Raw genomic sequence first — 55,634 nt, forward strand, 5'->3', positions numbered from 1 at the left:
TTCGGGAAAATTCTCTATCGGCGCGCTCCAGTTTGCGCCGGCATTATTGATCAAAATATCAACTTTTTCTTCTCGCTCTTCAATCGCTGCGACAAAGGCCTCAATCCCTTCAACATTCGACAAGTCACCCGGGATGGCAATACATTCGCCATAAGCAGACAGCTCTTGCGCCATGGCCAAGAGCCGTTCTTCCTTGCGCGCAGTGATATAGACTTTCGCCCCATTTTCGACCAAGCCACGGGCCATCATTGCGCCAATGCCGCTCGACCCTCCGGAAACCACCGCAATTTTGCCACTCACGTCAAATAAACTCTTCATTTGCAATCCCTCGTTTTCATTTTGCTCAGCGGTTCTTTTCCACAGCCCGTGCTGCTTGTCACGCAGGATCATGGATCGATCGCAGTCGATCAACCCGCTGGTCCGATGCGATGGCATTTTTTGAGATTGTAGGGGAATTTTTTGCGCAACCGCCGATGCAGCCAAATGGTGGACAGGATAGGATTCGAACCTATGTACGCTTACGCGGGCAGATTTACAGTCTGCTGCCTTTAACCACTCGGCCACCTGTCCATTTGGTTGCCTGTCTTGCCGGTTTCGCAACGAGATGCGGCTCAATGACGAAAGCATCGCCCAGTGTCAATGCCTGCCCTTGCAAAATCCCATATTTACTGTGCAAAAAAAAGGATGTGCCATATCCATTGAGCGTTTAAGAGGCGCTATGGCACGTAAAAATAAATCTGTGAAAAAAACCGGCGGTGGCCTGAAATTCTGGGGCCGCCACGCGGTTGAGGCGGCGCTCGCCAACCCGCAACGTATTGTCAAAAAAATATCAGGGACACGCGATGCGCTGGGATCGCTGGAGCTGCCGCAGGATCTTGCAGTCGTGTATAGCGATGTGGCAGATCTCGGCCGAGCCATTCCGCGCGACGCGCCCCATCAAGGCATGGTCCTAGATGTCGATCCCCTGCCCGATATCTGGCTGGGTGATATATTGGCCGAAGCGTCAGAGAAAGGCCGTCCGCTATTGGTGCTTGATCAAGTCACCGATCCGCATAATGTTGGCGCAATATTACGTTCTGCTGCTGCCTTTGATGCCGCCGCCATTATCACCCAAGATCGCCATGCCCCACCCGAATCAGGGACGTTGGCAAAATCCGCGTCTGGCGCGCTGGAAATTGTGCCTTGGGTAAGGGTGGTCAATCTTGCACGGGCGCTCGATGAAATTGCTGAAGCTGGCTATTGGCGCATCGGTATGGAAGGTTCTGCCGACGACATATTGGGAACCATTATGGGCGAAAGCAAAATTGCGTTGGTCATGGGGGCCGAAGGCGAAGGATTGCGCCAAAATGTAGCCGCTCATTGCGATGCACTGGCGCGGCTGCCGATGGCGCCGCAAATGGAAAGCCTCAATGTGTCCAACGCGGCCGCAATTGCTTTATATGCTGAATATACCCGAAGCCCGGAGAGTTAAATGAAACAGATGTTCAAAATCTTGATTGCCTTGACGGTACCTTTACTGTTGTCCGCCTGCCTCTTATTGCCAGGAAAGTTCGAGGCCAATTTGAATATTCTCGATGGCGACCGCTATGAATTTGCCTATGTCGGACAAATTCAAATGAGTGCCCCCAATGACGGCAAGTTAAGCAAACCCGAGCTGGTTGCAATTGACCCGGCGCAACTCAAATGCCGTGACCGGGTGTATAAATCCGATGGACGAATCAACCCAATTACCCCAGTTTATGGGAACGAATATGATCGGTACGGGAAAGATGCCAATCCGGACCAGGATATAAGCACCCGCAGCTATGACGTGGTCGATCGCGATTGTACGGAAAAAGAAATTGAAGATCGCAAAGCACAAGCTAAGCGCTCATACGAACGCAAAGTTCGTCGGTATGAAGAAGAAGTATCCATGGCGCGCGCCTTTTTCGGCGGAGCTATTCCCGGTGATGATGAAACCATGGTAAAATTTGCCGAGAGGCTAGAAAAATATCGCGGCTGGGAAAAAGTCGAACATGCTGGCGGGAATATTTTTAACGTCGAATATAAAGAAAGCGGAACCATTGGGAATTATTTCAGTTTCCCGATAATGCCGGATGCGCAATTCCAATATCCGTTTTTCCAACTCGTGCGGCGCGCTGATGGCGCGGTTGAACTGCTCACTCCCGGTATCGCCGGACAAGGCGGTATTTTCAATTTGATCATGCAAAAAGAAGCCGGTGGTAAAGCGCCCAAAATTTCAGACATTGACGGACTGCTCACTGTGGAAACCAATGGCAAAGTGATCAACAATAACAGCATTGATGGATTTGCCGAAAATGGTGATCGGAAAATCATGCGCTGGGAAATCGGCAAAGATGTCCCAATGAGTCAGGAAGGTCCGCGCGCGCTCATCAGATTTTAGGCAATTATGGCAGACAAAAAAAGAGGCGCTGAACCGCGCCTCTTTTGTCATGCATTTTATTCTCTAATCTTCTTCAGCAATTTTAACCTTTAAACCATCGAGATCATCGCTCAATTCAATTTGACAGCTTAACCGCGAAAACTCATCACGGTGATCACTGCTTTCCAGCAAGTCATCTTCATCTTCGCTCATTGCTGGCAATTTGTCTTTCCAATCCGCAGCGACGTGAACATGGCAGGTCGCGCAAGAACAACAGCCGCCACAAAGCGCTAACAATTCATCAAAGCCATTGTCGCGGATGGCTTCCATAACATTGATACCGCTGTCTACCGTAACGGCTTTTTCTTCTCCGGTGCGCCCGGTTACGTGAATTGTCGGCATAGAAACCCCTTAGCTGTTTTCATTCAAAATCCGGCACGCTATGTCCGCTCGGCAAAAAAGAATCAAGAGCCCAAAAGGGCAGTCAGCTGAGGCAAAGCCGCGATGGGCCTATCAAAAAAGACGATACAGACCAGCCTGGATGCGGTTGGACGGATCGAACCCGCCCTGCACAGGGCGGTTCTCGCGGCTGGTTATCCAGAACCGCGCATCAATCCGGAAGGCTATCAAACCTTGTTGCGGACCATTGTCGGGCAACAGGTCAGTGTCGCCTCAGCATCGGCGGTTTGGAACAAATTGGAGACTCGATTGGGCGCGGGCTGCCCCGCAGAAGCCCTGATCGCGACCGATTTTGATGATTTGCGGGCCTGCGGCCTTTCTCGCCAAAAGCAAGGCTATGCCCGCAGCCTGGCAGAATTGATTTTATCGGGTGGACTGGACCTGGGCAATCTCCCGCAAGATGATGAACAAGCCATAACGCTGCTGACACAAGTCAAGGGCATTGGCCGATGGTCGGCAGAAATTTATCTGCTATTCGCTTTGGGGCGTTCGGATATCTGGCCGGCTGGAGATTTGGCTATTCAGGCCGGTATTGGTGATATTTTGGGTTGTGAAAAGCGGCCTTCAGAACAGGAATTGCGGAATATTGCTGTACCCTGGTCACCCTATCGCGGGTCGGTGGCGATCTTTATCTGGCATCACTATAACACGATGGTGATGTAAAAAAGGCGGCACTGTTGCCGCTATTTTTTCAAACTCGGATTTAAAGCCATAACTTCTTCCATAAACGAACGAGGTTTCTTCCAGTTTTTGGTTTTAGCGTTGAAGCGATAGCCCAAAATCGCAATGGCTTCGCTAGCGAAATGGACGCAATTGCGTTTGTTTAAGCTATAGCTTTTTTGCGGTTTGTTTCGCCATTTTGTGACCAGCGCCATTAATTCCTGGTATTTTTTGTCGCCCACCATGACGGTGAAATGCGGATTACTATTGGCGATATATTTTGTCTTGGGCGTTTCGACTTTGCCTTTGACCGAACCCCATAAAATGCCGGGTGAAATGTTGACGGCGGTAAATCCGAAACTTGTATCAACAGCTTCGCCATTTTCCAGATCGCCTTTTAAAACAAAAAAGGCATGCGGAAAATTCTTGCCAAAATCATGGGAATAAAAGGTCACCGCCACTTGCGCTTGAGCGGGCATAGCCATGGTAAGGAAAAGCATGAATACGGCCAAAAAACGCAGGCAGAACGGATTAAAAAACGGTCTCGTCACTTATTCAACTTTCTCATTTCTAATCTGCTCATCCAGCCAACGCGCTGCCTGTTTGGGCGATTTTTTATCCGCTTCGCGGTCCACCATATAATTGGCTTCTCGCATATTCTCTACCGTGATTGCCCCGACCAGCGGCTTAATAGCATTGATGAATTTTTCGTCCTTTCCGCGTTTCGGCGCAATCAATAGCATCGCTTCATAAGATGGCACTGCACCCTTTTCATCTTCCAACACAATAAAGCCGTTTGCGGCAATTCTGCCGTCGGAAGAAAAAGCCGAGATCACATCCACTTCCCCGCTTGATAATGCCGGGTACATGAAGGTCGGATTAAACGCGCGCGCTTCCTTAAATTGCATGGGATATGCCTTTTTCACCATGGTCCATTCCGGCCGCTCCAGAAACTCAAGATCAGTACCGAAAGCAAATTGAGGTGATATCCGTGCCAAATCATCCAGGGTTGTGAGACGCTTATCTTGCGCATCGGCTGGCCTGACCGCAAAGGCATAAGTATTTTCAAATCCCAAGGCGCCGACCATGGAGACATCATGGGTGGCCTGCGCCCAGACTGCGATTTCGGACAGCATTTTTTCTCCGGCAGGCGTATCCGTTCGCTTCATCTGGTTGGTCCAAATCGTTCCAGAATAATCGATGGACAGATCAACATCATCGGCGGCCACGGCTTGAAACACCACAGCCGATCCCAGCCCGTCCTGATAGCGTACCTGATATCCAGCCTGTTCGAGCCGAGAACCAATTAATCGGGCGAGAATAAATTGCTCGGAAAAGCCTTTGGCGCCGATCACCACCACATCATCGCGGGCATTGAGCATCGGGAATAAGGCCGCCGCCAAACCGGCCGCTAGGGCCAAGCTGGCGGCCCAGGTTTTGATTTTCCTCCGATCTTTTATAGCCCGTTCGATAACCCCCAATAACATATCAACAATAATCGCCAGACCGGCAGAAGCGAAACAGCCGGTCAGGACCAATGTCCAATTTTGCGTCTGCAATCCTGCAAAAATTAAATCCCCCAGACTGGCTTGGCCCACTGTCGTTGACAAGGTTGCTGCGCCGATTGTCCAAACCGCGGCTGTACGTATGCCTGCCATGATCATCGGCGCGGCTAAGGGCGCTTCAACCAAGCGCAGTTTTTGTACAGCGGTCATCCCCAGACCATCCGCCGCCTGTTTTGCCGCAGGCGATACTTCGGTCAGTCCAGTCACTGCATTGCGCAATATTGGGAGCAGCGCATAGAGCGTTAGCGCGAGCAATGCAGGTAGAAAGCCGAGCGCCGATATACCCCCGCCCAGAAGCGCGGATACACCCAGTAAAAGCGGATAGAAAAGAGCCAATAACGCCAGCGCGGGAATGGTTTGAACCAAGCTGGCAAAAGCCAGAATGACGGTTGCTATTTTCGGTGCTCGTGCGGCCCAGATGGCCAATGGCAAACATAGAGCCATGGCAAGCAACAAGGCGGAAAAACTCAGCTGGACATGCGCCGCCAACAGTTCAGGAATCCGGCCAAAAGCCTCTTGCCAGGCATTGCTCACGAGCCTTTCCCAAGCGCTATAAGGTGGGCGGCCTGCGCACGCGGGATAGCCACCAGGGCTTCCGCTTCTTCACCCACATCACCTGATAGAAGTTGCGCAGGCGTGGCATCGGCTTTGATTTGTCCCGACTCCATCACCAAAATCCGATCCGCGAGATAAAGTGCCTCCGCCATGTCGTGAGTCACAATGACAGATGTCAGTCCGAGTGTTTCGTGCAAGGTCTTATATTGTCCCGCTAGACTATCCCGCGTCACCGGATCCAAGGCCCCGAACGGTTCATCCATGAGCATCAGTCCCGGCCGCGTTGCCAATGCCCGGGCGACACCGACCCGTTGCTGTTGGCCGCCGCTCAGTTGATGCGGCATTCTGGTTGCCATTTCAGGCGGCAAGGTCACCAGATCGAGCAATTCGGCCACCCGATCATCTTTGCCACTATTTGCTCCGGCAAGTTCCAGTCCGATCGCAATGTTGCGCGCAATCGTCATATGCGGGAATAGCCCTATATTTTGAAAGACATAACCAATTTGTCGTCGCAAGATATGGGGGTCTGTATCCTCAATATTGCTATTGTCGATCAGCAACTGTCCTGCGGCCGGGTCGACCAACCGATTGATCATCTTCAGCAATGTCGATTTGCCGGAGCCCGACAATCCGACCAGTGCGACAAAGCTGCCGGCTTCAATTTCCAGGGATATATTATCCACCGCTTTGATTGATCCATAATGCCGACTGACATTTTGCAGACTAATCGCAGGACCAGAGGCGGGTAAGGTCGAATTCATCCCACAGCTCTTGGCCTGCTTTGCCTAATAAGTCCAATCGCACTTGACCTGCTGATGAAAAACCGCTGGGATGAACATTAATGTCAATAAGACAATGAAAAGATGGTGAGGATAAAATGGGATATCAGAGCGGACAAAAGACCATATTCATAACAGGCGCTGCTTCCGGGCTCGGCCGCGAAGTGGGGCGCTATTTTGCTGGTAAAGGCTGGTTTGTCGGCATTGCTGATATCAATGAAAACGGAATGGCAGAAACCGCGTCTTTGTTGCCAGAAGGTCAAAGTTCAATTCACCGGCTAGACGTGACCGATCGTGCCAATTGGAAGGCGGCAGCCGAGGCCTTTGGCGAAATAACCGGCGGTACAATGAACGTTTTGTTCAACAATGCAGGCATTGGAGAAGGCGGCCCGATTGAGGAAATGACCGATGAAGATATCGATCTGATGATTGCGATAAACTTTACCGGTTGCATCAGCGGCACCCGCGCCTGTTTCGAAATGCTGAAAAACACGCCCGACAGCTGTGTGCTTTATACCGCGTCGGCCGCAGGCATTTACGGTGTCGCCGATCTCAGCGTCTATAGCGCAACCAAATTTGCGGTCCGCGGGCTGGCAGAATCTCACGATCTGGAATTTCGGAAATATGACATTAAATCCCGGTCGCTCATGCCCGGATTTGTTGACACAAATATAATTTCGGATGTGGTCGAAGGGACCAATCAAACCGGAAAAGAAAGATTGGAAGAAAGCGGCGTGCTGGTCAGTCCGGTGTCAATAATCGGGCCTGAAGCTTGGGAAGCAGTCCATGGCAATAAAGTCCACCGGCCCGTCAATAAAATGGCCAAACAGCTAGCATTTGCCGCGCGCTGGATGCCCGGTCGCTTGCGCAAACAGTCGGTCGAACTGGCAGATCTGGGTAATGTTCTAGCCGGATCGGAGGAAAAAAACTAAGCAAATTCTTCTATTTTATGCGCTAAATCGAGATCGCGTTGGGACAATCCGCCATCGTCTCCAGCATCGTGAGTGGTCAACGTAATGTCGACGACATTATAAACGTTAAACCATTCCGGATGATGATCAGCTTTTTCCGCATGTAGGGAAACGCGTGTCATAAAGGCAAAAGCCGCAGTAAAATCAGCAAATTTAAATTTGCGACTTATGGCATCGCGTTTGCTGTCATATTCCCAGTCCGGCAAAGCTGCGAGAGCGGTTTCCCGTTCCGCTTCGGTGAGCGCTGCAACCATATTTCAATACTCCTTGCTTGGCTTTGCTGCCATTTCGTGGCTTAAGTCTTCCCTATGAACACTGGGGCGTCAACCAAATTTGCAGACCATGAAGCCAAATCCCTGCGCGGGCAGGATATTGCCTGCGTGCGCGGCGGCAAATTGTTGTTTCGAGGATTGAATTTCGAAGTTTCCAATGGGCAAGCGCTTTTGATTTCTGGACAAAATGGAGTCGGTAAGTCCAGTCTTTTGCGTTTGGTTGCTGGGTTATTGCCGATATATTCCGGCGAGCTGTTTGTTCACCAGTCACTCGCGATTTGCGACCACCACATGGCATTGGATGAAAATCTCTCGCTGGCAGCAGCGCTCGCCTTTTGGGCGCAAATTGACGGGAAGCCGGTTGAACAGAGCCGCGCAGCCATGGCCGCGGCCGGCCTGTCCCATCTCGCCGAAATACCGATCCGCTATTTCTCAACCGGTCAACGCCAGCGTGCCCGGCTTGCGCGCACCTTTTTGTCAGATGCGAGCTTGTGGCTCCTTGATGAACCGGCCAATGGTCTGGATACGGCATCGGTCACCTTATTGGGGACGGCGTTGCAAGATCATTTGCAGCGCGGCGGAATGATCCTCGCCGCAAGTCATATTGCTTTGCCTATTCCCATCACGGCAACTTTGGATCTCACGCCATTTATCCCGCCGGATGAACCGGTATGATCGCGGTGCTCAAAACCTTAATCTGGCGAGATGTTCGCCAAAGCTATGCCAGTGGAGGCACTTGGCTACCGATTATTTTCTATCTTTCGGCCGCTACCTTATTCCCTTTTGCTGTCGGACCCGATCCCGACCTGTTGTTGCAAACGGGCGGCGGTATATTGTGGATCGCGGCCTTGCTCGCAACCTTGTTGCCGCTGGATCGATTGATACAACCGGATCTCGATACGGGATTTTATGATCAATTACTGGTACGCAATATTACCGATGAGTTGATCGCATTTGCACGCCTGGTTTCTCATTGGCTCGCCTTTGGTCCGCCGCTTCTCTTCGCGGCGCTTTTGGCCAGCGCGCTTATGGGTTTAGAAGGTCCAGCCTTGGTCACTTTGCTCACCAGTTTGGCCATTGCTACCCCGGCTCTTGCGGGTTTGGCGGTGATGATCGCAGCGCTTACAGCGGGGCTGAAAGGCGCTGGCGCGCTTGGCGGTTTGTTGCTGGTACCGCTGGCCATACCGCTACTCATTTTCGGCGCAGGCAGCATGGCGGATGCCAGCGGCAATGCGTTATTGTTACTGGGAGCGGTCTCGCTTTTGCTGGTAGCTATTACCCCATTTGCTGCGGGCGCTGCGCTGCGTGCGGCGCGCGAATAGTGGCCCGCCAAGCCGGAGAAAATTCTCGGCCGTTAGCGGCTAAATACCGCCATCGGTGACGGCATAGCCAGCGGCTTCCAATCCTTTTTTCAATATCGCCGTACAAGTCGCTAAATCATCACTATCGGTAGAGCGAATCACAAAATTGGCCCCAACCTTGCCGCTGCGGAAAAATGGATAACTGCCAATTTGGCAGCCTTCATGGGCTTTTTCCGCTGCGCTTAAAACATCGGCAATTTCACTTTCCGGTGCCCAAGCGCCCAAAGTCGCTGACAATAAGGGAGCGCCCCCTTCGAGACTTCCGGTCAAAGCATCCAACATACCCGCCGTGATATGCGGCACACCGGCCATTAAAAACAAATTCTCAATCTGGATTCCCGGCGCGCCAGACATGCGGTTTTCAATCAGCTGGGCGCCGTCTGGGACACGGGCCATGCGCAAACGTCCCTCGTTCACGCCCCCTTTATCGGCATAATATTTTTCCAATATCGCCCGTGCAGTCGGATGGATCACCACATCCACCCCCAAGGCCTTGGAAATGGCATCAACCGTAATATCATCATGAGTGGGGCCGATACCGCCAGTGGTGAACAGATAATCATTGCGCGCACGCAAAATGTTTACGGCTTCGGCTATCGCATCCATGTCATCGGCAATAACCCGGACTTCGCCTAACCTAATCCCTTGCACATTCAGCCATTTAGCCACTTGTGCGATATTCTGGTCTTGCGTCCGGCCAGATAAAATCTCGTCACCTATAACGATCAAGGCTGCGGTATAAATGCGGGTATTGCTCATGGCTGAGGATATAGAGCAGTTCTGCAAATCATCAACGTCCATTTGCAATTTGGTAAGGTCCAGCGCGTAAATTGGACTGGGGCGCATTCAATCCTCTCCAACAGGAGAATATTATGACCGTGCAATTTGGACAATTTGGTTTCCAGGCTAGCCTGTATGATGACCAGGCCAGCTTGCGGATTTTGCAGGATGGTTCACGCCTAATCATCGAAGAAACCTCAGCCCCGCCGCGTTTTGCAACCAAGCTTGCTGGAACGGTTTTTGGAATGATGTTTTTGGGCTTTGGATTATTTATCGCCTTTGCGTCGATGACAGCGGCTAGTGAGGCTTTGCGTGTTCCCGCTGCGGCCCTGTTTGCCTTGATTGGTTTGGGAATAATCGGGCTCGTGCTGCGTCAAAAGAAAAGCATCAGACGGCTTGTCGCGGACAATAGCGTCAATAGCATTGCCTATGGCAATATCCGCACGGATGTACCGGAGCACACCGATTTTCAGCCAAAAGGCTCGCTCGATTTTCAGACCATCACCCGGTTTGATACCGGCTCGGTTGATCATAGCGCGCCAGGCGCTGAACGCGCATTTACCGGCCTATATGTGCAAGCTCCCGATGGGCCGCGCGGCGGTCTGTTGGTCATGGGCGCCCTGTATGAAATCGAAATTGCGATCGACTATTTGTATCGGCATATGAACGACGGACCGGCCGGGGTTAGCAATTTTGCAGATCAAGAGACCCGATTGCCGCGCAGCTTTGTACCGCAAAACCGCGATCATTCTGATCAATGAGGACAAATTTCTCATAGTCAAATCGACCAATTGACCATATATATAAGCGATGACTGATTATCTGACTGTAGAAGAAGCCACGCCGCAAAGCCGGACCGGCGCCATTAAACTCCATGGCCCTGAAGGATTTGAAGGCATGCGCAAGGCGGGACGCTTGGCAGCGGAAATTCTCGATGCCCTCGTACCCCATGTTGTCCCTGGAGTGACCACCGGTTTTCTCGATGACATGGTGCGTCAACATGCTTTTCGCGAAGGGGCCGTGCCGGCGACACTGGGATATCGCGGGTTTACGCATAGCTGCTGCACTTCGATCAATCATGTCGTCTGCCATGGCATCCCCGGCGATAAGAAGTTAAAGGAAGGCGATATTGTCAATATTGACGTGACCGTAATCATCGACGGTTGGCACGGCGACACCAGTCGCATGTTCCTGATCGGCAAAGTTCCAGTCAAAGCGGCAAAGCTGGTTCAAAATACATATGAATGTCTGATGCTCGGCATCGAACAAGCCAAACCGGGCAATCATATGGGCGATGTGGCTCATGCTATTCAAAGCCATGCCGAAGGAAACCGCTATAGTGTGGTGCGCGATTTTTGCGGCCATGGCTTGGGTCAAATGTTTCATGATGCCCCTGAAGTGGTGCATGCCGGACGCCCGGGCACGGGCCCAGAATTGCGGCCCGGCATGTTTTTCACGATCGAACCGATGATCAATATCGGCAAATATGCGGTCAAAATGCTCGAAGATGGCTGGACAGCCGTCACGCGTGACCGATCGCTTTCCGCCCAATTTGAACATAGTATTGGTATTACCGAAACGGGATGCGAAATTTTTACCAAAAGCCCCACCGGCCTCGATTGCCCGCCTTATAGTTAAATCAGCATCGGCCTTGACCTCAGAGCGTAAATTTAGCTAGTCAGTTAAATCAGGCCAAGCCCGTGAAGGTTTGTCCGTTCGGGAGAAGAAATGATGCGCCGTTTTGCACTAGTTTTGGCTACTTTATTGCTGGCAGCTTGCCAAAATCAAACCGGTGGCGGCGGCGACGGAACTTCGGGAACAAGCGGCGCCGACTGGAGCAATATCGGCTTTGACGCAAAAGAACAGCGCCACAGCCCATTGGATCAAATAGATGCAAGCAATGTAGCAGAGCTCGGCATTGCCTGGTTTAAAGACTTGCCCGATGCCCGCGGACAAGAAGCCACGCCCGTCGTGATCGACGGCAAAATGTATATTTCCACCGCTTGGTCCAAAGTCTTCGCCTATGACGCGAAGACCGGGGAAGAATTATGGTCTTATGATCCCGAAGTTCCGGGTGACAAGGCCGTCGATGCCTGTTGTGATGTGGTCAATCGCGGCGTTGCCATTTCTCGAGGAAAATTGTTCTTCGGCACAATTGATGGCCGGCTCATTGCTCTTGATGCCAATACCGGCGCTCGGCTTTGGGAAACCCAAACCACAGACAATAGCAAACCTTATACGATAACCGGGGCGCCCCGGGTTGTGAAAAACATGGTCATCATTGGCAATGGTGGGGCAGAATTTGGCGTGCGCGGATATCTCACCGCCTATAATGTCTCTGACGGCTCACAAAAATGGCGCTTTTACACGGTCCCCAATCCGACTGGCGAACCCGATGGCGCGGCCAGCGATGAAATTTTCGCGAAAGCCGCCAACAAGACATGGGGCGAGGGAGAATGGAAAGAATCAGGGGGCGGCGGAACCGTCTGGGATAGCATCGTCTATGATGCAGAACTCGATCAACTCTATTTTGGTGTCGGCAATGGCAATCCTTGGAACCATGGCCTGCGCTCTGGTGGAGAGGGTGATAATCTATTTCTTTCTTCCATCGTCGCAGTCAACCCGGATACCGGAAAATATCTCTGGCATTATCAAGAGACGCCGGGAGAAACATGGGATTATACCGCAACCCAGCATATTATAATTTCAGAAATTGATTGGCCTGTCGAAGCCACCGAAGGCGAAACGACAGCCGTAACCGAAAAACGTAAAGTGATTTTTCACGCTCCGAAAAACGGATTTTTCTTCGTTATTGACCGGACAAATGGCCGGCTGATGAGCGCGGAGCCGTTTGTTGAAAATGTCAATTGGGCGGAGGGCTATGATCTTGAAACGGGACGGCCGATCGAAAATCCTGAAGCGCGCTTTTATAAAACCGGAAAACCCTTTGTTTCCATCCCTGGTGCTTTGGGTGCTCATAATTGGCACCCAATGAGCTATAATCCCACCACGGGACTGGTCTATATCCCAGCGCAGCAAATCCCGCAGGGATATGACATACCAACCACGGAAATCGACAAAAAGCGCGAACGTCTGGGTTTCAATGTCGGCATTTCATGGGCCATTGGTCAGTTGCCTGATGATCCGGCCATTTATAAGGCGGCTATTGCGGCCACAACCGGCAAGCTTGTCGCCTTTGACCCAAAAACCGGCAAAACCGCCTGGTCGGTTGATCATCCTGCTGCTTGGAATGGCGGGACGATGACAACAGCCGGCAATCTTGTCTTTCAAGGCACAAGCGTTGGTCTGTTCAAAGCCTATGCCGCTGATAGCGGAGAAGAATTGCTGAGCGTGGATGTGCAATCCGGCGTTGTCGCTGCACCGTCCACTTATATGGTTGATGGCGAACAATATATTGCATTCCTGACCAGCAAAGGGGGAGCCTTTCCGCTGGTCGCCGGTGTAGCTGGCGGCGCTTCGCGGACTATACCCAATATCCCGCGCCTGGTGGTTATGAAAGTTGGCGGTTCCGCCACTTTGCCTGCCTTGCCTGAGAAAAGCGAAGTGGTTTGGAATCCACCCGAGCCATCCGGAACCCCAGAACAAATTGCGCAAGGCAAGGCCATTTATGGCCGCAGCTGCCTCGTCTGTCATGGTGACAGTGCGGTCGGCAACGGCTTTACGCCAGATCTGCGTATTTCCGGAACATTGGCCAGTGAAGAAGCTTGGGCTGCGATTATAACCGGCGGTGCATTGAAACAACATGGCATGGTCAGTTTCGCGTCCCAGCTCAAGGCTGATCAGGTTGAAGCCTTGCGCCATTATGTGATCGATCGATCCCACTGGACCAAGGCCAATGTGGCTGAAGACACAGCTCCTATCGGACGCTGAAAACCAGCAGATTGACTGCCTAAAATTTGAGCAATACTGTTCAAAAATGCCTGTTTTTTGGGCGGCATTGAAACTGTCTTCGTTTGGCTTTAGCAGATTACCAGCGATTCTTTTATGCGCGGCCAACTGGCACGGTAATTGAATTGTGCTGGGCAAGTGCGCCCGATTTCGGTGCCGTATAAGCACGCCAAAGCAAAAAGAACGCGGCCAGAATATTAGGGATGGAACGAACAAAAATGAAAAAGATCGAAGCGATCATCAAGCCTTTCAAACTCGATGAAGTAAAAGAAGCGCTCCATGAAGTGGGCGTATCGGGTATCACCGTCACAGAAGCGAAAGGCTTTGGCCGGCAAAAAGGTCATACAGAATTATATCGCGGCGCCGAATATGTCGTCGACTTCCTGCCCAAGGTAAAGCTCGAAGTCGTTGTCGAAGATGCGCTGGCGGAGCGCGTCGTCGAGGCTATTTCCACTGCTGCACAAACCGGTCGGATTGGTGACGGCAAAATTTTTGTCATTCCCGTGGAGTCTGCCTTGCGCATTCGCACCGGTGAACGGGATAATGACGCCATATAGGGCGAGCGACAACTCAGAGCCATTAATTTTCAATAATCGCAATATTTAGATAACCAACCAAGGGACAATATAATGGGCAATACACCTGCAAGCATCATGAAAATGATCAAGGAACATGAGATTGAATGGGTCGACGTGCGCTTCACCGATCCACGCGGCAAATGGCAGCATCTGTCAATGTGTTCGGACGTGATTGACGAAGACGTACTTGAAGAAGGCTTCATGTTTGATGGTTCTTCTATCGAAGGCTGGAAAGCGATTAACGAATCCGACATGATCCTGCGGCCCGATTTGGACGCGGTCTACATGGACCCGTTTTCCGCCACGCCGATGATGATTTTGGTCTGTAATATTGTCGAGCCCGGCGATGGTTCGCTCTATAATCGCGACCCGCGTTCAACCGCAGTGCGCGCCGAAGCCTATTTGAAATCCAGCGGGATTGGCGACACGGTCTATGTCGGTCCGGAACCTGAATTTTTCATGTTTGATGATGTCAAATTTGAAGATGGCTATGATCGCTCCGGCTTTAAAATTGACGATGTCGAATTGCCGACCAACACCGGCCGTGATTATGAGATGGGCAATATGGGGCACCGGCCACGCGCCAAAGGTGGCTATTTCCCCGTGGCTCCGGTCGATAGCGCGATGGATATTCGCGGTGAAATGGTCGCCACGATGATGGAAATGGGCCTGCCCATGGACAAGCATCACCATGAAGTTGCAGCTGCACAGCATGAATTGGGCATTACCTTTGGGACGCTGGTCGAAACAGCCGACCGCACCCAAGTCTACAAATATGTCGTGCAACAAGTCGCCCATGCATATGGCAAAACGGCGACCTTCATGCCTAAGCCGATCAAAGAAGATAACGGCTCCGGTATGCACACACACATGTCAATTTGGAAAGATGGCAAGCCGCTTTTTGCTGGTAATGAATATGCCGGTCTATCGGAAATGTGCCTCTACTATATTGGCGGCGTGATCAAACATGCCAAAGCGTGTAACGCCTTTACCAACGCCACCACAAACAGTTACAAACGCCTCGTTCCCGGTTTTGAAGCGCCTGTTCTGCTGGCTTATTCAAGCCGCAACCGTTCCGCATCTTGCCGCATTCCTTATGGAGCGGGCGACAAGGCGAAACGCGTTGAGTTCCGCTTCCCGGATGCTTTGGCCAACCCTTATCTGTCTGCCTCAGCTTTGTTGATGGCTGGCCTCGACGGGATTGAAAATAAAATCCACCCCGGCGACGCGATGGACAAAAATCTCTATGATCTACCACCTTCGGAACTGGCTGAAGTGCCTACCGTTTGCGGTTCACTGCGCGAAGCGTTGGAAGCATTGGAAGCCGATCATGAATTTCTGCTCAAAGGCGATGTCTTCTCCAAAGATCAGATTGAGGCTTATGCCGAACTGAAATGGGAAGAAGTCAGCCGTCTGGAAACAACGCCAGCACCGGTTGAATTTGACATGTATTATTCCAGCTGATCCTAACGATCAGGTTCAAACATAAAGGCCCGGGGCAAGACATTGCTCCGGGCTTTTTTGTGGTGACTTACAGAAGATGATTTCCACGCAGGCTGATCCCGGATCAGCTACGGGTTCAGCTTTACGACAGGCTTGCCATGCTTCTGTCAGCCAACGGAGGCTATAATTGTGATACGGTTTTTGGCATTTTTCGGTTCTGCGGCGGCCTTCTTTTTTTCCAGCAATTTGGTTCTGACCAATGAAACAGAACTTTTGGAACTGGAGGGGATCAGCCTTCAAATGACAGAAGCGCAAGTGCATGCCGTCATGACAAAAAACGCCTATACAGCTTCCGGTGAAAGCACAGAAAAACCGAATATTCACGTTCGCTTTGATGATCTGGTCAGGATCAAGAGGGTCGATAGAATACGATTTGCAATGTATAAGCTCACAAGCGACCGCCGCTATGATGGGCCACAAGGCCATTTGCTGATAAGGTTCATGCCATTCAGGGACCGCACGATTGTTACATCAATCACCCTATATCCCAAGGACATACAATGGCGCACTTCGGTGATAACCGATTGTCAGAAATTTGGCACAGATATGCGCAATCGATATGCACCGGATGACACTGATGTCGCCGCTCAGCATGGCCCATGGCAGGCGCCCATGATGGTGGACGGCGAGATGAAAGACGATGGACAGCAAGTGCGCATCGCCTGCAGTCCCAGATTTAATCCGACCGTTACATTGTCCAATCCTTACGCCCAAAGGCTACTGCTACAGCAGATAAACCAAGCACTTGCACAATAGTCTACAAAATCAGAGCGGCGCCTATCGATCCGGAATAGGATGCAGCATCGTTAAAAATTTGAGCGTCGTTCCCGCTCGGCGATGCTCTGATAACGCCTGATAGGCGGGATCATTATACCAGTTTCTTGCGGCTTCAGCATTGGGAAATTTTAACAATACAACCCGCCCTTGCAATGGCGCGGCGCCTTCAAAAGTTTCTGTTTCATCGTCAAACGTGACAAAATGTCCGCCATGTTTTTTGAGGATCGGGAAGAAACCCTTTTCGTAGATACGATAGGTTTCGGCATCTTCAACGGTAAAATTGGCGATGACATGAACGGGGCTTTGGTCTGACATGGCGGCTCCTTGGCTATGAAATTAGTCAGCCTTTTTCGGATGTCCGATGGCGTTTCTAATCTCATCATTATCCGCGCCTAATGTCGGCGGATCACCATATATATTGGCCGGGCTGGCGGAATAATGAACCGGATGTTTGATCGATCGATATTTCCCGATTTTCTCTCCTTCCCGTTCGCTCCAAAATCCGACTTGCTGAAGATGCGGATCTTCCAGCACATCAGCCATCTGATTGTAGCGCATAGCCGGAATATTATTTTCGTCGAGCAACACCAGCCATTCGTCCGTGGTCTTGGTTGCGGCAATTTCTTCAATCAATGCGTAGAGCGCCGTGATATTCTTGGTCCGTTCGGAATAGGTAGCAAATCGCGGCTCTTCAAATACGCCGGGCTTCCCACCCAGTTCGAAAAATGTTTCCCACTGACCGTCGCTATATGGGACCAATCCAATAAATCCGTCCTTGGTTGGATAAGGTTTGCGATTGGGATTGATCGAGCGCGTATAAGCCAGTCGGCCGTTGCCGGGAATGAAGGTTTCTCCCCACAGATTCTCAACCATGTTGAACCATGTAAAAGCTTCAAACATTGGCACTTGGACAAATTGACCGTTACCGGTTTTCTCTTTGTGATACATAGCGGCAAGCGTGGCATTGACGGCAAATAGTCCGATCGTCTTGTCTGCCACAAGCGACGGCATATATAATGGCCGGCCGCTATCGCCGCGCATTTCAAACAGCGAGGCAAATCCTGAAGAACATTGAATCAAATCGTCATATGCTTGCCGGTGGGAATAGTCGCCGCCTTGCCCAAATCCGGCGCAATGGACATAGACGATGCCGGGGTTAATCGCCTTGACCGACTCATAATCGAGACCGAGCCGCTCCATTCCTGCCAATCGCACATTGTGGAAAAAAATATCAGCATGTTTGAGTAGCTCGACAATCACCGCTTTGTCTTCGGCTTCTTTGGCATTGAGCGTGATTGATTTTTTATTGCGGTTCAGCGAGGTGAAAATTGGTCCCAAATCGCCCGTTGGACTATCGCCAGCGTGACGCATCATATCGCCAGGGAATTTTCCGCTGTCATTTTCAACCTTGATAACTTCCGCGCCCATGTCAGCAAAATTTAAGGTTGCGAAGGGCCCCAGCACCACTGTCGACATATCCAAAATCTTGAGCCCCTTTAGCGGTCCGGTTGGTTCAACATCCCATTTTAAATCCGGCCATCCGCTCATTATATTTTCCTCAAATTATTAGGTGCATGAATATGCCTGTCTGTTATCAGTTTTAATCGATCGATGAACTGTTTATTTTGAGGGAATTTCCAGCCATGACAATCTCAGACCGCCAAGCCCCAGTTTTGATCGGCATCGGCGAATCCAGTGGCCAGTCTCTTAATGTTGAATGGCCGTCACCGGTCCAATTGGCAGCCGCAGCAGTCGAGGCGGCCCTAAACGATAGCGGTGCACCCGAAGCACTGGGGGCCTCTATTGATTGTCTGCTCGCCACACGCCTGTTCCACGATAGCGGCGTCCCTCATGCTTATGGATCACCGGCCAATCTTCCCGATGCGATTGCCCAAGCGGCAGGGCTTAATCCCGCGCAGTTAATCTATGGCGACGTTGGCGGCCAAAGCCCGCAAAAACATATTAACGAACTAGCGGTCGAGCTTTTCGAAGGCAAAATTACAGCGGCACTCATCTGCGGCGCAGAAGCGATAGGAACCGTCAAAAAGGCGAAGAAATCCGGCCATGAAATGGACTGGAATCAAACTTCAGATCGCGACTTTATCGACAAGCGCACGGATTTTCCGGTGCTGACCATGTATGAGTTCCGCCACGGTATTATCTCTATGCCTATGGCCTATGGCTTGCTGGAAAATGCTCGGCGCGCGCGGCTGCAGATGGATCGCATCAACTATGGTGAAGATATGGCCGCCTTATGGTCTGCTTTTTCTTCGGTCGCGTCATCACGCACCCATGCCCAATTTGCCAGAGACTGGAGCGCGGAGGAATTGTTACAAGATGATGGCGGCAATTACCGGCTCAATGATCCTTATCGGCGCTGGATGGTGGCGCAAGATGCCGTTGCCCTTGGCGGAGCGGTGATTTTGACAACAGCAGGCCATGCCGCAGATCTTGGCATCGCCGCCGACAAGATGATCTATTTACACAGCGGAGCAGATTCCAGCGTTCCTATCATTAGCCAGCAAAAGGATTTGTCGCGGTCGCCGGCCGTTGAATGGGCGGTGCGCACAGCCCTTGACCTGGCCGAACAACAAGCGTCCGATATTGGGCCCATTGATATTTACAGCTGCTTTCCCGTTGCAGTCTCATTGGTCATGGAAGCGCTCGATCAACCGCAACGTCCCTTGTCCAGCTATACCCTTACCGGCGGATTGAGCTTTTTTGGCGGACCCGGCAATAGTTACAGCACCCATGCGATTGTCGCGATGGTGCAAGCATTGCGCCAGGATGGCAGCAAGCCAGGAATGATCTCCGCCAATGGCGGGGCGATTAACAAGGAGTCCGTCGGTATCTACGCAGCGACGCCGCTTACCGGCGACTGGTCACCGGACCGGATAGCCACGCCCAATTATCTGCCGCCCGATGAAGGCACAAAAGCCGATCATTTTGCAAGCGGCGCCGGGATTATCAAAAGCTATGCGCTGGCCTATGCCAAAGGACAGGCGGGCGCGGCCACCTTGTGGCTGGAGGATGAAAATAACATTCCGTGCATTGGACTGTTAGAAAATGCCCCCGAGAATATCGATTTGCTCGGCAAAGCCGTAACGATCAGCTCGGATGGGAAGCGCAATCATGCCAAGCTCGTATAGAGAAATAATTAGCTATACTTACAGATAATTCAAAATTTCAGCTGATATTGTTGAGATATCGTGATATATTTCTCACATGAATGATAAAATTCAAAAAATCGATGAGAATGACAAAAATATCCTCAAGGCCTTGCAGCAGGATGCATCTGTATCTCTGGAAAATTTAGCCGCACGGCTAAGCCTGTCGACCAATGCGTGCTGGCGACGAATCAAACGGATGGAAACGCAAGGCATAATTGCCCGGAGGGTGGCAATTGTCGAACCGGAAACACTCGGCTTGGGTATGACGGTGTTTGTCGCCGTCCGAACCGATGATCACAGCGATAAATGGCTCGAAAAATTTGCAACCGCTGCAGCCGCTATCGAAGAAGTGGTCGAATTTTATCGGATGGCTGGCGAGATAGATTATCTGCTGAAATTGCTGGTCCGCGATGTTGCCGATTATGACCGAGTCTATAAGAAATTGATCAAGGCCGTACCCCTGTCCGATGTCTCGGCCAGTTTTGCTATGGAACGCATAAAATATGAAACAGCGGTCCCTGTTTGATCAGAATGGCCGGCTAGACAGCAACCACTTCTTGGCGGATCGCTCCGAAAATGGAATGGCCGTCATCATCGAGCATCTGGATTTTCACCACATCGCCAGCACTCATAAACGGTGTTTTGGCCGCGCCGTCAGCGATGGTTTCGATCATCCGGATTTCTGCAATGCAGCTATATCCCAAACCGCCTTGCGAAACCGGCTTGCCGGGGCCGCCATTGGCATCTTGATTGGACACAGTACCAGACCCGATAACTGAACCAGCGCATAAGGGGCGGGTTTTTGCGGCATGCGCAACCAAAGCCGCGAGACTGAATGTTGCATCCACTCCCGCATTCGCACGGCCAAATGGTTCGCGATTATAGTCAACCTGCAAAGGCAGATGGATCACGCTATCCTTCCAGGCTTCACCCAATTCTTCAGGCGTCACGCAGACCGGTGAAAAAGCACTGGGTGGCTTGGACTGGAAAAAGCCAAAGCCTTTGGCCAGCTCACCCGGGATAAGACCGCGCAGCGACACATCATTACACAGCATGATGAGCTTGATATGATCGGCCGCGTCTTGTTCACTCACGCCCATCGGGACATCGTCGGTAATCACCGCAACTTCCCCCTCCATATCGCAACCCCATTGGGGATCACCCAATGGAATATCATCGCGCGGGCCGAGAAATGCATCCGATCCGCCCTGATACATGAGCGGATCGCTGTAAAAGCTCTCAGGCACTTCTGCACCGCGGGCTTTGCGAACCAATTCGACATGATTAATATAGGCGCTCCCATCGGCCCATTGATAGGCGCGCGGCAACGGGGAATGGGCTTCGCGTTCGTGGAAGCGCTCGCAAGGTACGACCTCATGGTCAACATCGCGGGACAGGGCTTCCAATTTCGGTGCGCAATTTTCCCAATTGTCCAGCGCCGCCTGTAAGGTCGGTGCTATATTACTCGCCTCGCAACACCGCGTCAGATCTTTGGAGACAACGACCAGTCGGCCATCGCGATTGTCATTTTTCAATGTTGCGAGTTTCATAGGGTTCCCATCTTTAATTGAACCGCGATAGTGCGCCGGAATGTCGCAACAATCAATATGCCGTGTTTAATGTTCGTCTCTGGCTTTCTCGTGTAACCAGGCCGCATGTTGCGGCGCCTTTTTCGTCCGGCTCCATTCTTCCAGCATATCTGGAGCAACGCGTCGTAATTCAGCCATCTCGTCTTCCGTGCCAATGTCGCAGGCAATTTCCAGACGATGGCCATTGGGATCAAAAAAGTAGATGGATTTAAATATACCATGATGCGTAGGACCGAGAACTTCCAACCCTTCGGCTTCGGCATTGGCTTTGGCGGCTTCTAATTCGTCCAAGCTGCTCACCTTGAAAGCGATATGTTGCACCCATTGCGGCGTGTTCGGATCCTTGCCCATTTCCGGTTGCTCGGGCAATTCGAAAAAGGCCAGTATATTTCCGCCGCCAGCGTCGAGGAAGATATGCATATAGGGATCATATTCACCCGTTGAAGGCACTTCATTTTCCGCAAAAGCAAGATCGAAATCCATACCCATGACGCGCTGATAAAATTCCGTCGTTTCCTTGGCATCTTTGCAACGATAGGCAACATGATGGATGCCTGCGAGATTGGGCGCTGCGGTCATTCTGCAGGTTCCTTGACATCGAGAACACCGCGCGCAACTTGATCGCGTTCAATACTTTCAAACAACGCTTTAAAATTGCCTTCGCCAAATCCATCGTCGCCTTTGCGCTGAATAAATTCAAAAAAGACCGGACCAACTTGTGGCTCGGCAAATATTTGAAGCAATAGCCGCGGCTCGCCGCCTTCGGTGGTGCCGTCCAATAATATGCCGCGCGCCTGCAAGGCGTCGGCGTCTTCGCCATGACCCGGCAGCCGTTCATTGAGCATGTCATAATAGGTTTTGGGCGGCGCCGTCATAAACGGAACGCCAAGCTTTTTCAGCCGGTCCCAGCATCCGACAAGATCATCACATATTAATGCAATATGCTGAATCCCTTCACCATTAAATTCGCGAAGAAATTCCTCAATCTGCCCTTTGCCGCCTTCGCCTTCTTCGTTGAGCGGTATTTTAATTTTGCCGTCTGGTGCGGTGAGAGCTTTGGACGTCAGCCCAGTATATTCTCCCTTGATGTCGAAAAACCGGATTTCGCGGAAGTTGAACAAGCTTTCATAATAATCCGCCCAATATTTCATCCGGCCGCCATAAACATTATGCGTCAAATGGTCGATGATATCGAAACCGGCGCCGACCGGATTGCGATCCACATCCGGATAATATTCAAAATCAATATCATAGATAGTCAGCGATTCGCCGCGCTCACCGCCATCATAGCGATCAACCAAATAGAGAATCGCTCCGCCAATGCCGCGAATAGCCGGGATGTGTAATTCCATTGGTCCGGTTTCAACGCTGACGGGTTCCGCTCCATTTTCAAGCAGATGATCATAGGCTTTGCGCGCGTCTTTGACCCGGAAAGCCATGCCACAAGCCGAGGGACCATGTTCGCGGGCGAAATACCAGGCGGCTGATTTGGGCTCATAGTTGATGATCAGATTAATCTGGCCCTGACGCCACAAATGGACGTCTTTGCTGCGATGTTTAGCAATTTCGGTAAATCCCATGACCGAAAAAACCGGTTCAAGTATTCCCCGCTCGGGGGCACAAAATTCAACAAATTCAAAGCCATCGAGACCAGCTGGGTTTTCAAAAAGATCAGCCATGGGAGGGTTCCTTACAACAGAGTATAATATAGTTTCATTTGTAACTATAGCGGAGCAGATGCGTATTGGCAAGTGTATCGCATGAGCATTCTCGACTTGATACCCGTCCACGAAATCGCCAAATGGCAGGGATAAACAGAGTGAAGGGCAATCGCGTGATATCCAAAATCAAAACCATGATTGAATCGGCTTGGTTTCAAAATTTGGTCATGACTGTAATCGTTATCAATGCGATTGTCATTGGGCTGGAAACTTCTTCCGGAGCCATGGCCGCTTTCGGACCGCTGTTAATCGGCTTGGACCAGATCGCGATTATAATTTTTGTCGTTGAAATTCTCCTGAAATTGCTAGTCTATCGATTGTCCTTTTTCCGCAATGGTTGGAATATATTCGATTTTATAATCGTCTCCGCGGCTTTGCTGCCCCTGGGCGGAAATTTTGCGATCCTCCGGGCCCTGCGGATCGTCCGGGCCTTTCGCCTAATTTCAGCCATGCCCAAAATGCGTCAGGTGGTGCAAGGCTTGCTGGCCGCTATCCCGTCCATGGGTTCAGTCATATTGTTATTGGGTCTGATATTTTATGTCGCCGCCGTAATGGCAACCAAATTATTTGGCGGCGCTTTTCCGCAATGGTTTGGGTCTATCGGATCGTCGCTCTATTCCCTTTTCCAAATCATGACGCTGGAAAGCTGGTCAATGGGCATCGTCCGTCCGATCATGGAAGTCTATCCATGGGCCTGGACATTTTTCGTGCCGTTCGTCCTAGTGACTTCCTTTGTTGTGCTTAATTTGTTCATCGCGATTATCGTCAATGCCATGCACGAAGAAGCCGACGAAGAACAAAGCGCACAGCGCGATATTATCTTGGACGAGATCAGAGGACTGCGAGAAGAAGTCTCCGCCATGCGCAAAGACCAAGCGCGTTCATAAAGCCACAGGGAGAATGGCGATCAGCTGAACTTTTGAACCAGTTCCACCACGGCCATGGCGGCTTTTGCTGCTTCACCACCTTTGTCCTTCTGCCCCTTGTCCGCCCGCGCAAGCGCCTGGGCTTCATTTTCTACTGTAATAATACCGTTGCCGACTGCGGCACCATCAAGCGTCAAAGCCATGATGCCACGCGCACTTTCATTTGAGACAATTTCAAAATGATAGGTCTCGCCGCGCAGCACCACACCGAGCGCAACAAAGCCGTCAAATTGACCGCTATCAATCGCTAGCGAGATCGCTCCAGGAACTTCCAATGCGCCAGGCACAGTCAATTTTTCATATGCGTGACCGGCCGCTTCCAAAGCTGTGATTGCGCCATCGAGAAGCATATCATTAAGCTGATCATAAAAACGCGCTTCAACAATAAGAAATTTCGCCATTATACGGCCTCCGCTTGCAATTGATCTTGGCCATCAGGAATGGCCCGCTGACCGACAATACGCAAACCATAGGCGTCCAGTCCCACCAGATCATGGCTCGTATTGGAGAGCAATTCCATATCACTCACTCCCAATTCGGTGAGGATTTGTGCGCCTACGCCATAATCACGCAGCTGATCCATATCGGCTGGTTTCTCGCCTTTGAGGCGCGCGACTTGGCGCGAATAAAAATCCGGAATGCGCGGGCTGATAAAGACTATGATACCCGACCCCGCCTCGCCAATAATCTTCATTGATTCGGCCAATGTGCCTGAATGGTCGCCCGTTTTTCCAAACACATCGTTAAATATAGCGGTTGCGTGCATTCTCACCAAAGTCGGGGTTTCGGGATCCACATGGCCTTTTTGCAAAACTATTTGTTCCGATTCTGTTGCGGTGTTGAAAAAGGTCAATGCCTTCCATTCTCCGCCCCAACGGCTTTCAAAACTGGCTTCCGTTCTTTTTTGAGCGAGATGATCATGGCGCAATCGATAAGCGATCAAGTCACGGATTGTACCGATTTTCAAACGGTGATGCTGAGCAAATTCGATCAGATCATCAAGCCGGGCCATTTCTCCATCATCTTTCATAATCTCGCAAATCACACCGGAAGGATTAAGCCCGGCCAAGCGGGACACATCTACCGCCGCTTCTGTGTGGCCGGCACGCACCAGCACGCCGCCATTGCGCGCTTGCAATGGAAAAACATGACCCGGCGTCACAATTTCGCTCTTATCTTTGGTCCCGTCGATCGCGACCGCAACCGTACGCGCCCTATCGGCAGCGGAAATACCTGTCGTTACGCCTTCGCGCGCTTCGATCGAAATAGTAAAAGCCGTCTCGTGAGCAGTGCGATTATTCTGGCTCATCATATCGAGACCCAGTTCTTCCACTCGATCCTTCGCCATGGCTAGACAGATGAGACCACGGCCATATTTGGCCATGAAATTAATCGCATCAGGCGTGGCCATTTGCGCTGGAATGATAAGATCGCCTTCATTTTCTCGATCCTCATCATCGACCAGGATATACATCCGGCCATTGCGCGCTTCATTGATGATTTCTTCGGCGGTTGCCATGACGCCGCTGCCACCCCGCGCCAAATAGGTTTCCAGCTTGCCCAGAGTTTCAGCGGTCGGGTTCCAATCCGGTTGTCCCAATGCCCTTAAGCTATTGGCATGGAGACCAGCCGCGCGCGCCAAACCGGCTCGCGTTTCTTTGCCAGAATCGATCAAGTCGATCAGTTGTTCGATCAATATTTTGCTCATAGATAGACCTCGGATGATAGGATTAGCTGCGCCCTATCACACTATAATGTGATACGTCCAGAGATATATCACATCAAATGTGATAGTTTTGGAGGCACTATCATCCCATCATCGCGATCAGCTAGCTGACATTCTCGCGAATAGCTTTTTCGGCCGCCGCGCTAGTGTCTTACTGACTATAGAAAAGCCCGCAATTCTTGAACAAACTGGTCAAATTGATCATGATGTAACCAATGGCCAGCATTGGCGAAGCTCTTAACCTCGACATTGTCGCCAAAATATTTCATCCGCCCGTCTTTTTCCGGATTACTCGCCCAACTGTCATCACCATAATGCAATTGGGTAGGGCATGTGATGTTGCCCCACAGTTGCTGAATATCCGATTGCTGCAAATCGATCGAATCCCAATGTTGCACATAGGGATCAAATTTCCAGCTATAGCTGCCATCTTCATTACGGATCACCGCATGCGTCGTCAGATGCTCCGCTTGCTCATCAGACAAATGACCATTGGCATCCTGCATCCGCTTTAACGCATCATCAAATGTCTTATACCGCTTTACCTGGCGTCCGGACGCCCGGCGCTTTTCCTCGATCGAATTGCGCACGCGCTGAAGCTGCCCTATTTTCTCGCGCTCAACGAGCATTTCAGGACTAGGACCAAGCCCTTCTATGGCGACCAATTTCCGCACTGTGTCAGGATAGAGTCCAGTATAGCGCAAAGCGATATTTCCGCCCATACTATGCGCAACAATAGTAACGGGTGAAAGATCCAGTTGATAGATGAGCTGCGCCAAATCGGTAACCATGGCCATGGTTGTATAGTTGCCGTCTGTACTCCACTGGCTATCTCCGTGCCCCCGAACATCGGGTGCAATAATATGCCAGTCATCCCGCAATTCCTGGACCACCCAATCCCAGTTGCGGCAGTGATCCTTCCCGCCATGTAGCAAAATAAGCGGCGGTTTGTCGGCATTGCCCCAATCGGCATAATGCAGTCTGAGGCGTTGCGAAAAATAGCTGTGGGAAGCGGGGCCAATAAGTGTCATTTCATATTCCTAGCCATTAATAACAATGTCGCGCCTATAAACCGCCGGGTAGTGATTTGTCGAAGATTGTTTCAGGATGAAACCAATAGCTGTGTCGCCGCGAATAGATAGCATTAGGTTCAAGAGGTTCCAACGCATGCAGATTTTCTGGAAAATCCCGCTTCTTGGTCGTGCGGTTTACGCGATTTGGAAAATGGATGCGCGGCGAAAATATCGTCTGACACATAAATGGCTGAAACCGGCAGATCATCTGGTAGAAATTGGATCGGGGCCCGGCAGTGTCGTTGAAATTTTTCGCGACCAAGGACTGGAAGTAACGGCCTTGGATATAGCCGATAATAGCATTGAGAAACGCTTGCGTCCGATCATCTATGATGGTGAGATCATGCCATTTGACGATCAGACATTCGACACCGGCCTGTTGCTCACCATTTTGCATCACACAAAACGGCCTGATGTGATTTTGCACGAAGCGGCACGCATATCCAAAAGGCTCATCATTATCGAAGATGTCTATGAAAGTCCTTGGCAGGCATTTTATACGAAATGGACCGACAAGTTGACCAATATGGAATTTTTCGGCCATCCGCACAGCAACCGCAGCCATCAACAATGGCTGGCGACATTTGACCAAATGGGATTGCATCTTCGCCATAGCGCGGTTCACAAATTGGCTTATTTCTATCGCCAGGCGGTGTATGTTTTGGACGTTGATCCGATTGACTGACAATGGGCAACTTCAAGTCATATGTGCTTTTTCCATGAAAATGATACACGTTGTAACAGTTCGTCGATTTGCAGCGAATGAAGAGCAAAAGGATACATTGACACTCCCCTTTATCTAGCAAGGTTTGACATGAAAAAAAATTTGGCAACAATTTTCTGCCTACTCGCGGCGACATCAGCCCAAGCGGCAACATTTGATCATTCGGGTTGGAATAGCCTGTTGAATGACAATGTCGAAATGGCCGCAGACGGAACCAGTTCAACCGCCAATTATACGCAATTCCTAGAAGATCGGGCGGCATTGAAAATCTATCTGGACGCGATGTCATCGGTCACGCGCGAGGAATTTGATGGCTGGTCCAATCCAGATCAACTCGCCTTTCTCATCAATGCCTATAATGCCTGGACGGTGGAGCTTATCCTGACGGCATATCCGAATCTGACATCGATCAAAGAATTGGGCACATTGACACAATCACCTTGGCAAAAAGAATTTATTCCGTTGCTGGGAGAGACTTTGTCTTTGGACAATATCGAACATGACATCATCCGTGGCAGCGGCCGCTATGACGAACCACGGATCCATTTCGCGGTCAATTGTGCCAGCATTGGCTGCCCTTCGCTATTGAATGAAGCTTTTGTTGGCAGCAAATTAGAAGCGCAGCTCGAAAGAATGACAGATGGCTTTTTGCGCGACCGTAGCCGCAACCGCTTGGAAAATGGTAATTTGGCCGTATCCACCATCTTCAATTGGTATGGCGATGATTTCGAGCAAGGTTGGCGCGATGCCGAAACTTTGGATGAATTTTTTGCCCTTTATGCTGATAGTCTCGGTCTTTCAGACACTGATATTGAAGCGCTGAGCGACGGCGATATGGAGATTTCATTCTTGGAATATGATTGGCGCCTAAACGATAGCAAAGGGCCGGGTCAGGCAGAAAATTCGAATTTTATCTCACCTCTGTGGTTGATCCGTTCCAATCCGCTGCTCGGCGCGGCGGCGGGCGGCCTGTTGCTGGTCCTTATTGGCGGTGGTTTCTATCTCATCCGCCGGCGACGCAAGCAAGCGGCACAAGACTAACGAAAAAACGCTTCTCGGCCGATGACAAACAAGATCTTGTTGCCTGCCATTAGCACACCGCGGATGGTTCCGGATATTTTCGAAACACCCACCCTTCGGCGATAGCCGGCGGGGCGTTCAACGATCCGCATATTGTGCTGGACCGCCTTGACCTGCATTTCGATGGTCCAACCAAAATCACGATCGGCCATATGCAATTGGTCCAATACATCCCGGCGTATCGCCCGAAAGGGTCCCAGATCGGTCATCCGCTTTCCCCAGATCAGCCACATTAACCGAGTCGCAAGCCAATTGCCGAAAATTTGCGGAAAAGTCATTGCCCCCGCCTGTTTTCTGCCCAAGGCGCGAGAACCAATGACGAGATCAGCCTGACCATCTATCAATGGCGCGATCAGGCCGGGCCCTTCTTCGGCAATATCCGCGCCGTCTCCATCCATAAATAATATCAAATTTGCGTCATCAGGAATGGCGGCGATGCCAGCCAAACAGGCAGCGCCATAGCCGCGGTTTGGTTCGCGCACCACTTGCGCCCCAGCGATCTGAGCCAAAGATATTGTGTCGTCTGAAGAGCCGTTGTCGGCGACAATTACGTGCGGTTTTGACGGCCAATTTTGGGCGCGAATATCGCGAACCACTTGGCCAATTGACTTTTCTTCATCCAATGCTGGAATGACAATTGCGATATTGGGATGATCAAGAGGATTAAGCGGCTTGACCTTTTCTTCTTTTTCGATCCGGGTTTTCCGAAACTGCAGATAGTCCCAGCCAATTGCTCCTAATATCATCGCCACCTGGACTGCCCAGGCCCATCCATGCACTTCGAAATCGTTGAGAAGAGGGTCGTCGAGATTAAGGCCGGTCAAATAGCTTAGCGGCAAGGCAGCGGCCGCGACAAAGGGCCAGATCATCCTGCCTTTCGTCGCAAAGGGTAAAATCCACAGCAGATACCAAGCGTTTACAGCCGGTGCGAGCACCAGGATCACTCCAAAGATCAGGGCTATCGGGGCAGTATCCAAAGTCCGTGTACGGGCATGGAATATCATCACTATGGCTATGCCTATGACTGCTGCGCTGGTCCGCGCTATCGGCGGCGGCAAGGCAAAATCGAGCAGCGCAAAGGCAAGCGGATTATAATACCAATTGCTCGCAAAAACGCCGGTTGAATCGAAGCCGGCACCCTGCCCTTGAAGCAGAAACACACCATAAATAATCACCAGACTGGTCAATGCGACAACCAAGGCGCGCGCCTTCATTCGCAGCAAAAGCGGGAAAAGCGCTAAAGCCACAATCTTGGCGCCGGCTGCCAATCCGAAGAATAAACCGGCAAGCCATGGATAGCGCTTGGCAACAACCAGCCCTGCAAGCAACAACATCGCCATGATGCCATCAGGGTGGATATGGATGATAATCTCGGTAAGCACCAGCGGGGACCATGCATAGAGCGCCGTCTTGTTCGGGCTTGTCCAGCGCAGCAACAACGCAACCAATATCAAATTGGCGATCGCGAAAACAATTCTCAAACCGAGAGGATCTGTGCCTGAAAACTGGTAGATCAAAGAGAAGAGAAATTGCAGCGTTGGACCATAAATGGTCGGTAGATGCGGATTGTTTACGCCATCAAGTATCAATCCCAGCCGGTCATCCGCCAGTGTTTCCCCAAAAAAATTGGCCGGTGCAATGCCATAGGGAGTGCCGTTTTGTGACAGCATCCAGCCATCCCAGATGAATCGAAAATAATCATCTTCAAACGCAGCAAAACCAAAAATCGCGATCGCGTGCGCAATCAATGCGACTCCGAAAACGGTATTCGACCCTAACGGAGAACTGCGCCATACACTGATTGTAACCGCAAACGTGCCCAGACTGAGCAAAAGCACATAGGGCAAAATGGCGACATCGGGGCTACGCGATAACAGCACCAGCGCCGCGGTCACGGCAATCGCCATGGCCGCGCTCACCAGAGCTGGGAATTTCTTTGTCGCGGGGGAAGCGAACCCGAAGACCGCGCGCGACTTCAAGTGGCTATGCTATAGCGTTCCGAAATATAGAAAAGCACAGCTTGGCGTTGTTTCGGCTTGAGTTTAAACTCACCAGCCTTGACTTTTGCCGCGACTTCGCGGGCCATTTTGCCATTGTTGACGCCGCTGCTATATGCGCATTTCTTACAAGTGATCCGCTTTTTAAAGGCTCTTTTGCCTTTATTATACGCCACCAATCGAGGATTTCGGGGTTGAGGAGCACTGAACCCGCCGCCGCTATATCCACCACCACCGCCGCCGCCGGATGCCAATGCCGGGGTTGCAACAATGACTGATGCCGCTGCCAAAACTAAGCTCAGGTTTTTCATAATATGCTCCTAAATTACTGTCATAGATTTTAAAAGATCAATCAAGTTTCGCGGTAACTCGCGAATTTGTTACAGTCCGGTTTGAAAAAAATGAAAATTATGTAACGTTAGTCTTTTCTGTCTCGAACCGGCTGTTGGTAAAGGCCCTGATCACGATCGGATCACCATGTTTCTTCTCCGTCAGCTTGCATCATGAATCCCGTCCGACTGGTCTTGTTCACTCGCTATCCGGTGCCGGGCACGGCCAAGACGCGGTTAATCCCCACCCTTGGTCCCGATGGCGCGGCATTGGTCCACAAAAAGCTCACCGAACGAACCGTCGAAATATTACGGCAGACCGGAGCAAAAGTTGAAATTCACTATAGCGGCGGCGATGATCAGACTTTGACCACATGGCTAGGCGACGACTTATCATATGTTCCGCAACCGACCGGTGATTTAACCGCCCGCCTGCTGGCTGCAATCCACCCCGGACCGGTTATTTTTCTGGGTTCGGATACGCCTGATTTGACGGTAGATCATGTCGTAGCAGCTCAGCGTGCACTACAAAGATCCGAAGTCGTTATCGGTCCAGCCGATGATGGCGGCTATTATCTTATCGGCCTGCAAAAACCTCATTCCTTTTTATTTGAAGATATGCGCTGGAGCACAGAACATGTTATGCCCGATACGCTGGCACGGTTGCAGCAGCGCGGCATGCGCTATGAAATATTGGAAATTTTGCATGATTGCGATCGCCCCGAAGATCTGGATAGATGGCCATGGCTGACCCGATGAACCGGGTGACGGTGCTCATCCCGATGCTTAATGAAGAAAACGCGCTCCCGGCGACCATCAAAGGCATAAAGCTGCTCGACCCACAGCCTGACGAAATATTGGTTGTCGATGGCGGCAGCGAGGATCAATCGGTCGATCTGGTGAAAGCGGCTGGCTTTTCGGTCTTGAGCGCCCCGAAAACAGGGCGCGGCGCGCAAATTAACTTTGGTGTCGACCAAGCCAAGGGCGACATAATCTGCGTTCTCCATGCAGATAGTATTTTGCCGCCCGATGCCGTGACAGTCATATGTGCGGCTATGGCTGATGGCAAAACCGGACTGGCCAGTTTCACTCCGCGCATCGCTGGCCCCCAAGGCACACGCTGGGGCTCAACTCTGCATAATTGGATCAAGACCTGGTATGCGCCAATGCTCACTCGGCCGCATCTGTTTCTGCGCGGGGTCCGCCTGTTATTCGGGGATCATGCCATGTTCTTCCGCCGGGAGAATTTTCAAGCCATAGGCGGTTGCGACGAGCGCGTGGTGGTGATGGAAGAAGCCGATTTGTGCATCAAACTTTCCCGCTTTGGCAAAATTCGCATGATACCGCGATGGGTTTGGACATCGGACAGACGCATTACCGCTTGGGGGCGATGGCGCGCCAATTGGATATATCTGAAAGTAGGGCTGATGTGGGCGATGGGCGCGCGAGAAAGGCTCGCCGATGAATATCCAGATATCCGCTAACCGCCGTATTCTGCCCGCTGCTTACGGATGAAGCCTTGATCGATGGAATAGCGGATCATTCTTTGCAGCGCAGCAAGATCCATAGCCGGGCAGACCCGGCCGTTTACACGCCGCAAATTTTCAGTTTCAAATTGCGGGTCCCGTTGCAGATAAGCGGTATAAAAGGCTGCAAATTGTTTATACAAGCGCCGCTCTAGTGGCGGCAAATTGTCCACCGTAAACCTGTCGAGCGGTACCAAGGACGGAGGGTCGAGATGATCAAATTGACCAATGGCATCGACCAATAACGAAACCGGAATGGCGCGCGCGGCAGTCAAATGGATGATTGTACCCTCTGCCCTTTCCCAATGATGGATAATGTCGAGCAAGCCGGCAATGACATGATCTATGGGTACAAAATCCAATGTTGCATGTTCGGCCACCGGTAAACGACTAATATGCCCCTCAGCGAGGAGCCGGAAAAATTTATAAAAGCTGTCAAATCGCGGATAAGCGCCATCGGCATGAGCGCCAACAACAATGCTCGGACGCGCCACGACAGATTCTCGATTTGCAGCCAGCACCAATGCTTCCCCGGCGGCTTTGGATCGTTCATATCCGTTGGTAAATTCCTGTTGAACCGCTGCCGGCTCTTCAGCAATAAGACCGCCGCGAATGCCACAAACATAAGCTGTACTCACATGGAGAAAACGCGCATTGCGACATATAGCGAGCATATGGGCAACACCATCCACATTGACGCTCTGATAGACATTGTCCCCGGTGTTGAAGTCAGTGACAGCTGCGCAATGTACAACCAGATCAACATACCGTTCCAATAGTGCAAGTTCATCCTTGTTCAGCCCCAGACCGGGTTGACAAATATCCCCGCTCAGTCGGGCGAGCCGGCCAGGTTCGGGCATCGTACCATGGAAATTTGAAGCAGCCACCGGCTGGCCGTCATTGGCGGTAATATCCTGACCTTGCCTGGTTAGCGCTATAATCGAATGACCCGCAGCAAGCAGGCGCGCCGCCAGTTCGCCGCCAATTGTCCCGGTTGCGCCGGTCATCAAAATATTCATCGGATCAGCAGCAAGCAGCCGCCTCGGCGCTTTGTGCGTCCTCGTTTGCAACGAAAGGCATTTGTCCGCCGCATCCATCAAACAGGCCATAGTGGCGGGAAAAATCACCGATAAAATCAAAATAGGGCGCGAAACGTGTGCCGGCCAACATATGCCAGGAATTGCCGCAAATCGGGAAGACCCGCCCCGCTTCTATCGGATGATCCTTGTCCAGTTGAAACAACCGCTCCTGCCCCTCTATTCCGCCCTTGTAAATCACCGCCTGCCCATAATCTTCGCAAGCCATTTCCAATTCCGCGAGTTTAAACAAACGATAAGTTGCGGAATAGAAACGGATACCGTCTAGAATCGCAGCAATTTTTGAATCACCGATGCCCAAAGGCCGGTCATTAACCAATCGCGGATCAACGAAACCAGAGGCTTTTGCCTGCGCTAGAAAATCGCCCCAATATAAAGCGCCGGACAGACATTCGCCATGCAGCACCGGATCGTTGAGCAAATGCGCCGGTACGCGCCGATCAGCATAGACATCTGAGAAATAAAGCTCTCCGCCCGGCTTCAGCAAGTGAAATGCCGCTCGAAACACAGCCGCTTTATCCGCCACCAAATTGATCACACAATTGGAAACGATAATATCAAAACTATTGGGCTCGAGGCCCAATTGATCGAGCTTTTCAATATCGCCCTGGAGAAAATGAACATTGCTTTGCGCATAGCCGAACCGGTCTCGATGCCATTCCTTATGCTGATTGGCGACAGCCAGCTGTGCGGCTGTTGCATCAATGCCAGTCACGCTGCCTTGTTCCCCCACCAGCTGTGCCAACAGATAAGCATCTTGGCCAGAGCCGGATCCGAGATCCAATATATCCATGCCATCAATCAGTTGGGGCGCGACCAAGCCACAACCATAATAGCGGCTCTTCACATCCTCGTGAACATTCGCCAGTGCAGCTTTCACATGAACCGCGGGCGCCGCGGCCATTGTGCAGGCATCGGTCAGCAGATCTGAGGATCCGTTGAGAATTTCTCCGTAATATTTCTGACTGTTTTCAAGATTCATCTCATGGCTCCACAATTTTACACCACTGGTTCGTAAAATTTGGCCAAGGGGTTACAGTTCTGTCCTGCCGCCTGTAACAAAAGGAGAATATGTTGCGAATAGGTCTATATGTCTAAACCCTCTCCATTTTCCGTCCGAGATAGCGGACGGCTTGATCCCCGGAAATTTCAAGATCAACGGCAAACCGCTGCTGGCGATACGCGCGCCAGCGTTGCGATGACCGGCCTCGATACATTATGGATCAATACCGGCACTTTGTGCAATCTGGCTTGTAAAAATTGCTATATTGAAAGCTCGCCGACCAATGATGCGTTGAGCTATATTTCCCTAGCCGAAGTGCAAGTCTTTCTGGACGAAATAGCCGCTGAAAATCTGCCGACGCGAGAAATCGCCTTTACCGGCGGCGAACCTTTTATGAACAAGGATATGATTGCGATTTTGCAGCTATGTCTGTCGCGTGATTTTGACATATTAATCCTCACTAACGCGATGCGCCCGATGCGCAGATATGAAGCCGAATTACTGGCATTGGACAAACGGGAGAAAATGACATTTCGTGTCAGTCTCGATCATTTTTCTCAAACCGTGCATGAAGCGGAAAGAGGACCGAACACCTGGAACAAGGCGCTGGACGGGCTTGATTGGCTGGTTGGAAACGGGTTTCCCATCGCAATTGCCGGGCGCCATTTGGCGGGCGAAAGCGAAGAAATGGCGCGGTCAGGCTATCAAAAACTATGCGTCGAGCGTAATTGGCCATTGGCCGTGGATGATCCAGCACAGCTGATGGTATTTCCAGAAATGGATGCCCAAGCGGATATTCCGGAAATTACCGACGCCTGTTGGACTCTACTAAATGTCGACCCAGCCAGCATCATGTGCGCATCCAGCCGCATGGTGATCAAACGCAAGGGTGAGGCATCGCCGCGCGTGGCGGCCTGTACCTTGCTCCCTTATGATCGCCAATTTGATATGGGAGCAACCTTAAAAGAAGCCCAACAGGATGTGCTTTTAAACCATCCGCATTGCGCCCGTTTTTGTGTCCTTGGCGGTGCGAGCTGCTCCGCTTAACCAGCGAGCACTCGCCCTGCAATCACATCCAATTTCGCCACAAGATCGGGATTGCGCTTGGCGGGATCAGTGATCATCGCAAAGTCCAAAACCTGATCTATCGGATTGGCCGGGCGTCTTTCCGGCAAGGCGTGAGCCAGCTTTTCCACTAAGCCCCGGGCCGCCGCTGCATTGGCTCCCAACTGCGCAATCACTGCGTCGACTTCAACCGCCGCTTCATTTTCTCGCCAGCAATCATAATCTGTCACCATCCCCATTAGCGCGTAAGGAAGTTCCGCTTCTCGCGCCAATTTTGCTTCTGGCATCGCGGTCATGCCGATAATATCAGCCCCCCAGCTGCGATACATATGGCTTTCTGCGCGGGTCGAAAATTGCGGGCCTTCCATTGCCAAATACGTGCCTGTGTCGTGAACATTCGCCCCGGCATCACGCGCCGCTTGTACAGCCATTGCCGATAAGAGTGGGCAAACCGGATCGGCCATGGATACATGGGTGACCAAGCCATCACCGAAATAGCTTTTGACCCTTGCAAAGGTCCGGTCGATAAATTGATCTGCCGCAACAAAATCTCCAGGAGCCATGGCTTCGTTTAATGATCCTACCGCTGAAATGGATAGCAAATCCGTAGCCCCAGCCCGTTTCAAGGCATCAATATTGGCCCGAAAATTCAATTGGCTTGGGCCAATGTGATGCCCGCGTCCATGGCGCGGTAGGAATAGGGTTTTCACCCCGGCAATATGACCTGTTAGCAATTGATCAGAAGGTGCGCCCCAAGGCGTATCCACTGTAACCCAGCGTGCATCTTCCAACGCATCCAATGCGTAAAGGCCCGAACCACCGATAATGCCTAACGTCCATTCCTTCATATTTGGGATATCCTCTTATCGGTCGTATATTTGCCGCGTGTGCGTTGATGAAATTTTCTGTTGTCGCTGAATAATATGCGATCAATATTTCGTATATTCCTGATTTGAAACCAACCGTCCCCACGCCGCATTATAGGGATGCACAAAGCGCGTGGTTTGACCTTTTTCTGCAAAAAGTGGTCGGTTTTCGTTGTGCCATTTAAAAATACCGCCCTCGAGATTATAGGCCGACCGTGCGCCGGAAGACAGTAATATATCTTGAGTCCGATCAGCCAAACGGGAAGAGCGCTGTCCAACGGAACAGTAGAATATAGCGGTCTTCCCTTTGACCAATGCGGAAAATTTCTCGTCAAATTCTGCGCGCGAAATATCAGGATCTACACGTACCGCATTTTCTAGGTGGCTAACGCTATATTCCGACTTTTTCCGGACATCAAACAGGATGATATCTTCCGCCGCGAACGCCGACAAACGGTCGCCGTCAATATGCGCGACGGTTTCAAACTGCTGAACAATGCCATTATGGACTTTCACCAAATCGGAACTGTCGCTGCGCAGCACAACATAGCCAGCGAGCAAAGCCGGACAGCATAATGTCAAAAATAGCGCAATTTTCCCTTTATGCTTCATGGCGCGCTCCTAATGTTCACGGCGAAAGGGGCGAAAAATATAATCGCGCCAAGACCGAAGCGGAACATAGCCATCAATGCCCGTCTCGGGAAATTCACCATTGGCAGGCATATATTGCGTGCCGAAAATGCGATCGAAAAAGGAAAAGAAAGACGCATAGTTTTTACCAATATGGCGCGTGTCGCGCGTATGATGCTGATGATGATAAACATTATCCGCAATAATGTGACGCAGCGGCGCGGGAAAAGACAATGCGGGGGCATCGGAATGCATATAATAGTTGGAGATGATATAGAATGTCGTGACCAGCATGATGTGCGGCTGTGGTGCATCCACCCACAGGACAAGCGGTATCGTGATCAGCATGATATACAAAATATCTTGGCCAAAATGCGAATAGCTGCGCGCTGCGTTAAGCCGTTCAATTTGATGATGAATGGCGTGAAATCGCCACAGAAAATCGAAAAAATGTAAGGCTCTGTGCAGCCAATATTCCATAAAGCCCAAAATCAAAAGATAGACGAGCGGAAAAATCACCAGAAATGGGCCTAAATCCGACGCCGTCCAAAGGGACGTCGCATCCTGGGTTCGCAACAGATAAAAAGCCGAGCCCTGAACCAATATGGAAATGGTCAGCGCGGTCACACTAAAAATAATGCCTTCCTGATAGCGTTTGCGAAAATCACTAAACCCCAATTGACGCCATTCAATGGCAATGAACAGCCCAGCCACCGCCAGAAATGTCATGACACCATTGGCAACTGACAATAACACATCCGCCGCCAACCCCTCAATGGCGCGCGATTGCAACGCAAACCACAAGGCTTCCTGCACTTGATCCACCAGATAGAGCAGACATTCTGCAACAACCAAAAGAACAGCAAATATCACGATAAAACTGACAAAGCTGGTCGTTTGGGATGAAGCGGCAGCGCTATCAACAGTTTTCACAATTGCTTTCCATCCTTTAACTGGGCGCGGTTTGACGGCCTTTTCGATATTCGCGGTCGCGTAGGGCTATGTTACACAAGGGAACAAATTTTTTGCAACCACCGATCAAAAAAAGCCGACTGATATTTCTACCAGCCGGCTTTTTCCGGACGAAACAGATTGGTTTCTTACTCAGAACTCAAAACGAACCTTCACTCCGCCTGAATGGGATTGGTAGTCAGATGCGAAACGCCCCTGATACTCAGCACCGATACTAAACCCATTTTTGCTGACCAGATTGATTCCGGCACCCAAATCAAAGCGGGATTGAGAAGATTCATCCGCGATCAATCGGAAATTGTCCAAACCGCCATTGAAGCTGCCGTTCACGCCAAAACCATCGCCAATAAGATCATAGCTATACCCGATATTGGCAAAGGGAATGACGGACAGGTCTTTGGCATCATCCGCTTTTCCAGACAGTCTCAAACCGAGGCTGGCTTCCAGAAATTCTGCACGGTCTGTATCCAGAGTCAGACCCAATCCGCCATTTTCTGTGAAGCTATCCTGGGACAGGCTGGCATAACGCAATCCCGCCGTTGGCGTAATCGTAAAACTTCCGGATTCCAGGCGATATCCTGATGAAAGACTAGCGATAATCCCATCGGCATCGGATTCACTGGTAATGGCATTGCCAATCGCCACACGCTGACTGTCAACATCATTGAAGGAATAGCCCAGTTCGGCATTTAAAAATGCCGCTCCGAAATCCAATCCGGCATAAGCCGAAATTTGATAGCTGTTCACGTCATTTTGTGCTGCCGCTGAACCAACGGCATCAATCTCGATATCAGCATAGTTAAGCAAGATACCGATTTTGGCATTGTCACTCAAACGCGCGTCTGCACCCAATGTGAAGCTGATAGCATCCGCATCATAGCCCAATGCACTTAGGCTATCCGCATCGCGATCGGCATTGCGATAGAAAATCTGACCCCAGATACCCGACTGGTCGCTCGACAAGCGATTGGTGAGCAATCCACTGGCGAAACGCTGCGTTTCAAATATCTCGCGCGCCACACCATCTTGTATCGCCGGCAAAAGCGACAAGGAGGTTGATTCAAAAGCCGCAACATTCACGGAATTGTTCAAGGCGTTAAACACATCCGTGGGCAAGCGATCTGCTGCTACGGCAGATGTCACCGCTGCGCCAAAGCTGTTGATATTCGCATCTGCGGATATAGCAGCCAGATCTGTCGCGGTTGGCGTGATGGTAATCGAACCCAGATCGACCGTATAGTCGAGCAAGAAATCATCATCATCCACATTAACCGTCACACCATTATTGGTGAAGGTGCCCGTTTCCGTCAAAACCGCAATCGGAGCACCAGCCACCAGATTATCGGAAGCGGTGGTTGCGATGTTGACGACACTGTCAGCGCCGAAGCTGCTGTCGCCGTCAATAGCAAGGCTATCCACGCCAAGATCGAAGTTCAATATTCCATTGGATGCAAAATTGCCGGCAACGGTCTGTGCACCAGAAACGGTCAGTGTAGCGCCATCAGCAACTGTCACATTGACATTATTGCTGATATTGCCCGCCAGAACCGAATTGCCTGCCGCAAAATTGAGACTGTCTGCGAATGCCGAACCAATAAAGTCGCCATCGAGTAAACCACCGGTCTGAACAAAATTCACAGCGGATAGAGCAGTCGATGCATCCACTGCACTGGCTCCGGTCAAGCTTCCACTATTGGTAAACGTCCCTGTAAAGGCGATATTCTCAATCAGCACAGCTGCTGCTGTTTCCGATGAAATCGTGCCATTGTTCACAATATCGTCGGCAACCGTCACGGTCGTTCCAGCGCCCGCGCCATTGAACAATCGCAAGCCAGCTGACGCACCCGAAGCCTGAGCAGCGCCGCGACCAGCAATGGTCCCGTCATTGGTCAAGGCAAAGCTGCGGACGTCGCCGTCATTCACACCCAATTGAAAGGATACACCCGAACCTGCAACAGCCGCATCGATTGTACCGCTATTGTTCAAGGTGAAGCCATTGGCTGTACCATCGGCATAGACCGTTCCGTTACGCTGTGCACCAGTGCCGATAATGGAGCCACTATTGTTCACGGTCAGACCATTGCCATCAATGTTCAGCGCCCGGCTGCCCGAAGAAATGGTCCCGGCATTGTTCACCGTTGCCGCAGAGAAGTCGCCGCCGCCTGCTGGTGTTGGGTTGCCGAAATACAAGCCGTTTTGAACACCGGAAATGGTTCCGCTATTTTCAATAGTGCCCGCAAAGCTTACACCGTTGACGAACCGAATACCGGCAGTGGTACCGCTATCGCCTTCTGAATCGATCGTGCCAGAGTTGACAATGTCGCCATTGAACAAGCCGGAGCTGGTGCCATCCAGAACGCCGGCATTGCGGGTCCGCTCAAAGCGCAAACCATCACCAGCAGTGGTCAAACCAGCAGCGGCTGTGCCGCGGCCTTGAATAGTACCGCTATTGTCGATGGTGAAGCTGTTGCCAGCGGCTGATAGCTCAACCGAGAAAGCCGCACCGTCATTGCCTGCACCGGCATCAATAATACCGGCATTGTTAAGCGCAAAATCCTGCGCTGTGCTGTCCGCATAGACAGTACCATTGCGCTGGTTGCCCGTGCCGATAATCTGACCATCGGCCAAGTTGTTCACGGTCAGACCATTGCCATCAATGTTCAGCGCCCGGCTGCCCGAAGAAATGGTCCCGGCATTATTAACAATGCCGCCGCTATGATCAGCATCATTGCCAAAATATAAGCCATTATTTGCGCCTGAAATGGTCGCACCTTCGGCATTGGTCAATGTCCCTTGAAAACCGATACGGTTAGCAAAACGGACACCCGCAACTGGCCCTTGTGTGGATTCCGAATCGATGACTCCGCTATTGGTGATATCACCGGCATACACATATTCTGGTGCCAATCCGGGCCCGAAAAAGCGCAGTCCGTCACCCGCTGTACCGCCGGTTGGTGCAGCTTGGCCGCGCCCTTGCAAACGACCTGCATTGGTGATGGAACCGCCGCGAGGCTGACCGCCTCCGCCCACTTCAATAGCAATAGCCGCGCCTTCAACGCCAGCATCAATAAGGCCGGTTTCGCTGTTGGTAATGGCAATATCGTTGGATGTCCGATTGCCATAGACAGCGCCGTTGCGCTGGCTGCCGGTGCCGATAATCGTTCCGTCATTATTGAGTGTTGCCTCTGTGCCATCAATATTGACCACGCGGGAATCCGCTTCGAGACGGCCAGTGGCAGCGTTGTTAATTACCGCGCCGGTTGTGCCCTGGTTAACTTGCACCGTCTGCGTCACGGCAGTGGTGCGCAGCGTGCCGGCAACGTTAACCGTGACATCATCATTATTCACGATAACCACGGGCGCAGCATCGACCGCACTGATTACACCAATACCAGCAGTGATGATTTCACCATCTGCGCCGCTTGTTACGGTGACATTATCACCATTGTCAATGACCTGCTGAGCCTGGGCCTGTGTCGACACCAAAATTGCAATAGCCGAAGATGCCGCCAGCCATTTTCTGGCTTTGGACATGTGAGTTGGATTAGGGGAATAAGTCATAATTTTTCTACCTTCTTTTTTGCGGACATCCTCATCCGCGGCATAGTGAAAATCTGAGCACCAATGCCTTCTGGGAGAGAGCAATATGGAAGGGAGTTTGCTTTGTATAATATAAGGTTTTAATGACCATCATAACCAAAAATTATGATATAAATAATTGATATTAAACAATTAAATACGAAAAGCCCGTTCAATCACTTGAACCGGCACGCCGCGCATTTCATCATGCAAATAGGGGATCTAAAGCTTAGGCAGCTGCGGTTACTCCGCGGGGCAATTGGGCTCTGATTTTATCGCACAGCGCCATCAAAATATGTTCTCTCGGACATCCTTTACGAGACAGGAAACCAATTGTCCGGCCATAAGCGGGATCATCAATATCCAGAAAATTAACCGCCGGATTGGCAGCGCCCAAAAATGTCTCGGCCAATGTCGGCACCAGCGTTAAGCCATAGCCTTGGGTTATATAATGGGTGGTGGTTAGCAAACTGGTGGCTTGCAAATCTTCCGGGACATCTGCGCCAACAAATTTATTGTGGCATAATTTCAACGCATCATCTCGCAAACAATGGTCTTCGTCCAACAGGATCATTTCTTCCTCAGGAATATCCTGCGGTGCGATATTTTGCTGATTGGCTAAGCGATGAGAATCGGAAACGGCCAGTTTGAGCTTTTCCCGAAATACCGGAGTGAAGTTGCTGGAAGGATGATCCACTGGCCCACTGACCAACGCGATATCAATCCGGCGATTTTCCAATTCGGAAATAAGCTGCTTGGTCGGCGCTTCGCGAAAGACTAGCTTCATCTCCGCGCTCAATTCCCGGACCGTTTCTGCAACATAAGGAACAATGAAAGGCGCTAAGGTCGGGAAAATCCCAATGCGCAGAGGCACAGACATCGGATCCCGATATTCCGCAGCAAAATCTTTTATTTGCCGCGCGGATTTAAGCATATCTTTAGCAGTTTCAATAATTCGATTACCCGCTTCGGTTGCCATAACCTTGTGGTTTGACCGCGCGAAAATTTCGACTCCGAGGCGTTCTTCCAGTTTTTTCACTTGAGAAGATAAGGCTGGCTGCGAAACATTACAGGCTTCTGCAGCCCGTCCAAAATTGAGATAGCGATCAATCGCAATCACATATTCAAGATCTCGTAATTTCATAGCGGCACCTTCCCTAGACATAGGGAGTTCGTGCTTTTTGAACAAAAGTTACAAATGGTCTCAAATTTAATGCGCTCAACCGCCACGAGACAACAGTACAGGGGAATATGACAAGCTGTTAATAACGCCCGATCATTACCCCAATTGCCTGTTTGAAATGGCCGCAAGAATTGCACAAAATGCCTTAGTGCAAAGGCACACCGGCAACGGTTATCCGATTCAAATAGCGCCGGTGTCCGTGATAGTCATTTAGCGCATAATGCCATGTTGATCGATTATCCCACATCGCCAACATGCCTTCTTCCCATTGCAAACGAAAATGAAATTCTGGTTGCATGATATGGGCGTAAAGTTGTGCGAGCAGCTCCTTGCTTTCATTGTCATCTATACCCACAATATTCAAAGTAAAACCCGGATTGACATATAGTCCCTTGGTCCCGGTTTCTGGATGTTTGAGAACAATTGGATGCACGGCCTCCTGCACAGCTGATTCAGTATTACCAAAACGGCCACCAAATTTTTTCTGATACTCGCTGTCTTTACCGAAAATATGGGCATTACCATGACGCGCCTGCAAGCCTTCCAAGCGGGCTTTCATATCACCATCCAAGGCATCATAGGCGGCGTGCATCCCGGCAAAAAGTGTATCCCCGCCACTAGGCGGAATTTCGAGCGCATACAAAATGGATCCCATGGCAGGAATTTCATCATAGCTATGATCGGTATGCCAACCACCGCCAATATTCATCTGCTGATCGGGTTCTTTGAGCACTTTGGCAATTTGCGGATAGCCTTCAACCGGAGTAAAAAACCGATTGATATCAATATCATTCCATCGTTCCGCAAAGATAATATGATCTTCTGGGGTTAGATTTTGGTCGCGAAAAAACAGGGCGCCATGTTCGAAAAAAGCAGAACGCAATTGTCCGAATTGCCCCTTATCCAGCGCGGTAAGATCCACTTGATCAACCATCGCGCCGACCGCATTACTGGCTTTAACAATCTCCATTTTCCTCCCCCACATATATTATGGAATAGGCTTATATCCAATTTTTGTGATAATGTTATGGTTGAAATTAACCAGGAGCCACATCGATGACCGAAATTGCGTTAAACCGCCGCCAAATGCTTGCCACTGGCGCGGCCTCTGGCCTTGCCGTGACAGCATCCCAATCCCTCGCGGCGGATGATATGGCGCCCAATCTGAAAGGCAAAGCTATACTGATCACAGGTTGCTCCTCTGGCTTCGGCTTTCTCGGTGCTCAGCTCTATGCAGACTATGGCGCCAAAGTATTCGCTACCATGCGCAATCTTCCCCGATCTGAGGCTCAAAAATTAGCAGGTGCCGTGAAAAAGGGCGCTGATCTAACAGTATTGGAATTGGATGTATTGTCGGATGAATCGGTGACCAAAGCAGTGGCTGAGGCCGAACGCCTCAACGGCGGGGCACTGGATATCGTGATCAACAATGCCGGCGTCGGCACCGGCGCACCAGTCGAACTCCAAGATATCGAAGCAATGCAACTCCTATTTGATACCAATGTCATGGGGCCACAACGGGTAGCGCGGGCGGCTTTGCCGGCCATGCGGGCGAAGAAGTCGGGAGCCATCATGAATGTATCATCCCAGCTGGGGCGGGTGATGATCCCGGGCATGGGACTATATTCGTCTACCAAATTTGCGCTGGAATCGATGAGCGAACAAATGGCTTATGAGTTAGTGCCCCATGGTATTGACGTGACCATTGTCCAGCCGGGTGGTTTCCCAACCGATATCTGGGATAATGGTAACAAGCTGACCGCCCCGATGCTTGAGCGCGCGGAGGCTGAACGCAAGGCAGCCTATCCCGAATTGGTAGCCAGTGCGCTGCGCGATGGCGGCGGCGCAACCAACCCAATGGACGTTCCGCAAGCCATGGCGCGGGTGATGGCCATGTCACCCGGGAAAAAACCGCTGAGACTGCCGGTTCACCCCGGCCGCAAACCATCACTCGCGATTAATGAGGTCAGCGGCAAAACCCAATTGGCCATGCTGGGCAATTCCCCATTTGGCCCATGGGTCAAAGACGTCCAACAGCGCGAGTAATCAAGCACTGGCCGTGGTGCGCGGTTGTTTAACAACCGTCAAAGGCAGCAGGTAAATGAATAAAAAGCCCAGATTTGGGATAATATTGACCGCATTGCCCGACGCCACGGAGGCACTGCTGTCGATGATAAACCAGGTCAAAAATGCGTAGATACTGCCTTTGCGAATACGTTCATTGCCTTGCTCTACGCCCGGCGCACTGACGAACAGATAGAACGCACCAACGCCGCCAAACAGGCCGCCGGCTATTGCCATGGCCAGCTTCGCTTCGGGGGTGTTCAATCCCGCAACGCCGTCCGTGCCGGAAGATGCAATGGCAAAAAAGATGTTATTGGCGCCGGTAAAATCATTCACTCCGGCCAGAGCGAAAAAGATGGCGGTAATAATTGAAATAACCCCAATGATTCTCATGGAGCGTGCAGCGGTTGCAGGTGACATAATCAATCTCCTTGGTTTCTCGGGCTTTAAATCGCATCGGCTGAAGGAAAACAATTACCTCTCGGGTAAGTGCGTTGCTTGTGCCACCAGTCTATCATGGGTTAATATTTGAGCAGGAGCGTTGTATGCGAACGGAATTTGGTAATATCGTCAAGGAATGGCGCAAAGTGCGCCGCTTCAGCCAACTCGACCTGTCTCTCGAAGCCAATATGTCCGCGCGGCATCTCAGCTTTTTGGAATCTGGTCGCTCCAATCCCAGCCGAGAAATGGTGTTGCGCCTTTCCGAAGCGTTGCAATTGCCGCGGCCACTGGCCAATCAAGCCTTGCATGCCGCTGGCTTCGCACCCGTTTATCCAAGCCTACCCGATGATGCACCGGAACTTGCTCCGGTGCATCAAGCCATGGCGACAATGCTGGACCGTCACGATCCCTATCCCGGCATTGTCGTTGATCGATACTGGAATGTGGTGCGAGCCAATCAGGGCGCTGGATTGCTGCTCTCGCTGACGGACAATCCAGAAAATGTGAACATGATGGATGTGCTTATTGACGGCGCGGAGAGGAACTTGATCGAAAACTGGGAAGAAGTCGCAGTGCTCTCGCTCGCGCGATTGCGCACGGAAATATTGGAACTTGGCGGTGATGAGAAATTATCCGCCTTGATGCAACGTGTTGCCGAACTCGAGCGGGTAAAAAATATCGATATTGGTTCGATCAACCTCAATCAGGCCGTCATTCCAACCATTTTGAAACTAGGCGAAACCCGCTTGTCCTTATTTTCAACCATATCCCAATTTGGTTCTGTTCAGGACACCCGAGCTGGTGAAATGCGTGTCGAACTGATGTTCCCAATTGATGAGGATACCGTTCAGTTTTTCGAAAGGTAAAAACTGGCAATTCGCGCGTCAAAATTGGCTTGAGGGAGAATGATCCAATATGAAGATGCGCTTAGCCGGCTTGACCCTTTTGACATTCTCAGCTTGCACCGCCACTTCGGACAACCTGAACAGCGCCGCGCAAGGTGGCGACGTGGAAACGGCCTCTGCAGCCCGCACACTTGCTGAGAATAAAGTCAGTACCGACGCGCTTGCAAAATGGCGAAGCGGCAATCCAAGCTGGTATGCACCGGTTCCTCCGTTTCAGCTGATCGGCGACAAAGGTGCCGGCGTATATTATGTGGGCACCAAGAGTCTGGGAATGTTTTTCATTCCCACGTCACAAGGTCATATTGTTATCGACGGCGGGATGCCGGACCAAGGCACAATGGTCGCCGATGCCATTGTCCAATTGGGTTATGATCCCAAGGATATCAAAATCTTGCTCAATAGCCATGCGCATCTTGACCATTCCGGCGGACTGGCGGCGCTCAAAGCGATGAGCGGTGCCCAACTTGTCGCCAGTGAAGGTGACCGGTCTGCATTGGAAGGGGGATTTTATCTGGGTTCGGAAGAGGATGTTTATCTTTTCGCGCCACCGGTCAAAGTGGATCGAATCATTGATGATCGTGAAACCGTCACGCTTGGCGATGTCACGTTGACCGCCCATTTGCATCCCGGCCATACGCGCGGATGCACGTCTTGGATGATGACCGCGGAACAATCCGGGCAATCATATGAACTGCTCTTTTTCTGCTCGGCAACCGTGGCTGCAAACCGCCTGATCGACCCGCCGCAATATGAAAATATTGTCGATGACTACCGGCTTACTTTTGCGAAAGCCCGCAAACTCAAACCGGATGTTTTTCTCGCCAATCATCCTGGTTTTTTTGGTTTGTCCAAAAAACGGCAAATGCAAAAGGCGGGAAATCCTCTCGCTTTTGTAGATGATCAGCATTTTGGGCGCTTTATTGTGAGATCGGAACAAGCTTTTGAAGCGGCGCTGGCGAAACAAACCGCTGCCGCTCAATCCCGGCGCTAGTGAAAAAGAGGATTGCACAAAGCCAAAGGCTCAATCACATTTGGACGATCGATTAGAGAGGAAGATGTTGTGGCCAGCGCAAAACAAGTGATCGAGACATTTTGGAAAATTCAAAATGATCATGACTATACCCGACTCAGTCCGTTATTTGCCGATGATGCAATATTTGAAGATCCATCCATCGGCAAAGTTGAAGGCAAGCCAGCTATTGATAAATTGCTGGCAGAACTGACCAAGCAATTGGCCGACAAAAAAATGCATTTTGAAGTGCTCGAAATTGCCGGGGACGAGCATGTGGCTTGGTCGCGGTGGCTGTGGAAACGGCCCGACGGCGATATTGAAGGTGTCGGTTTGTATAAAATTGCCAATGGCCAGTTAACTTCTTATCGCGATTTTTACACCGCGCCCGAAGACTGACGAACCGCTCGCCTTTTACTCCTGCGGTTGAATATCATCAGGATAAGGATTGCGGGAAATTAAGCCCCAGGAACTATTGTTAGACAGGCTCTGCCGCGCGTCGATTTCAATCAACAATTCCTTGGTCTTAATAATATCCGCACCCACTGCTGAAGATAATGTTTCAATATTGCGCCACTTATATTTTTCTCCGCTCAGCAATAGCTGCAAACGCTCTTTGCGCTTATCATCCAATCGATATTCCCGGCGCTTAGCCAGCCAATGAGTGAGAAACACCGTGGCCAGCGATGCAACCGCACCCACAACTGTACCTAGAATAACAGCAATTTCAGCACTTACGGTCATCGCTATCCTTTAAAAAGCCACCGAACGATCGCCGCGCTGAACCATTTTTTGTTCACCCACAGCAACGCCGGTCGGTCCATCCGGCAAAAGCATCCAGAGCCGATAGAAAATGCCTCCGGCAATGGCGATCACAGACAAAATTCCGAAACTATAATTCATCAATTGTCCCCGAAAATTGACCGTTAAAAGTCGATTGCCAGCCCTTTATGCTCCCAGTCACCATAGCGGGTCGGGCCGTGTTTCTCTATGATTTCCTCCGCTTTGTCGAGCGGGTCGGGTTCCGGCAATGGGGGGTTTTTGGACAAATGAGCGGGGGCTTTGATATGTTTGGGGCGTTCGCCAGCTTGCCTTTCGGGTGCGGCCTGATCAGCTTTTCTATCGGTTTGCGCCATATAATCTATGCCCTATCATTTGAAAAAACCCGCCTCAAACCCTATATTGAAGGAGAACCCACGATAATCAAGCGAGTAAAACCATGAATTTCCTGAAGACCACTATGCTGCTGGCTGCTTTGACCGCATTGTTCATGGTCATGGGCTTTTCTCTCGGCGGACCGCGGGGAGCAATATTGGCGCTTTTGGTTGCTGCCGGGATGAACCTGTTCACCTATTGGAATGCCGATAAGATTGTGCTGAAAATGCACAATGCCATAGAGGTTGATAACACAAGTCATCCGGAATTTTATACGATGGTGGAACGATTGGCACAGCAGGCACAGCTGCCCATGCCAAAAGTCTATATTGTCGACCAAGCGCAGCCCAATGCCTTTGCCACCGGGCGCGACCCGGAAAACTCGGCGGTCGCTGCGACAACCGGTTTGCTCAACATGCTGAGCTATGACGAGATAGAAGGCGTGATGGCACATGAGCTGGGCCATGTGAAAAACCGCGACACGTTGATTATGACAATGGTCGCAACCATTGCTGGCGCTGTCTCCATGCTAGCAAATTTTGGAATGTTTTTCCGCAGCAATCGCGGTCTAGCAGGAATTTTAGCGGTATTCATTGCGCCTTTTGCGGCCATGATTGTCCAAATGGCGATCAGCCGTACCCGGGAATTTGGCGCCGACAAAGCCGCGGCGGATATTAGTGGCAAACCTTTGGCACTGGCGTCAGCGCTGCACAAAATCTCCGGTCAAGCGCAACGCATTGCGAACCCGGTTGCCCAGCGCAACCCAGCCGCAGCACAGCTTTATATTGTTCCAGCCGGTGTCAAACAGATGTTTTCCACTCATCCAGCGACAGAAGATCGCATCGCAGCGCTCCAACAAATGGCCGATCAGGGTGGGTCGGGAAGAGGTGATGGCTGGTCCTCCAATGCGGATGAAATTGGTGATATGGGAAGACTGAAACGCAAACGCAGCGCGCTCGACCCCACACGATAATATTGATCTGGCGCAGGAAATAGCGCAAAGGCTCCGCTAATTGCGGGAGCCCATCGCCCGTACCATCATCTTGACAGGGCGGAAGATGGCATCCGCCCGCGCAGGAACGAACCAATTTCAAACGACAAAAAAACTCCCGGTCTTCCCGCACGAACCGCCGCTCTGCGGTTGCTCGATGCTGTTTGTCGGCGCGGTGAAACCCTCGATCAAGCGATGGCCGGCGCAATCGCGAAACTGCACAATCCTTCGGATCGTTCGCTAGCGCATAATATTGCAGCCAATGTTTTGCGATGGATGACCGCGCTCGATGCAATGATCGATAGCGCCACCCGCAAACGGCTTCCCGACGATGCCAAGGCCCGCATGGCATTACGGATCGCTCTGGTACAAGTCTTGGTACTGGAAACGCCGCAACATGCTGCCATCGCAACCGCTTTACCGCTTGTCCATGGCGGACCCAGACGATTGGTACATGGTGTCTTTTCTACCGTTATGCGGGGGTTGGAGACAGGCAAGCTAGCGCTTCCTGAATATCCGCAATTGCCGGGAGAAACCTGGGATCGGTGGGTCGACCGATGGGGCGAGGAAACTGCCCTTGCGGCCGGACAGGCCTGGTCCCAGCCTCCACCACTTGATCTTAGCTTCCGCGATGATAAGCAAAATTCACTCGACGGTGAAACGCTGGCTGACCGGCATGTGCGCATGACATCAGGCCAGTCGGTGACGACATTGCCGGATTTTGATGGCGGCCGGTTCTGGGTACAGGATCTCGCGGCGTCCTTGCCCGCTCGCCTATTGGGCGATGGCACCGGCAAAACCATATTGGATCTTTGTGCAGCGCCTGGCGGGAAAACCATGCAATTGGCGGCGGCGGGATGGACCGTCCAAGCCATTGATAGCAGCGCCAAACGGCTTGATCGTCTGCGGGAAAATCTAGCGCGGACACAGCTTGATGCCGAGATTATCACTGCAGACCTTATGCAATGGGCGCCATCCGAACCGGCCGATGCGCTGTTGCTAGACGCCCCCTGTAGCGCCACGGGTATTTTTCGCCGCCATCCGGACGTGCTTCACTGTATCGGAGCGCACCAAATAGCCGACCGCGCAGAGGTTCAGAAAATGCTCCTCAACCGTGTAGCGCCCTGGGTCAAACCCGGCGGGCAATTGGTCTATGCGGTCTGTTCTCTCGAACCGGAAGAGGGAGAAGATCAAATGGACGAATTTCTCGATAGCCATCCTGACTATCGCTTGATTCCCATCACCCAGGATCAGTTGCCCCCAGCCATTGCGCCCACCGCTGAAGGCTATATTCGCACCTTGCCCACGATGCTGGCAGACAAAGGCCATTGCGATGGGTTTTTCATCGCAAATTTGCGGCGCAAAGACAGAACTTAAGTTAAAATCCAGCCTGTCCCCAAATTGTCCACAGGCCTTTGGTGATTGGCTTGAATCGCGCCTTGCAGGCGAGTTACAAAAACCCTAAACGCGGCGGTGTAAAGGAACCGCCATGACCAGCTCTGTTCGTATTGCTCCCTCCATCCTGTCTGCCGACTTCGCGCGCCTTGGGGAAGAAGTTCGCGCTATTGATGAGGCGGGCTGCGATTGGATCCATGTCGATGTCATGGACGGTCATTTTGTTCCCAATATCACCATTGGCCCAGCGGTTGTAAAAGCGCTGCGCCCACATAGTGCAAAGCCATTTGATGCCCATTTGATGATTTCTCCAGTGGATCAATATCTGGAAGCATTTGCCGATGCTGGCGCCGATATTATTTCCTTTCATCCGGAGGCCGGAGCCCATCCCCACCGGACCGTGCAAACCATCCAGGCACTGAACAAAAAAGCCGGGTTGGTTCTCAACCCAGCCACGCCGCTGGATATTCTCGATTATCTCATTGAAGATCTCGATCTGATTTTGGTGATGAGCGTCAATCCTGGCTTTGGCGGGCAATCGTTTATCGATAGCCAGCTGCGCAAAGTCGAAGCCATCCGTCGCCGCATCGATGCCACCGGCAAAGATATTCGCTTGGAAGTGGATGGCGGCATTGATTTGAAGACCGCTCCGCTGGCCATTGCCGCGGGCGCAGACACTTTGGTTGCTGGCACGGCGACTTTCCGTGGAGGGCCCGATCATTATGCGGCCAATATCAGCGGCCTGAGGGGTGAATGAGCGCAGATTCATCTGACAATCGCGATCCTTCAGACGATCCTGGCGCCGGCGTAAATCGATATAGCGGCGAAGAAAGTGAAGCGCCTGAAGGCCGCAGTCTTACATTGCGAGCAGATGGCGATAGAGGGCAATCTCTCGCCGAACAAACCGCGCTGCTTTACTATCGAATGACGTGGCGCATGCCACTGCATCGTTTGCGGCTATCAGGAAAATTGCCATTGCGCTTGCTTGCCGTGCCGGTCGATCCTGTCGATGGCGACCGCGTGCAAGGCACAGCCGTCCGGGCTGGCCACTTCCTGTTTCGCGGGCTGAAAAAGAAACTCGAAGGGATTGATTTTGCCGATCTGAAGTTGCCGCCAGCATTTGAAGATTATGTCCATCGCTTCCAATGGCTGCGCGATCTCGATACAGCCGCATCGCGGGATCAAGCCTTGCCCGTGGCTGAGAAACTGATGAATGATTGGCTTGATGCCAATGGCAAGAAAATCAGGCAACCGGCCTGGCGCCCTGACAATTGCGGCTGGCGCTTGTTAATTTGGGCCAGCCATGCACCGCTCATCTTGTCCTCCAGCGACCTGATTTATCGCTCCAAGGTGCTCAACAATATCGCCCGCACGGCCCGCCATCTTGACCGGACCGCCGACAAAGCCACGTCGAGCCTGGGGCGTCTGGTCGCATGGAGCGGTGTTGTCGCAGCATCGCTTCTCATCCCAGAAGGCCGGGTTAGACGCATTGTTGGCGAAGCCGGCCTGGAAAAAGCAATGGGAGAGTTTTTCTACGCGGATGGAGGATCTGTTTCACGCTCTCCGCTCAATCAGATGGACGCCGTAATCTTGCTGTCGATGCTCAAGCAAGTCTATCTCGCCCGCGAAGAAGATGCGCCGGAATTTTTGGAAAATGCTCTCGCTAAAGCCGTGCCGCCGCTCACTGGCCTCACCCATTACGATGGCAGCATGGGCAATTGGCAAGGCGGCGGTGCGACCAATGCCAAACAAGTGGAACAGGTTATCGAAGCCAGCGGCATTCGGGCTCGCCCGCTCCGCCAAGCGCGGGACTGGGGCTATCAACGGGTTTCATCAGGCCGGTCTGCGTTGATATTGGACGCCGCGCCGCCGCCTATTGCGCGCATGGCGGTTGCCGGGTGCGCATCAACCTTGGCGTTTGAAATGTCCAATGGCGACAATCGGATCATCGGCAATTGCGGCGGGGCTGGGCTAGTGGGCGCCACCATACCGGCATCGCTGGCTCGCGGCCTGCGCACGACGGCTGCCCATAGTACTTTGTGCATAGATAACAGCAACAGCACTTCGATTTTGCCGGATGGCAAATTGGGCCGCGGAGTCAATGAAGTCGAACTGTTCCGCCGTGATGTGGAAAATGCCACCCGTCTGGAGGCCAGTCATGATGGTTATGCCCGGCGATTTGGCCTCGTGCATAAACGCTTGCTGCTGATGCGGTCTGATGGACTCGAACTGCGCGGTGAAGATATGCTTATTCCCGATGGCCGGAAACGGCGGCGCAAGAAAAAGGATGTCGAATATGCGCTGCGCTTTCATCTGGGCCCCGATATTGAAAGCGATTTGATCTCCGAAGGAAAAGGCGTTTTACTGCGATTGAAAGATGGCAATTTATGGCAGTTTCGTTGCACGAGCGGCGTGATTGCACTGGAAGACAGTGTGTGGGTTGATGGCATGGGCATTCCCCATGGTGTGATGCAAATGGTGATAACCGACACAGTTGGCAGCGGCGGCGGCGCAACCGGCTGGCTGCTCAAACATATGGGATAAACACATAATATGACCGATACTATCAAGATAAAGCGGGCTTTGCTCTCCGTGTCCGACAAAAATGGTCTTGCTGAACTGGGTCAGCAACTGGCGGCAATGGGCATTGCGCTTATTTCCACGGGCGGCACCGCCAAGGCTTTGCGCGATGCCGGTCTCGAAGTTGCCGATATTTCTGATGTTACACATTTCCCAGAGATGATGGATGGCCGCGTAAAAACCCTGCACCCGAAGGTCCATGGCGGTCTGCTCGCCCGGCGGGATGATGCGGATCATGTCGCATCGATGGAAGAGCATGATATTGCCGGGATCGATCTGGTCGTCGTCAATCTTTATCCTTTTGCCCAAACCGTGGCAAAAGGGGCTGACCGTGATGAGATTATCGAAAATATCGATATTGGTGGTCCCAGCATGGTGAGAAGTGCTGCAAAAAATCACGATTTTGTGACCATTGTTACCGACCCGTCAGATTATGACATGTTGCTCGCTGAACTGAACGAAGGTGCCGGCGCCACCAGCATTGATTTCCGGAAAAAAATGGCCGCCAAAGCCTTTGCCGCCACAGCCCGCTATGACGGCATGATCGCCCAATGGTTCGGATTTGCTGATCAGCAACAAATCTTCCCGGCCACATTACCCTTGACAATGAGCCGGCCCACTACGCTGCGCTACGGTGAAAATCCGCATCAAATGGCCGCGCTGTATCTCCCCGATGGACCTTCCGCCCAAGGCATTGCCCAAGCGGAACAATTGCAGGGCAAGGCGCTCAGTTACAACAATTATAATGATGCCGATGCTGCCTTGGAGCTGGTCAGCGAATTTCGTGACGGCCCGCCTACTGTTGTCATTGTCAAACATGCCAATCCGTGCGGCGTTGCCAATGGCGAGACAATTTTGGATGCTTATCACCAAGCCTTGGCCTGTGATAGTGTTTCAGCCTTTGGCGGTATCATTGCGGTCAATCGACCCTTGGACGGCGCGGCGGCCGAAGCGATGACCGGAATTTTTACTGAAGTGGTTTGCGCCCCGAATGCCGATGCGGAGGCGCGCGCGATATTTGCGAAAAAGAAAAATCTGCGGCTGTTGTTGACCGGTGAACTGCCGGACCCGGCGAGAACCGGTATGGCTATGAAAACAATTGCTGGCGGCTATTTGCTGCAATCACGCGACAATGGTCAGTTGCAAGAAGCGGATCTGAAATGTGTCACCAAACGCGAACCCAGTGCGCAAGAAAAAGCCGATTGTCTATTTGCCTGGACGGTAGCGAAACATGTGAAATCCAATGCGATTGTTTATGCCAAAGACGGGTCGACCGCCGGTGTCGGTGCCGGTCAGATGAACCGGCTTGAATCGGCACGCATAGCGGCCTGGAAAGCAAAAGACGCGGCGGAAAAAGCGGACTGGAGTGAAGCGCGGACGATCGGTTCGGCGGTGGCTTCGGACGCTTTTTTTCCTTTTGCCGATGGACTCATGGCTGCGGTCGAGGCCGGCGCCACAGCGGTCATTCAACCGGGTGGATCAATTCGCGATGAGGAAGTGATTGCCGCAGCAGACGAAGCGGGTCTGGCAATGCTATTTACCGGGATGCGTCATTTCCGGCATTAAGGGTAGAATTCTGTCACATCCCTTGTCCCATTATGGGACTGAACGAAATTGCACAATGGTTTAAAATTTGTTAACAGTTGAAAGGGTTCGTAATTTAGCGGCATGCTGGGCTATCTGGTCGGCAAGCCCAGACAAAGGGATAAACATGAAAAAAATACTTCTTGCCTCCGCTGTGATGGCAGCCGCGGGCATGACTGCGCCGGCTCAAGCGGCGAATATTCTGGCCAATGGTGACTTTGAAAGCGGCGATCTATCGCCCTGGTTTCAGGACCGCGAATTTGGCGGTACGGTGGACTGGGCAGCCGGTTCGAGCTTCGCTCGGACAGGCGCATTCGGCGCCGGAAATTTCGGTAATTTTGAATTGCGTCAGGATTTTGCTGGCGTAGCTGCCTCATCCATTACCGAAGCCTCGATCTGGGTCCGGCACATGAATTCAGCTGGTGGCGCAGCTGTGGCGTTTGCCTTCTTTTATGATGACAGTACGGAAGATCAATTTGTTCTTTCTACATCATCGGCAGATTACGAATTTTTTGACCTGACCAGCCAGCTGGACTTGTCGAAAACACTGGTTGCCTTCTCACTGTTCGGCAATAGCGGTGCCAATGTCGAAGCCGCTATCGACGATGCGCAGATCCTGACTGCCATGGGTGCGGTGCCAGAGCCAGCAACATGGGCATTTATGATCTTCGGCTTTGGGGCTATTGGTTCTGCCATGCGTCG

Annotated in this window: 59 protein-coding genes and 1 tRNA gene (2 of these 60 running past the window's edge); 30 read left to right on the forward strand and 30 right to left on the reverse strand. The window is 51.5% G+C overall.

Annotated elements, in window-relative coordinates:
• Together ABJU74_RS06795 and ABJU74_RS06800 are read right to left on the reverse strand one after the other, a co-directional pair.
• Nucleotides 1-318, reverse strand: the start of a protein-coding gene (locus ABJU74_RS06795; protein ID WP_348383802.1) for a glucose 1-dehydrogenase. 459 nt of this gene lie to the left of the window's left edge; 318 of the gene's 777 nt are visible here — the first part of the coding sequence; its start codon is at nt 316-318; its stop codon lies beyond the left edge, outside the window.
• 166 nt (nt 319-484) lie between these two features.
• Nucleotides 485-570: transfer RNA gene (locus ABJU74_RS06800), tRNA-Tyr, on the reverse strand.
• 148 nt (nt 571-718) lie between these two features.
• On the opposite strand from ABJU74_RS06800, the gene rlmB reads away from it, so the two are divergent.
• Entirely contained in the window at nt 719-1,471 is a 753-nt protein-coding gene (gene rlmB, locus ABJU74_RS06805) for a 23S rRNA (guanosine(2251)-2'-O)-methyltransferase RlmB (protein WP_348383801.1), read from the forward strand.
• Nucleotides 1,472-2,404, forward strand: a complete 933-nt coding sequence (locus ABJU74_RS06810) for a hypothetical protein (RefSeq protein WP_348383800.1) — start codon at nt 1,472-1,474, stop codon at nt 2,402-2,404. It abuts the gene before it with no gap.
• Nucleotides 2,405-2,467: 63 nt separating this feature from the next.
• Here ABJU74_RS06810 and ABJU74_RS06815 read toward each other — a convergent pair whose 3' ends face one another.
• Entirely contained in the window at nt 2,468-2,785 is a 318-nt protein-coding gene (locus ABJU74_RS06815) for a 2Fe-2S iron-sulfur cluster-binding protein (RefSeq protein ID WP_348383799.1), read from the reverse strand.
• A 102-nt stretch (nt 2,786-2,887) separates the two neighbouring features.
• Between ABJU74_RS06815 and ABJU74_RS06820 the strand changes: the two genes are divergently transcribed.
• A complete protein-coding gene (locus ABJU74_RS06820; RefSeq protein WP_348383798.1) occupies nt 2,888-3,505 on the forward strand; it encodes a DNA-3-methyladenine glycosylase 2 family protein in 618 nt (205 codons plus the stop codon).
• A gap of 20 nt (nt 3,506-3,525) precedes the next feature.
• Here the strand turns inward: ABJU74_RS06820 and ABJU74_RS06825 are convergent, their stop codons facing one another.
• The 3 genes from ABJU74_RS06825 to ABJU74_RS06835 are packed head-to-tail and all read right to left on the reverse strand — an operon-like array spanning nt 3,526 to nt 6,383.
• Nucleotides 3,526-4,002: a hypothetical protein gene (locus tag ABJU74_RS06825; protein ID WP_348383797.1), complete on the reverse strand. Its 477-nt coding sequence runs from the start codon at nt 4,000-4,002 to the stop codon at nt 3,526-3,528.
• A 51-nt stretch (nt 4,003-4,053) separates the two neighbouring features.
• The gene (locus ABJU74_RS06830; RefSeq protein ID WP_348383796.1) at nt 4,054-5,601 is read right to left on the reverse strand and encodes an ABC transporter permease/substrate-binding protein; all 1,548 of its coding nucleotides are present in this window, start codon (nt 5,599-5,601) and stop codon (nt 4,054-4,056) included.
• Nucleotides 5,598-6,383 (reverse strand): ABC transporter ATP-binding protein, encoded by a 786-nt coding sequence (locus ABJU74_RS06835; RefSeq protein ID WP_348383795.1) that lies wholly within the window; start codon nt 6,381-6,383, stop codon nt 5,598-5,600. Before ABJU74_RS06835 ends, ABJU74_RS06830 begins: the two co-directional genes overlap by 4 nt.
• A gap of 116 nt (nt 6,384-6,499) precedes the next feature.
• Here ABJU74_RS06835 and ABJU74_RS06840 point away from each other — a divergent pair, with 116 nt between their 5' ends.
• The gene (locus ABJU74_RS06840; RefSeq protein WP_348383794.1) at nt 6,500-7,333 is read left to right on the forward strand and encodes an SDR family oxidoreductase; all 834 of its coding nucleotides are present in this window, start codon (nt 6,500-6,502) and stop codon (nt 7,331-7,333) included.
• Here ABJU74_RS06840 and ABJU74_RS06845 read toward each other — a convergent pair.
• Nucleotides 7,330-7,626, reverse strand: coding sequence for a 4a-hydroxytetrahydrobiopterin dehydratase (locus ABJU74_RS06845; protein WP_348383793.1), 297 nt, complete (start codon nt 7,624-7,626; stop codon nt 7,330-7,332). The genes ABJU74_RS06840 and ABJU74_RS06845 overlap by 4 nt on opposite strands.
• 54 nt (nt 7,627-7,680) lie before the next feature.
• On the opposite strand from ABJU74_RS06845, the gene ccmA reads away from it, so the two are divergent.
• Nucleotides 7,681-8,319 carry a heme ABC exporter ATP-binding protein CcmA gene (ccmA, locus tag ABJU74_RS06850; protein ID WP_348383792.1) on the forward strand — a complete coding sequence of 213 codons (639 nt, stop codon included), beginning with the start codon at nt 7,681-7,683 and terminating at the stop codon, nt 8,317-8,319.
• Nucleotides 8,316-8,966, forward strand: a complete 651-nt coding sequence (locus tag ABJU74_RS06855) for a heme exporter protein CcmB (protein ID WP_348383791.1) — start codon at nt 8,316-8,318, stop codon at nt 8,964-8,966. Before ccmA ends, ABJU74_RS06855 begins: the two co-directional genes overlap by 4 nt.
• A 39-nt stretch (nt 8,967-9,005) precedes the next feature.
• On the opposite strand, the gene ABJU74_RS06860 is transcribed toward ABJU74_RS06855, so the two are convergent.
• On the reverse strand, nt 9,006-9,764 hold the full coding sequence (locus ABJU74_RS06860) for a competence/damage-inducible protein A (RefSeq protein WP_348384027.1): 759 nt from the start codon (nt 9,762-9,764) through the stop codon (nt 9,006-9,008).
• 113 nt (nt 9,765-9,877) lie between these two features.
• Between ABJU74_RS06860 and ABJU74_RS06865 the strand changes: the two genes are divergently transcribed.
• From ABJU74_RS06865 to ABJU74_RS06890, 6 genes are all read left to right on the forward strand, one after another.
• A complete protein-coding gene (locus tag ABJU74_RS06865) occupies nt 9,878-10,546 on the forward strand; it encodes a hypothetical protein (protein ID WP_348383790.1) in 669 nt (222 codons plus the stop codon).
• A gap of 49 nt (nt 10,547-10,595) precedes the next feature.
• Nucleotides 10,596-11,423 (forward strand): type I methionyl aminopeptidase, encoded by an 828-nt coding sequence (map, locus tag ABJU74_RS06870; RefSeq protein ID WP_348383789.1) that lies wholly within the window; start codon nt 10,596-10,598, stop codon nt 11,421-11,423.
• Nucleotides 11,424-11,513: 90 nt separating this feature from the next.
• On the forward strand, nt 11,514-13,676 hold the full coding sequence (locus tag ABJU74_RS06875; protein WP_348383788.1) for a PQQ-dependent dehydrogenase, methanol/ethanol family: 2,163 nt from the start codon (nt 11,514-11,516) through the stop codon (nt 13,674-13,676).
• Between the two features lie 236 nt (nt 13,677-13,912).
• Nucleotides 13,913-14,251, forward strand: coding sequence for a P-II family nitrogen regulator (locus ABJU74_RS06880; RefSeq protein WP_348383787.1), 339 nt, complete (start codon nt 13,913-13,915; stop codon nt 14,249-14,251).
• A gap of 72 nt (nt 14,252-14,323) precedes the next feature.
• Nucleotides 14,324-15,736: a type I glutamate--ammonia ligase gene (gene glnA / locus ABJU74_RS06885; protein ID WP_348383786.1), complete on the forward strand. Its 1,413-nt coding sequence runs from the start codon at nt 14,324-14,326 to the stop codon at nt 15,734-15,736.
• 168 nt (nt 15,737-15,904) lie between these two features.
• Nucleotides 15,905-16,531 (forward strand): hypothetical protein, encoded by a 627-nt coding sequence (locus ABJU74_RS06890; protein WP_348383785.1) that lies wholly within the window; start codon nt 15,905-15,907, stop codon nt 16,529-16,531.
• Between the two features lie 21 nt (nt 16,532-16,552).
• Here the strand turns inward: ABJU74_RS06890 and ABJU74_RS06895 are convergent, their stop codons facing one another.
• On the reverse strand, nt 16,553-16,867 hold the full coding sequence (locus tag ABJU74_RS06895; RefSeq protein ID WP_348383784.1) for a DUF1330 domain-containing protein: 315 nt from the start codon (nt 16,865-16,867) through the stop codon (nt 16,553-16,555).
• A gap of 21 nt (nt 16,868-16,888) precedes the next feature.
• Nucleotides 16,889-18,100 carry a CoA transferase gene (locus tag ABJU74_RS06900; RefSeq protein WP_348383783.1) on the reverse strand — a complete coding sequence of 404 codons (1,212 nt, stop codon included), beginning with the start codon at nt 18,098-18,100 and terminating at the stop codon, nt 16,889-16,891.
• A gap of 95 nt (nt 18,101-18,195) precedes the next feature.
• Here ABJU74_RS06900 and ABJU74_RS06905 point away from each other — a divergent pair, with 95 nt between their 5' ends.
• Both ABJU74_RS06905 and ABJU74_RS06910 read left to right on the forward strand, forming a co-directional pair.
• The gene (locus ABJU74_RS06905) at nt 18,196-19,701 is read left to right on the forward strand and encodes a hypothetical protein (RefSeq protein WP_348383782.1); all 1,506 of its coding nucleotides are present in this window, start codon (nt 18,196-18,198) and stop codon (nt 19,699-19,701) included.
• 76 nt (nt 19,702-19,777) lie between these two features.
• The gene (locus ABJU74_RS06910) at nt 19,778-20,248 is read left to right on the forward strand and encodes an Lrp/AsnC family transcriptional regulator (protein WP_348383781.1); all 471 of its coding nucleotides are present in this window, start codon (nt 19,778-19,780) and stop codon (nt 20,246-20,248) included.
• Nucleotides 20,249-20,261: 13 nt separating this feature from the next.
• Here the strand turns inward: ABJU74_RS06910 and ABJU74_RS06915 are convergent, their stop codons facing one another.
• The 3 genes from ABJU74_RS06915 to hppD all read right to left on the reverse strand — a co-directional run bounded on the left by ABJU74_RS06915 (nt 20,262) and on the right by hppD (nt 22,990).
• Nucleotides 20,262-21,272: a fumarylacetoacetate hydrolase family protein gene (locus ABJU74_RS06915; protein ID WP_348383780.1), complete on the reverse strand. Its 1,011-nt coding sequence runs from the start codon at nt 21,270-21,272 to the stop codon at nt 20,262-20,264.
• A gap of 66 nt (nt 21,273-21,338) precedes the next feature.
• A complete protein-coding gene (locus ABJU74_RS06920) occupies nt 21,339-21,890 on the reverse strand; it encodes a VOC family protein (protein ID WP_348383779.1) in 552 nt (183 codons plus the stop codon).
• Nucleotides 21,887-22,990: a 4-hydroxyphenylpyruvate dioxygenase gene (gene hppD, locus ABJU74_RS06925; RefSeq protein WP_348383778.1), complete on the reverse strand. Its 1,104-nt coding sequence runs from the start codon at nt 22,988-22,990 to the stop codon at nt 21,887-21,889. Before hppD ends, ABJU74_RS06920 begins: the two co-directional genes overlap by 4 nt.
• 140 nt (nt 22,991-23,130) lie before the next feature.
• On the opposite strand from hppD, the gene ABJU74_RS06930 reads away from it, so the two are divergent.
• Nucleotides 23,131-23,919 (forward strand): ion transporter, encoded by a 789-nt coding sequence (locus tag ABJU74_RS06930; RefSeq protein WP_348422840.1) that lies wholly within the window; start codon nt 23,131-23,133, stop codon nt 23,917-23,919.
• 20 nt (nt 23,920-23,939) lie between these two features.
• Here the strand turns inward: ABJU74_RS06930 and ribH are convergent, their stop codons facing one another.
• The 3 genes from ribH to ABJU74_RS06945 all read right to left on the reverse strand — a co-directional run bounded on the left by ribH (nt 23,940) and on the right by ABJU74_RS06945 (nt 26,715).
• Nucleotides 23,940-24,359, reverse strand: coding sequence for a 6,7-dimethyl-8-ribityllumazine synthase (gene ribH, locus ABJU74_RS06935; RefSeq protein WP_348383776.1), 420 nt, complete (start codon nt 24,357-24,359; stop codon nt 23,940-23,942).
• Nucleotides 24,359-25,666: a 3,4-dihydroxy-2-butanone-4-phosphate synthase gene (gene ribB / locus ABJU74_RS06940; RefSeq protein WP_348383775.1), complete on the reverse strand. Its 1,308-nt coding sequence runs from the start codon at nt 25,664-25,666 to the stop codon at nt 24,359-24,361. The genes ribH and ribB overlap by 1 nt, the downstream gene beginning before the upstream one ends.
• Nucleotides 25,667-25,842: 176 nt before the next feature.
• A complete protein-coding gene (locus ABJU74_RS06945; RefSeq protein WP_348383774.1) occupies nt 25,843-26,715 on the reverse strand; it encodes an alpha/beta hydrolase in 873 nt (290 codons plus the stop codon).
• 136 nt (nt 26,716-26,851) lie between these two features.
• On the opposite strand from ABJU74_RS06945, the gene ABJU74_RS06950 reads away from it, so the two are divergent.
• A complete protein-coding gene (locus ABJU74_RS06950; RefSeq protein ID WP_348383773.1) occupies nt 26,852-27,442 on the forward strand; it encodes a class I SAM-dependent methyltransferase in 591 nt (196 codons plus the stop codon).
• Nucleotides 27,443-27,571: 129 nt separating this feature from the next.
• Complete coding sequence (locus tag ABJU74_RS06955) at nt 27,572-28,522, forward strand: DUF547 domain-containing protein (RefSeq protein ID WP_348383772.1); 951 nt, start codon at nt 27,572-27,574, stop codon at nt 28,520-28,522.
• On the opposite strand, the gene ABJU74_RS06960 is transcribed toward ABJU74_RS06955, so the two are convergent.
• Both ABJU74_RS06960 and ABJU74_RS06965 read right to left on the reverse strand, forming a co-directional pair.
• A complete protein-coding gene (locus ABJU74_RS06960) occupies nt 28,519-30,540 on the reverse strand; it encodes a glycosyltransferase (protein WP_348383771.1) in 2,022 nt (673 codons plus the stop codon). The genes ABJU74_RS06955 and ABJU74_RS06960 overlap by 4 nt on opposite strands.
• The gene (locus ABJU74_RS06965) at nt 30,537-30,869 is read right to left on the reverse strand and encodes a hypothetical protein (protein WP_348383770.1); all 333 of its coding nucleotides are present in this window, start codon (nt 30,867-30,869) and stop codon (nt 30,537-30,539) included. Before ABJU74_RS06965 ends, ABJU74_RS06960 begins: the two co-directional genes overlap by 4 nt.
• A 192-nt stretch (nt 30,870-31,061) precedes the next feature.
• Between ABJU74_RS06965 and ABJU74_RS06970 the strand changes: the two genes are divergently transcribed.
• Both ABJU74_RS06970 and ABJU74_RS06975 read left to right on the forward strand, forming a co-directional pair.
• Entirely contained in the window at nt 31,062-31,646 is a 585-nt protein-coding gene (locus ABJU74_RS06970) for a TIGR04282 family arsenosugar biosynthesis glycosyltransferase (RefSeq protein ID WP_348383769.1), read from the forward strand.
• On the forward strand, nt 31,631-32,371 hold the full coding sequence (locus tag ABJU74_RS06975) for a glycosyltransferase (RefSeq protein ID WP_348383768.1): 741 nt from the start codon (nt 31,631-31,633) through the stop codon (nt 32,369-32,371). The genes ABJU74_RS06970 and ABJU74_RS06975 overlap by 16 nt, the downstream gene beginning before the upstream one ends.
• Here ABJU74_RS06975 and ABJU74_RS06980 read toward each other — a convergent pair.
• Both ABJU74_RS06980 and ABJU74_RS06985 read right to left on the reverse strand, forming a co-directional pair.
• Entirely contained in the window at nt 32,368-33,420 is a 1,053-nt protein-coding gene (locus tag ABJU74_RS06980; RefSeq protein ID WP_348383767.1) for an SDR family oxidoreductase, read from the reverse strand. The genes ABJU74_RS06975 and ABJU74_RS06980 overlap by 4 nt on opposite strands.
• Before the next feature lie 16 nt (nt 33,421-33,436).
• The gene (locus ABJU74_RS06985; RefSeq protein WP_348383766.1) at nt 33,437-34,492 is read right to left on the reverse strand and encodes a methyltransferase domain-containing protein; all 1,056 of its coding nucleotides are present in this window, start codon (nt 34,490-34,492) and stop codon (nt 33,437-33,439) included.
• Between the two features lie 108 nt (nt 34,493-34,600).
• Between ABJU74_RS06985 and ABJU74_RS06990 the strand changes: the two genes are divergently transcribed.
• Entirely contained in the window at nt 34,601-35,560 is a 960-nt protein-coding gene (locus ABJU74_RS06990) for a radical SAM protein (RefSeq protein ID WP_348383765.1), read from the forward strand.
• Here ABJU74_RS06990 and mtnP read toward each other — a convergent pair.
• From mtnP to ABJU74_RS07020, 6 genes are all read right to left on the reverse strand, one after another.
• Nucleotides 35,557-36,426 carry an S-methyl-5'-thioadenosine phosphorylase gene (gene mtnP, locus ABJU74_RS06995; protein WP_348383764.1) on the reverse strand — a complete coding sequence of 290 codons (870 nt, stop codon included), beginning with the start codon at nt 36,424-36,426 and terminating at the stop codon, nt 35,557-35,559. The two genes, ABJU74_RS06990 and mtnP, sit on opposite strands and share 4 nt — an antisense overlap.
• An 81-nt stretch (nt 36,427-36,507) precedes the next feature.
• A complete protein-coding gene (locus ABJU74_RS07000) occupies nt 36,508-37,056 on the reverse strand; it encodes a rhodanese-like domain-containing protein (protein ID WP_348383763.1) in 549 nt (182 codons plus the stop codon).
• Nucleotides 37,057-37,065: 9 nt separating this feature from the next.
• Nucleotides 37,066-38,007: a sterol desaturase family protein gene (locus ABJU74_RS07005; protein ID WP_348383762.1), complete on the reverse strand. Its 942-nt coding sequence runs from the start codon at nt 38,005-38,007 to the stop codon at nt 37,066-37,068.
• Between the two features lie 171 nt (nt 38,008-38,178).
• The gene (locus ABJU74_RS07010; protein ID WP_348383761.1) at nt 38,179-41,607 is read right to left on the reverse strand and encodes an autotransporter domain-containing protein; all 3,429 of its coding nucleotides are present in this window, start codon (nt 41,605-41,607) and stop codon (nt 38,179-38,181) included.
• A 247-nt stretch (nt 41,608-41,854) separates the two neighbouring features.
• Nucleotides 41,855-42,769 carry a LysR substrate-binding domain-containing protein gene (locus ABJU74_RS07015; protein WP_348383760.1) on the reverse strand — a complete coding sequence of 305 codons (915 nt, stop codon included), beginning with the start codon at nt 42,767-42,769 and terminating at the stop codon, nt 41,855-41,857.
• Nucleotides 42,770-42,953: 184 nt separating this feature from the next.
• Complete coding sequence (locus ABJU74_RS07020; RefSeq protein WP_348383759.1) at nt 42,954-43,778, reverse strand: TauD/TfdA family dioxygenase; 825 nt, start codon at nt 43,776-43,778, stop codon at nt 42,954-42,956.
• 86 nt (nt 43,779-43,864) lie between these two features.
• Here ABJU74_RS07020 and ABJU74_RS07025 point away from each other — a divergent pair, with 86 nt between their 5' ends.
• Nucleotides 43,865-44,854 (forward strand): SDR family oxidoreductase, encoded by a 990-nt coding sequence (locus ABJU74_RS07025; RefSeq protein ID WP_348383758.1) that lies wholly within the window; start codon nt 43,865-43,867, stop codon nt 44,852-44,854.
• Here ABJU74_RS07025 and ABJU74_RS07030 read toward each other — a convergent pair whose 3' ends face one another.
• A complete protein-coding gene (locus ABJU74_RS07030; protein WP_348383757.1) occupies nt 44,855-45,292 on the reverse strand; it encodes a hypothetical protein in 438 nt (145 codons plus the stop codon). It lies immediately after the preceding gene.
• Between the two features lie 125 nt (nt 45,293-45,417).
• On the opposite strand from ABJU74_RS07030, the gene ABJU74_RS07035 reads away from it, so the two are divergent.
• From ABJU74_RS07035 to ABJU74_RS07045, 3 genes are all read left to right on the forward strand, one after another.
• On the forward strand, nt 45,418-46,179 hold the full coding sequence (locus ABJU74_RS07035) for a helix-turn-helix transcriptional regulator (protein ID WP_348383756.1): 762 nt from the start codon (nt 45,418-45,420) through the stop codon (nt 46,177-46,179).
• A 49-nt stretch (nt 46,180-46,228) separates the two neighbouring features.
• Nucleotides 46,229-47,209, forward strand: a complete 981-nt coding sequence (gene bla, locus ABJU74_RS07040) for a subclass B3 metallo-beta-lactamase (protein ID WP_348383755.1) — start codon at nt 46,229-46,231, stop codon at nt 47,207-47,209.
• 69 nt (nt 47,210-47,278) lie between these two features.
• Nucleotides 47,279-47,626 carry a nuclear transport factor 2 family protein gene (locus ABJU74_RS07045; RefSeq protein ID WP_348383754.1) on the forward strand — a complete coding sequence of 116 codons (348 nt, stop codon included), beginning with the start codon at nt 47,279-47,281 and terminating at the stop codon, nt 47,624-47,626.
• A gap of 15 nt (nt 47,627-47,641) precedes the next feature.
• Here the strand turns inward: ABJU74_RS07045 and ABJU74_RS07050 are convergent, their stop codons facing one another.
• From ABJU74_RS07050 to ABJU74_RS07060, 3 genes are read right to left on the reverse strand one after another with little or no spacing between them, the layout of a single operon-like run.
• A complete protein-coding gene (locus tag ABJU74_RS07050; protein WP_348383753.1) occupies nt 47,642-47,971 on the reverse strand; it encodes a hypothetical protein in 330 nt (109 codons plus the stop codon).
• A gap of 9 nt (nt 47,972-47,980) precedes the next feature.
• A complete protein-coding gene (locus tag ABJU74_RS07055; RefSeq protein ID WP_348383752.1) occupies nt 47,981-48,130 on the reverse strand; it encodes a hypothetical protein in 150 nt (49 codons plus the stop codon).
• Between the two features lie 23 nt (nt 48,131-48,153).
• A complete protein-coding gene (locus ABJU74_RS07060; RefSeq protein WP_348383751.1) occupies nt 48,154-48,363 on the reverse strand; it encodes a DUF1674 domain-containing protein in 210 nt (69 codons plus the stop codon).
• 83 nt (nt 48,364-48,446) lie between these two features.
• Here ABJU74_RS07060 and ABJU74_RS07065 point away from each other — a divergent pair, with 83 nt between their 5' ends.
• From ABJU74_RS07065 to ABJU74_RS07090, 6 genes are all read left to right on the forward strand, one after another.
• Nucleotides 48,447-49,355, forward strand: a complete 909-nt coding sequence (locus ABJU74_RS07065; protein ID WP_348383750.1) for a M48 family metalloprotease — start codon at nt 48,447-48,449, stop codon at nt 49,353-49,355.
• 90 nt (nt 49,356-49,445) lie between these two features.
• Nucleotides 49,446-50,750 (forward strand): transcription antitermination factor NusB, encoded by a 1,305-nt coding sequence (locus ABJU74_RS07070; protein WP_348384026.1) that lies wholly within the window; start codon nt 49,446-49,448, stop codon nt 50,748-50,750.
• Between the two features lie 112 nt (nt 50,751-50,862).
• Nucleotides 50,863-51,525, forward strand: coding sequence for a ribulose-phosphate 3-epimerase (gene rpe, locus ABJU74_RS07075; protein WP_348383749.1), 663 nt, complete (start codon nt 50,863-50,865; stop codon nt 51,523-51,525).
• Nucleotides 51,522-53,312 carry a heparinase II/III family protein gene (locus tag ABJU74_RS07080; RefSeq protein WP_348383748.1) on the forward strand — a complete coding sequence of 597 codons (1,791 nt, stop codon included), beginning with the start codon at nt 51,522-51,524 and terminating at the stop codon, nt 53,310-53,312. The genes rpe and ABJU74_RS07080 overlap by 4 nt, the downstream gene beginning before the upstream one ends.
• A 9-nt stretch (nt 53,313-53,321) precedes the next feature.
• A complete protein-coding gene (gene purH, locus ABJU74_RS07085; protein ID WP_348383747.1) occupies nt 53,322-54,914 on the forward strand; it encodes a bifunctional phosphoribosylaminoimidazolecarboxamide formyltransferase/IMP cyclohydrolase in 1,593 nt (530 codons plus the stop codon).
• 145 nt (nt 54,915-55,059) lie between these two features.
• Nucleotides 55,060-55,634, forward strand: partial view of a PEPxxWA-CTERM sorting domain-containing protein gene (locus tag ABJU74_RS07090; RefSeq protein ID WP_348383746.1) — the 5' portion only. Its footprint extends 37 nt past the window's final position; 575 of the gene's 612 nt are visible here — the first part of the coding sequence; its start codon is at nt 55,060-55,062; its stop codon lies beyond the right edge, outside the window.

It is taken from the genome of Parasphingorhabdus sp. (assembly GCF_039982415.1).
In the GTDB taxonomy this organism is placed as follows: Bacteria; Pseudomonadota; Alphaproteobacteria; order Sphingomonadales; family Sphingomonadaceae; genus Parasphingorhabdus.

Excerpts from the sequence above, each read along its gene's own strand:
- rlmB (WP_348383801.1), top strand. The coding sequence starts at position 719 with ATGGCACGTAAAAATAAATCTGTGAAAAAAACCGGCGGTGGCCTGAAA.
- ABJU74_RS06810 (WP_348383800.1), top strand. The coding sequence starts at position 1,472 with ATGAAACAGATGTTCAAAATCTTGATTGCCTTGACGGTACCTTTACTG.
- ABJU74_RS06815 (WP_348383799.1), bottom strand. The coding sequence starts at position 2,785 with ATGCCGACAATTCACGTAACCGGGCGCACCGGAGAAGAAAAAGCCGTT.
- ABJU74_RS06820 (WP_348383798.1), top strand. The coding sequence starts at position 2,888 with ATGGGCCTATCAAAAAAGACGATACAGACCAGCCTGGATGCGGTTGGA.
- ABJU74_RS06825 (WP_348383797.1), bottom strand. The coding sequence starts at position 4,002 with ATGCTTTTCCTTACCATGGCTATGCCCGCTCAAGCGCAAGTGGCGGTG.
- ABJU74_RS06835 (WP_348383795.1), bottom strand. The coding sequence starts at position 6,383 with ATGAATTCGACCTTACCCGCCTCTGGTCCTGCGATTAGTCTGCAAAAT.
- ABJU74_RS06840 (WP_348383794.1), top strand. The coding sequence starts at position 6,500 with ATGGGATATCAGAGCGGACAAAAGACCATATTCATAACAGGCGCTGCT.
- ABJU74_RS06845 (WP_348383793.1), bottom strand. The coding sequence starts at position 7,626 with ATGGTTGCAGCGCTCACCGAAGCGGAACGGGAAACCGCTCTCGCAGCT.
- ccmA (WP_348383792.1), top strand. The coding sequence starts at position 7,681 with ATGAACACTGGGGCGTCAACCAAATTTGCAGACCATGAAGCCAAATCC.
- ABJU74_RS06855 (WP_348383791.1), top strand. The coding sequence starts at position 8,316 with ATGATCGCGGTGCTCAAAACCTTAATCTGGCGAGATGTTCGCCAAAGC.
- ABJU74_RS06860 (WP_348384027.1), bottom strand. The coding sequence starts at position 9,764 with ATGAGCAATACCCGCATTTATACCGCAGCCTTGATCGTTATAGGTGAC.
- ABJU74_RS06865 (WP_348383790.1), top strand. The coding sequence starts at position 9,878 with ATGACCGTGCAATTTGGACAATTTGGTTTCCAGGCTAGCCTGTATGAT.
- map (WP_348383789.1), top strand. The coding sequence starts at position 10,596 with ATGACTGATTATCTGACTGTAGAAGAAGCCACGCCGCAAAGCCGGACC.
- ABJU74_RS06875 (WP_348383788.1), top strand. The coding sequence starts at position 11,514 with ATGATGCGCCGTTTTGCACTAGTTTTGGCTACTTTATTGCTGGCAGCT.
- ABJU74_RS06880 (WP_348383787.1), top strand. The coding sequence starts at position 13,913 with ATGAAAAAGATCGAAGCGATCATCAAGCCTTTCAAACTCGATGAAGTA.
- glnA (WP_348383786.1), top strand. The coding sequence starts at position 14,324 with ATGGGCAATACACCTGCAAGCATCATGAAAATGATCAAGGAACATGAG.
- ABJU74_RS06895 (WP_348383784.1), bottom strand. The coding sequence starts at position 16,867 with ATGTCAGACCAAAGCCCCGTTCATGTCATCGCCAATTTTACCGTTGAA.
- ABJU74_RS06900 (WP_348383783.1), bottom strand. The coding sequence starts at position 18,100 with ATGAGCGGATGGCCGGATTTAAAATGGGATGTTGAACCAACCGGACCG.
- ABJU74_RS06905 (WP_348383782.1), top strand. The coding sequence starts at position 18,196 with ATGACAATCTCAGACCGCCAAGCCCCAGTTTTGATCGGCATCGGCGAA.
- ABJU74_RS06910 (WP_348383781.1), top strand. The coding sequence starts at position 19,778 with ATGAATGATAAAATTCAAAAAATCGATGAGAATGACAAAAATATCCTC.
- ABJU74_RS06915 (WP_348383780.1), bottom strand. The coding sequence starts at position 21,272 with ATGAAACTCGCAACATTGAAAAATGACAATCGCGATGGCCGACTGGTC.
- ABJU74_RS06920 (WP_348383779.1), bottom strand. The coding sequence starts at position 21,890 with ATGACCGCAGCGCCCAATCTCGCAGGCATCCATCATGTTGCCTATCGT.
- hppD (WP_348383778.1), bottom strand. The coding sequence starts at position 22,990 with ATGGCTGATCTTTTTGAAAACCCAGCTGGTCTCGATGGCTTTGAATTT.
- ribH (WP_348383776.1), bottom strand. The coding sequence starts at position 24,359 with ATGGCGAAATTTCTTATTGTTGAAGCGCGTTTTTATGATCAGCTTAAT.
- ribB (WP_348383775.1), bottom strand. The coding sequence starts at position 25,666 with ATGAGCAAAATATTGATCGAACAACTGATCGACTTGATCGATTCTGGC.
- ABJU74_RS06945 (WP_348383774.1), bottom strand. The coding sequence starts at position 26,715 with ATGACACTTATTGGCCCCGCTTCCCACAGCTATTTTTCGCAACGCCTC.
- ABJU74_RS06950 (WP_348383773.1), top strand. The coding sequence starts at position 26,852 with ATGCAGATTTTCTGGAAAATCCCGCTTCTTGGTCGTGCGGTTTACGCG.
- ABJU74_RS06955 (WP_348383772.1), top strand. The coding sequence starts at position 27,572 with ATGAAAAAAAATTTGGCAACAATTTTCTGCCTACTCGCGGCGACATCA.
- ABJU74_RS06965 (WP_348383770.1), bottom strand. The coding sequence starts at position 30,869 with ATGAAAAACCTGAGCTTAGTTTTGGCAGCGGCATCAGTCATTGTTGCA.
- ABJU74_RS06970 (WP_348383769.1), top strand. The coding sequence starts at position 31,062 with ATGAATCCCGTCCGACTGGTCTTGTTCACTCGCTATCCGGTGCCGGGC.
- ABJU74_RS06975 (WP_348383768.1), top strand. The coding sequence starts at position 31,631 with ATGGCTGACCCGATGAACCGGGTGACGGTGCTCATCCCGATGCTTAAT.
- ABJU74_RS06980 (WP_348383767.1), bottom strand. The coding sequence starts at position 33,420 with ATGACCGGCGCAACCGGGACAATTGGCGGCGAACTGGCGGCGCGCCTG.
- ABJU74_RS06985 (WP_348383766.1), bottom strand. The coding sequence starts at position 34,492 with ATGAATCTTGAAAACAGTCAGAAATATTACGGAGAAATTCTCAACGGA.
- ABJU74_RS06990 (WP_348383765.1), top strand. The coding sequence starts at position 34,601 with ATGTCTAAACCCTCTCCATTTTCCGTCCGAGATAGCGGACGGCTTGAT.
- mtnP (WP_348383764.1), bottom strand. The coding sequence starts at position 36,426 with ATGAAGGAATGGACGTTAGGCATTATCGGTGGTTCGGGCCTTTACGCA.
- ABJU74_RS07000 (WP_348383763.1), bottom strand. The coding sequence starts at position 37,056 with ATGAAGCATAAAGGGAAAATTGCGCTATTTTTGACATTATGCTGTCCG.
- ABJU74_RS07010 (WP_348383761.1), bottom strand. The coding sequence starts at position 41,607 with ATGACTTATTCCCCTAATCCAACTCACATGTCCAAAGCCAGAAAATGG.
- ABJU74_RS07015 (WP_348383760.1), bottom strand. The coding sequence starts at position 42,769 with ATGAAATTACGAGATCTTGAATATGTGATTGCGATTGATCGCTATCTC.
- ABJU74_RS07020 (WP_348383759.1), bottom strand. The coding sequence starts at position 43,778 with ATGGAGATTGTTAAAGCCAGTAATGCGGTCGGCGCGATGGTTGATCAA.
- ABJU74_RS07025 (WP_348383758.1), top strand. The coding sequence starts at position 43,865 with ATGACCGAAATTGCGTTAAACCGCCGCCAAATGCTTGCCACTGGCGCG.
- ABJU74_RS07030 (WP_348383757.1), bottom strand. The coding sequence starts at position 45,292 with ATGTCACCTGCAACCGCTGCACGCTCCATGAGAATCATTGGGGTTATT.
- ABJU74_RS07035 (WP_348383756.1), top strand. The coding sequence starts at position 45,418 with ATGCGAACGGAATTTGGTAATATCGTCAAGGAATGGCGCAAAGTGCGC.
- bla (WP_348383755.1), top strand. The coding sequence starts at position 46,229 with ATGAAGATGCGCTTAGCCGGCTTGACCCTTTTGACATTCTCAGCTTGC.
- ABJU74_RS07050 (WP_348383753.1), bottom strand. The coding sequence starts at position 47,971 with ATGACCGTAAGTGCTGAAATTGCTGTTATTCTAGGTACAGTTGTGGGT.
- ABJU74_RS07055 (WP_348383752.1), bottom strand. The coding sequence starts at position 48,130 with ATGAATTATAGTTTCGGAATTTTGTCTGTGATCGCCATTGCCGGAGGC.
- ABJU74_RS07060 (WP_348383751.1), bottom strand. The coding sequence starts at position 48,363 with ATGGCGCAAACCGATAGAAAAGCTGATCAGGCCGCACCCGAAAGGCAA.
- ABJU74_RS07065 (WP_348383750.1), top strand. The coding sequence starts at position 48,447 with ATGAATTTCCTGAAGACCACTATGCTGCTGGCTGCTTTGACCGCATTG.
- rpe (WP_348383749.1), top strand. The coding sequence starts at position 50,863 with ATGACCAGCTCTGTTCGTATTGCTCCCTCCATCCTGTCTGCCGACTTC.
- ABJU74_RS07080 (WP_348383748.1), top strand. The coding sequence starts at position 51,522 with ATGAGCGCAGATTCATCTGACAATCGCGATCCTTCAGACGATCCTGGC.
- purH (WP_348383747.1), top strand. The coding sequence starts at position 53,322 with ATGACCGATACTATCAAGATAAAGCGGGCTTTGCTCTCCGTGTCCGAC.